This window comes from Methylobacterium mesophilicum SR1.6/6, assembly GCF_000364445.2.
Lineage (GTDB): Bacteria > Pseudomonadota > Alphaproteobacteria > Rhizobiales > Beijerinckiaceae > Methylobacterium > Methylobacterium mesophilicum_A.
In genome coordinates this window covers 2,540,475-2,596,787 of the sequence record NZ_CP043538.1, presented here as the reverse complement: position 1 = coordinate 2,596,787, position 56,313 = coordinate 2,540,475, and the positions used below count along the sequence as shown (strand labels likewise).

General features: G+C 70.4%; 53 protein-coding genes (2 of these 53 running past the window's edge). 31 read left to right on the top strand and 22 right to left on the bottom strand.

Annotated features, from left to right (window positions below):
• The 9 genes from MMSR116_RS12330 to lpxB form a co-directional block, all read left to right on the top strand.
• A protein-coding gene (locus tag MMSR116_RS12330; protein WP_010682844.1) for an HlyD family secretion protein crosses the window boundary here: on the top strand, nt 1-170 show its 3' portion. The gene continues 1,063 nt to the left of window position 1, outside the view; the window shows 170 of its 1,233 coding nt (coding positions 1,064-1,233); its start codon lies off the left edge, out of view; its stop codon occupies nt 168-170.
• 80 nt (nt 171-250) lie between these two features.
• Nucleotides 251-1,762, top strand: a complete 1,512-nt coding sequence (locus MMSR116_RS12325; protein WP_432419906.1) for a DHA2 family efflux MFS transporter permease subunit — start codon at nt 251-253, stop codon at nt 1,760-1,762.
• A 197-nt stretch (nt 1,763-1,959) separates the two neighbouring features.
• Nucleotides 1,960-3,114: an RIP metalloprotease RseP gene (rseP, locus tag MMSR116_RS12320; protein WP_010682846.1), complete on the top strand. Its 1,155-nt coding sequence runs from the start codon at nt 1,960-1,962 to the stop codon at nt 3,112-3,114.
• Nucleotides 3,115-3,548: 434 nt separating this feature from the next.
• Nucleotides 3,549-6,119 carry an outer membrane protein assembly factor BamA gene (bamA, locus tag MMSR116_RS12315; RefSeq protein ID WP_039892396.1) on the top strand — a complete coding sequence of 857 codons (2,571 nt, stop codon included), beginning with the start codon at nt 3,549-3,551 and terminating at the stop codon, nt 6,117-6,119.
• Between the two features lie 52 nt (nt 6,120-6,171).
• Complete coding sequence (lpxD, locus tag MMSR116_RS12310; protein ID WP_010682848.1) at nt 6,172-7,230, top strand: UDP-3-O-(3-hydroxymyristoyl)glucosamine N-acyltransferase; 1,059 nt, start codon at nt 6,172-6,174, stop codon at nt 7,228-7,230.
• 160 nt (nt 7,231-7,390) lie between these two features.
• Entirely contained in the window at nt 7,391-7,867 is a 477-nt protein-coding gene (gene fabZ, locus MMSR116_RS12305) for a 3-hydroxyacyl-ACP dehydratase FabZ (RefSeq protein WP_010682849.1), read from the top strand.
• Complete coding sequence (lpxA, locus tag MMSR116_RS12300) at nt 7,864-8,682, top strand: acyl-ACP--UDP-N-acetylglucosamine O-acyltransferase (protein WP_039892399.1); 819 nt, start codon at nt 7,864-7,866, stop codon at nt 8,680-8,682. Before fabZ ends, lpxA begins: the two co-directional genes overlap by 4 nt.
• A gap of 7 nt (nt 8,683-8,689) precedes the next feature.
• On the top strand, nt 8,690-9,553 hold the full coding sequence (locus MMSR116_RS12295; protein WP_085988017.1) for an LpxI family protein: 864 nt from the start codon (nt 8,690-8,692) through the stop codon (nt 9,551-9,553).
• Nucleotides 9,550-10,713, top strand: a complete 1,164-nt coding sequence (lpxB, locus tag MMSR116_RS12290) for a lipid-A-disaccharide synthase (RefSeq protein WP_010682852.1) — start codon at nt 9,550-9,552, stop codon at nt 10,711-10,713. The genes MMSR116_RS12295 and lpxB overlap by 4 nt, the downstream gene beginning before the upstream one ends.
• Before the next feature lie 25 nt (nt 10,714-10,738).
• Here the strand turns inward: lpxB and MMSR116_RS12285 are convergent, their stop codons facing one another.
• Nucleotides 10,739-11,389, bottom strand: a complete 651-nt coding sequence (locus tag MMSR116_RS12285) for a hypothetical protein (protein WP_010682853.1) — start codon at nt 11,387-11,389, stop codon at nt 10,739-10,741.
• A gap of 22 nt (nt 11,390-11,411) precedes the next feature.
• On the bottom strand, nt 11,412-12,044 hold the full coding sequence (locus tag MMSR116_RS12280) for a 2OG-Fe(II) oxygenase (RefSeq protein WP_010682854.1): 633 nt from the start codon (nt 12,042-12,044) through the stop codon (nt 11,412-11,414).
• A 307-nt stretch (nt 12,045-12,351) separates the two neighbouring features.
• Between MMSR116_RS12280 and MMSR116_RS12275 the strand changes: the two genes are divergently transcribed.
• A complete protein-coding gene (locus tag MMSR116_RS12275; RefSeq protein ID WP_010682855.1) occupies nt 12,352-12,672 on the top strand; it encodes a hypothetical protein in 321 nt (106 codons plus the stop codon).
• Nucleotides 12,673-12,824: 152 nt separating this feature from the next.
• Nucleotides 12,825-14,936, top strand: a complete 2,112-nt coding sequence (locus tag MMSR116_RS12270; RefSeq protein WP_158168870.1) for an ABC transporter ATP-binding protein/permease — start codon at nt 12,825-12,827, stop codon at nt 14,934-14,936.
• Nucleotides 14,937-15,146: 210 nt separating this feature from the next.
• Here the strand turns inward: MMSR116_RS12270 and eda are convergent, their stop codons facing one another.
• The 3 genes from eda to MMSR116_RS12255 all read right to left on the bottom strand — a co-directional run bounded on the left by eda (nt 15,147) and on the right by MMSR116_RS12255 (nt 19,003).
• Complete coding sequence (eda, locus tag MMSR116_RS12265) at nt 15,147-15,782, bottom strand: bifunctional 4-hydroxy-2-oxoglutarate aldolase/2-dehydro-3-deoxy-phosphogluconate aldolase (protein ID WP_010682857.1); 636 nt, start codon at nt 15,780-15,782, stop codon at nt 15,147-15,149.
• A gap of 22 nt (nt 15,783-15,804) precedes the next feature.
• Nucleotides 15,805-17,631, bottom strand: coding sequence for a phosphogluconate dehydratase (gene edd, locus MMSR116_RS12260; RefSeq protein WP_010682858.1), 1,827 nt, complete (start codon nt 17,629-17,631; stop codon nt 15,805-15,807).
• Between the two features lie 250 nt (nt 17,632-17,881).
• The gene (locus MMSR116_RS12255; protein WP_010682859.1) at nt 17,882-19,003 is read right to left on the bottom strand and encodes an asparaginase; all 1,122 of its coding nucleotides are present in this window, start codon (nt 19,001-19,003) and stop codon (nt 17,882-17,884) included.
• Between the two features lie 170 nt (nt 19,004-19,173).
• Between MMSR116_RS12255 and MMSR116_RS12250 the strand changes: the two genes are divergently transcribed.
• Entirely contained in the window at nt 19,174-19,389 is a 216-nt protein-coding gene (locus tag MMSR116_RS12250) for a hypothetical protein (RefSeq protein WP_010682860.1), read from the top strand.
• Between the two features lie 96 nt (nt 19,390-19,485).
• On the opposite strand, the gene MMSR116_RS12245 is transcribed toward MMSR116_RS12250, so the two are convergent.
• From MMSR116_RS12245 to MMSR116_RS12235, 3 genes are all read right to left on the bottom strand, one after another.
• On the bottom strand, nt 19,486-20,811 hold the full coding sequence (locus MMSR116_RS12245) for an MFS transporter (RefSeq protein WP_010682861.1): 1,326 nt from the start codon (nt 20,809-20,811) through the stop codon (nt 19,486-19,488).
• A gap of 148 nt (nt 20,812-20,959) precedes the next feature.
• Entirely contained in the window at nt 20,960-22,363 is a 1,404-nt protein-coding gene (locus MMSR116_RS12240; protein WP_010682862.1) for a sigma-54-dependent transcriptional regulator, read from the bottom strand.
• On the bottom strand, nt 22,348-23,811 hold the full coding sequence (locus MMSR116_RS12235; protein ID WP_010682863.1) for a sensor histidine kinase: 1,464 nt from the start codon (nt 23,809-23,811) through the stop codon (nt 22,348-22,350). Before MMSR116_RS12235 ends, MMSR116_RS12240 begins: the two co-directional genes overlap by 16 nt.
• A gap of 393 nt (nt 23,812-24,204) precedes the next feature.
• On the opposite strand from MMSR116_RS12235, the gene MMSR116_RS12230 reads away from it, so the two are divergent.
• Nucleotides 24,205-24,546 (top strand): Hpt domain-containing protein, encoded by a 342-nt coding sequence (locus MMSR116_RS12230; RefSeq protein ID WP_010682864.1) that lies wholly within the window; start codon nt 24,205-24,207, stop codon nt 24,544-24,546.
• Between the two features lie 143 nt (nt 24,547-24,689).
• Here MMSR116_RS12230 and MMSR116_RS12225 read toward each other — a convergent pair whose 3' ends face one another.
• Complete coding sequence (locus MMSR116_RS12225) at nt 24,690-25,178, bottom strand: hypothetical protein (RefSeq protein WP_158168868.1); 489 nt, start codon at nt 25,176-25,178, stop codon at nt 24,690-24,692.
• A 592-nt stretch (nt 25,179-25,770) separates the two neighbouring features.
• On the opposite strand from MMSR116_RS12225, the gene MMSR116_RS12220 reads away from it, so the two are divergent.
• A complete protein-coding gene (locus MMSR116_RS12220) occupies nt 25,771-25,977 on the top strand; it encodes a hypothetical protein (RefSeq protein ID WP_010682866.1) in 207 nt (68 codons plus the stop codon).
• A gap of 83 nt (nt 25,978-26,060) precedes the next feature.
• Here the strand turns inward: MMSR116_RS12220 and MMSR116_RS12215 are convergent, their stop codons facing one another.
• From MMSR116_RS12215 to MMSR116_RS12185, 7 genes are all read right to left on the bottom strand, one after another.
• The gene (locus MMSR116_RS12215; RefSeq protein ID WP_010682867.1) at nt 26,061-27,254 is read right to left on the bottom strand and encodes a sensor histidine kinase; all 1,194 of its coding nucleotides are present in this window, start codon (nt 27,252-27,254) and stop codon (nt 26,061-26,063) included.
• Nucleotides 27,255-27,513: 259 nt separating this feature from the next.
• Nucleotides 27,514-29,145 (bottom strand): ABC1 kinase family protein, encoded by a 1,632-nt coding sequence (locus MMSR116_RS12210; protein ID WP_010682868.1) that lies wholly within the window; start codon nt 29,143-29,145, stop codon nt 27,514-27,516.
• Nucleotides 29,146-29,277: 132 nt separating this feature from the next.
• Nucleotides 29,278-29,979: a molybdate ABC transporter substrate-binding protein gene (locus tag MMSR116_RS12205; RefSeq protein WP_010682869.1), complete on the bottom strand. Its 702-nt coding sequence runs from the start codon at nt 29,977-29,979 to the stop codon at nt 29,278-29,280.
• Between the two features lie 387 nt (nt 29,980-30,366).
• Nucleotides 30,367-31,200, bottom strand: a complete 834-nt coding sequence (locus MMSR116_RS12200) for an NAD-dependent epimerase/dehydratase family protein (protein WP_010682870.1) — start codon at nt 31,198-31,200, stop codon at nt 30,367-30,369.
• Between the two features lie 31 nt (nt 31,201-31,231).
• The gene (locus MMSR116_RS12195) at nt 31,232-32,527 is read right to left on the bottom strand and encodes an MFS transporter (protein WP_010682871.1); all 1,296 of its coding nucleotides are present in this window, start codon (nt 32,525-32,527) and stop codon (nt 31,232-31,234) included.
• 164 nt (nt 32,528-32,691) lie between these two features.
• Nucleotides 32,692-33,753 carry a lactonase family protein gene (locus MMSR116_RS12190; protein WP_010682872.1) on the bottom strand — a complete coding sequence of 354 codons (1,062 nt, stop codon included), beginning with the start codon at nt 33,751-33,753 and terminating at the stop codon, nt 32,692-32,694.
• A gap of 13 nt (nt 33,754-33,766) precedes the next feature.
• Nucleotides 33,767-35,074, bottom strand: a complete 1,308-nt coding sequence (locus MMSR116_RS12185; protein WP_010682873.1) for an alpha-hydroxy acid oxidase — start codon at nt 35,072-35,074, stop codon at nt 33,767-33,769.
• A 182-nt stretch (nt 35,075-35,256) separates the two neighbouring features.
• On the opposite strand from MMSR116_RS12185, the gene MMSR116_RS12180 reads away from it, so the two are divergent.
• The 3 genes from MMSR116_RS12180 to MMSR116_RS12170 all read left to right on the top strand — a co-directional run bounded on the left by MMSR116_RS12180 (nt 35,257) and on the right by MMSR116_RS12170 (nt 37,851).
• Nucleotides 35,257-36,306 (top strand): LacI family DNA-binding transcriptional regulator, encoded by a 1,050-nt coding sequence (locus tag MMSR116_RS12180; protein WP_010682874.1) that lies wholly within the window; start codon nt 35,257-35,259, stop codon nt 36,304-36,306.
• A 75-nt stretch (nt 36,307-36,381) separates the two neighbouring features.
• On the top strand, nt 36,382-37,053 hold the full coding sequence (locus MMSR116_RS12175) for an aspartate/glutamate racemase family protein (protein ID WP_010682875.1): 672 nt from the start codon (nt 36,382-36,384) through the stop codon (nt 37,051-37,053).
• Nucleotides 37,054-37,056: 3 nt separating this feature from the next.
• A complete protein-coding gene (locus tag MMSR116_RS12170; protein WP_010682876.1) occupies nt 37,057-37,851 on the top strand; it encodes a hydroxypyruvate isomerase family protein in 795 nt (264 codons plus the stop codon).
• Between the two features lie 189 nt (nt 37,852-38,040).
• Here MMSR116_RS12170 and MMSR116_RS12165 read toward each other — a convergent pair whose 3' ends face one another.
• Together MMSR116_RS12165 and MMSR116_RS12160 are read right to left on the bottom strand one after the other, a co-directional pair.
• Nucleotides 38,041-39,072 carry a hydroxyacid dehydrogenase gene (locus MMSR116_RS12165; protein WP_010682877.1) on the bottom strand — a complete coding sequence of 344 codons (1,032 nt, stop codon included), beginning with the start codon at nt 39,070-39,072 and terminating at the stop codon, nt 38,041-38,043.
• 4 nt (nt 39,073-39,076) lie between these two features.
• Nucleotides 39,077-40,282 carry an amino acid aminotransferase gene (locus MMSR116_RS12160; protein ID WP_010682878.1) on the bottom strand — a complete coding sequence of 402 codons (1,206 nt, stop codon included), beginning with the start codon at nt 40,280-40,282 and terminating at the stop codon, nt 39,077-39,079.
• Between the two features lie 211 nt (nt 40,283-40,493).
• Between MMSR116_RS12160 and MMSR116_RS12155 the strand changes: the two genes are divergently transcribed.
• From MMSR116_RS12155 to MMSR116_RS12145, 3 genes are all read left to right on the top strand, one after another.
• Nucleotides 40,494-41,633 carry a branched-chain amino acid ABC transporter substrate-binding protein gene (locus MMSR116_RS12155; protein ID WP_039892407.1) on the top strand — a complete coding sequence of 380 codons (1,140 nt, stop codon included), beginning with the start codon at nt 40,494-40,496 and terminating at the stop codon, nt 41,631-41,633.
• Between the two features lie 211 nt (nt 41,634-41,844).
• Entirely contained in the window at nt 41,845-42,120 is a 276-nt protein-coding gene (gene infA, locus MMSR116_RS12150) for a translation initiation factor IF-1 (protein ID WP_010682880.1), read from the top strand.
• The gene (locus tag MMSR116_RS12145) at nt 42,117-43,085 is read left to right on the top strand and encodes a DMT family transporter (protein WP_010682881.1); all 969 of its coding nucleotides are present in this window, start codon (nt 42,117-42,119) and stop codon (nt 43,083-43,085) included. Before infA ends, MMSR116_RS12145 begins: the two co-directional genes overlap by 4 nt.
• Here MMSR116_RS12145 and MMSR116_RS12140 read toward each other — a convergent pair.
• A complete protein-coding gene (locus MMSR116_RS12140; RefSeq protein WP_010682882.1) occupies nt 43,055-43,357 on the bottom strand; it encodes a hypothetical protein in 303 nt (100 codons plus the stop codon). The two genes, MMSR116_RS12145 and MMSR116_RS12140, sit on opposite strands and share 31 nt — an antisense overlap.
• 155 nt (nt 43,358-43,512) lie before the next feature.
• Here MMSR116_RS12140 and MMSR116_RS12135 point away from each other — a divergent pair, with 155 nt between their 5' ends.
• Together MMSR116_RS12135 and MMSR116_RS12130 are read left to right on the top strand one after the other, a co-directional pair.
• A complete protein-coding gene (locus tag MMSR116_RS12135; RefSeq protein WP_010682883.1) occupies nt 43,513-44,118 on the top strand; it encodes a sulfite oxidase-like oxidoreductase in 606 nt (201 codons plus the stop codon).
• A gap of 4 nt (nt 44,119-44,122) precedes the next feature.
• Entirely contained in the window at nt 44,123-44,842 is a 720-nt protein-coding gene (locus tag MMSR116_RS12130) for an FAD-binding oxidoreductase (RefSeq protein WP_085988010.1), read from the top strand.
• Between the two features lie 222 nt (nt 44,843-45,064).
• On the opposite strand, the gene MMSR116_RS12125 is transcribed toward MMSR116_RS12130, so the two are convergent.
• Nucleotides 45,065-46,162, bottom strand: a complete 1,098-nt coding sequence (locus MMSR116_RS12125) for a calcium:proton antiporter (RefSeq protein ID WP_010682885.1) — start codon at nt 46,160-46,162, stop codon at nt 45,065-45,067.
• Between the two features lie 374 nt (nt 46,163-46,536).
• On the opposite strand from MMSR116_RS12125, the gene MMSR116_RS12120 reads away from it, so the two are divergent.
• Nucleotides 46,537-48,291, top strand: coding sequence for a DEAD/DEAH box helicase (locus MMSR116_RS12120; protein ID WP_010682886.1), 1,755 nt, complete (start codon nt 46,537-46,539; stop codon nt 48,289-48,291).
• 100 nt (nt 48,292-48,391) lie between these two features.
• Here the strand turns inward: MMSR116_RS12120 and MMSR116_RS12115 are convergent, their stop codons facing one another.
• Nucleotides 48,392-49,240 (bottom strand): hypothetical protein, encoded by an 849-nt coding sequence (locus tag MMSR116_RS12115; protein WP_010682887.1) that lies wholly within the window; start codon nt 49,238-49,240, stop codon nt 48,392-48,394.
• A gap of 312 nt (nt 49,241-49,552) precedes the next feature.
• Here MMSR116_RS12115 and MMSR116_RS12110 point away from each other — a divergent pair, with 312 nt between their 5' ends.
• The 8 genes from MMSR116_RS12110 (at nt 49,553) to MMSR116_RS12075 (ending at nt 55,738) form a co-directional block, all read left to right on the top strand.
• Nucleotides 49,553-50,965 (top strand): ATP-binding protein, encoded by a 1,413-nt coding sequence (locus tag MMSR116_RS12110; RefSeq protein WP_010682888.1) that lies wholly within the window; start codon nt 49,553-49,555, stop codon nt 50,963-50,965.
• A complete protein-coding gene (locus MMSR116_RS12105; protein ID WP_010682889.1) occupies nt 50,962-51,636 on the top strand; it encodes a response regulator in 675 nt (224 codons plus the stop codon). The genes MMSR116_RS12110 and MMSR116_RS12105 overlap by 4 nt, the downstream gene beginning before the upstream one ends.
• A gap of 31 nt (nt 51,637-51,667) precedes the next feature.
• Nucleotides 51,668-52,351, top strand: coding sequence for a thiaminase II (gene tenA, locus MMSR116_RS12100; RefSeq protein WP_010682890.1), 684 nt, complete (start codon nt 51,668-51,670; stop codon nt 52,349-52,351).
• Entirely contained in the window at nt 52,348-53,130 is a 783-nt protein-coding gene (locus MMSR116_RS12095; RefSeq protein ID WP_191991895.1) for a DJ-1/PfpI family protein, read from the top strand. The genes tenA and MMSR116_RS12095 overlap by 4 nt, the downstream gene beginning before the upstream one ends.
• A gap of 110 nt (nt 53,131-53,240) precedes the next feature.
• A complete protein-coding gene (locus tag MMSR116_RS12090) occupies nt 53,241-53,702 on the top strand; it encodes a TerB family tellurite resistance protein (RefSeq protein WP_010682892.1) in 462 nt (153 codons plus the stop codon).
• A gap of 14 nt (nt 53,703-53,716) precedes the next feature.
• Nucleotides 53,717-54,121 carry a CidA/LrgA family protein gene (locus MMSR116_RS12085; protein ID WP_010682893.1) on the top strand — a complete coding sequence of 135 codons (405 nt, stop codon included), beginning with the start codon at nt 53,717-53,719 and terminating at the stop codon, nt 54,119-54,121.
• Between the two features lie 5 nt (nt 54,122-54,126).
• Nucleotides 54,127-54,843 (top strand): LrgB family protein, encoded by a 717-nt coding sequence (locus MMSR116_RS12080; protein WP_010682894.1) that lies wholly within the window; start codon nt 54,127-54,129, stop codon nt 54,841-54,843.
• A 481-nt stretch (nt 54,844-55,324) separates the two neighbouring features.
• On the top strand, nt 55,325-55,738 hold the full coding sequence (locus MMSR116_RS12075; RefSeq protein ID WP_348529359.1) for a MucR family transcriptional regulator: 414 nt from the start codon (nt 55,325-55,327) through the stop codon (nt 55,736-55,738).
• 24 nt (nt 55,739-55,762) lie between these two features.
• On the opposite strand, the gene MMSR116_RS12070 is transcribed toward MMSR116_RS12075, so the two are convergent.
• Nucleotides 55,763-56,313, bottom strand: partial view of an MGH1-like glycoside hydrolase domain-containing protein gene (locus MMSR116_RS12070; RefSeq protein ID WP_010682896.1) — the end only. 2,122 nt of this gene lie beyond the right edge of the window; only the last 551 of its 2,673 coding nucleotides appear in the window; its start codon lies beyond the right edge, outside the window; the stop codon is at nt 55,763-55,765.

The following is a 56,313-nucleotide window of genomic DNA, read 5'->3' as shown; positions in this document are numbered from 1 at the left end:
TCGTGCAGCGCCTGCCGGTTCGCGTCCGCGTGCCGGAGGCGGTGGCCCGCGAGGGCCTGCTGCGGCCCGGCCTGTCGGCGGTGGTGCGGGTCGACACCCGTGCCGGCGCGGACCGGTCGGCGCTCGACCGGGCCGAAGCGGCCCGGCCGGTCAGCACCGCGAGCCGCTGAGACCGATCGTGGCCGCCACCGCCGCCATCTCCGCGGGCGCGCCGGCCGGCGCCGCCGAGCCGCCCCTCGACCGCCGCCGCATGGTGGCGTTCCTCTGCATGGTGTTCGGGATGTTCATGGCGATCCTGGACATCCAGATCGTCTCGGCGTCCCTCAACGAGATCCAGGCCGGCCTGTCGGCCTCGGGTGACGAGATCCCCTGGGTCCAGACCAGCTATCTCATCGCCGAGGTCATCTCGATCCCGCTATCGGGCACGCTCTCGCGGGTGCTCTCGACGCGCTGGATGTTCGCGATCTCGGCGGCCGGCTTCACCGTCATGAGCCTGATGTGCGCGACCTCCTCGTCCATCGGCGAGATGATCGTCTGGCGGGCGCTCCAGGGCTTCATCGGCGGCGGCATGATCCCCACGGTCTTCGCCGCGGCCTTCACGATCTTCCCGCCGTCGAAGCGGACGATCGTGTCGCCGATGATCGGCCTCGTGGCGACCCTGGCGCCGACCATCGGGCCGACGGTGGGTGGCTATCTCACCGACCTGCTGTCCTGGCACTGGCTGTTCCTGATCAACGTCGTGCCGGGCATCTTCGTCACCGTCTCGACCTGGATCCTGGTCGATTTCGACAAGCCCAATTACGGCTTGTTGAAGTCTTTCGACTGGGCGGGGCTCGCCTTCATGGCGGGCTTCCTCGGTTGCCTCGAATACGTGCTGGAGGAGGGGCCGAACCACGACTGGCTGCAGGATGAGGCGGTCTTCGCCTGTGCGGTCATCTGCGGTCTGTCGGCGCTGCTGTTCTTCACCCGCGTCTTCACCGCCAAGCAGCCGATCGTGGACCTGCGCGCGTTCTCGGACCGCAACTTCGCCAGCGGCTGCGTCGCGAGTTTCGTGCTGGGCATCGGCCTCTACGGGCTGACCTACATCTACCCGGTCTATCTCGCCCGGGTGCGCGGCTACTCGGCGCTGATGATCGGCGAGACCATGTTCGTCTCGGGTCTGTTCATGTTCATCACGGCGCCGATCGCCGGCCGGCTCTCGGGCAAGGTCGATCCGCGCCTCATGATGGGCGTCGGTTTCGCGGGCTTCGCCTGCGGCACCTGGATCGTCACCGGGCTCACCAAGGACTGGGATTTCTACGAGCTGCTGCTGCCGCAGGTGCTGCGCGGCTGCTCGCTGATGCTGTGCATGATCCCGATCAACAATATCGCTCTGGGGACGCTGCCTCCGGCACGCATGAAAAATGCGTCCGGCCTCTTCAATCTCACGCGCAACCTCGGCGGCGCGGTCGGCCTCGCGCTGATCAACACCATCCTCAACGACCGCTGGGACCTTCACCTCACCCGCCTCCACGAGCGCTTCACCTGGGCGAACACCGCCGCCGTCGAGCGCCTCGACAGTCTGCAGCGCGGCTTCGACTCGTTCGGCAGTGCGGCCCCCGGCATGGCGCTCAAGGCCATGACCAACACCGTGCGGACGCAAGGGCTCGTCATGGCCTTCGAGGACGTGTTCCTCGCCCTGACGGTGCTGTTTCTGGCGATGGCCTGCGCCGCACCCCTGGTCCGGCGTCCGCAGGCCGTGGGAGGCGGGGGCGGCCACTGAGCGGCCGGCTGCCGCGATAGCGAGGATAGCGGGGACAGCACCGCTTCGCCCCCCTCGGACGGGGTCATCGCGTCCTGGGGCGTGCGACCTTCGCGGCCGGCTCGCAGGATTGCGTTGGCGGTCGGCTGCCCCGATCTGCTAAACAGGTCGGATGGTCGGCCCAGAATGCCGGCGCGGATACGGCCAGGAAACGGCGCATGGACTTCCTCAACGCGATGGGCGGGACCGCCGGCGGCTTCTTCGGTGCCGTGATCCCATTCCTGTTCGTGCTCACCGTCGTGGTCTTCGTCCACGAGATGGGTCACTTCCTGGTCGGCCGCTGGTGCGGCGTCGGCGTCCACGCGTTCTCGCTCGGCTTCGGGCCCGAGCTGTTCGGCTTCAACGACCGCCGCGGCACCCGTTGGAAGCTCTGCGCCATCCCGCTCGGCGGCTACGTGAAGTTCCACGGCGACGCCAACGGCGCCAGCATGCCCGATCCCGAGACCGTCGCACGGATGAGCCCGCAGGAACGGGCGATCAGCTTCCCGACGCAGCCGGTGGGCAAGCGCGCCGCGATCGTCGCCGCCGGCCCGGCGGCGAACTTCATCCTGGCGATCCTGCTGTTCGCCGGCGCGATCTGGCTCGGCGGCCGCTACGAGTTGCCCGCCCGCGTGTCCTCGGTGGAGCCGAACAGCGTCGCCGCCCAGGCCGGCTTCCAGCCCGGCGACGTGATCACCGCCATCGACGGCGAGAAGATCGGCGATTTCAACGCCATGTACCGGACCGTGACGGGCAGCGCCGGAACACCGCTGACCTTCACGGTGGAACGCGACGACAAGCCGATCACCATCCAGGCGACGCCCGCGACCTTCGAGGAGAAGACCCCGTTCGGCCGCCACCGGATCGGACGGCTCGGCATCCGCTCGCCCGCCGGATCGGAGGCCCGCCTCGTGCGCTACGGGGCGCTCGACTCGCTGAACCTCGGCGTGAAGGAGACGTACTTCGTCGTCGAGCGCACCTTCTCGTACCTCGGCAAGCTCGTAACCGGACGGGAATCCGCCGACCAGCTCTCCGGCCCGATCGGCATCGCCCGGGTCTCCGGGGAGGTCGCCAAGACCGGCGGCGTCGGCGGTCTGGTCGGGCTCATCGCGCTGCTTTCCGTGTCGATCGGCCTCCTGAACCTCTTCCCCGTGCCGCTCCTCGATGGCGGCCATCTCCTGTTCTACGCCTTCGAGGTGGTGCGCGGCCGGCCGCTCAGCGAGCGCGCCCAGGAGATCGGCTTCCGGATCGGCCTCGCCCTCGTGCTGATGCTGATGCTGTTCGCCGCCTGGAACGACATCCTCAATCTCGGCGCCTCCTGGCGGAATACCTGACCGGGGTTCTCGGCCGGCCCTTCGGCGCGGCTGGGCATTCTGTCCGGCCCGCACGGGAAAGGATGCCTCAATCCCGCCGCGATCCCGCCGGGACCATGCCCGGATCGGGTCTCGGAGGCGGCGCAGAACAGCGTTAAGACGGTCTTCATGCGATCGGCGGCGGGTGTGAAATCGCTCGCCGCCGCAAGCGTTTACGCGATCTTCACCATGATCCGCGGTTTGCCCACAGGCTGAGCGGACCGTTAAGTGGCGCGAAGGCCACGACCCGGCAAAATCCCCTGACGATGGCCTCCCGCGCGTTTGCTTGGCAGGGGAATCCCGCTAAGAGCTACGCTTGGACCGAAGCCACGCTTGGACCAGGTGACGGGACGGCCGATCAACGGTCGCCCGTGACGGGCTTAACCCCCGCGACCAGAACAGAAACGGGCGATTGCATGATGTCGTTGACGGGGAAGCCCCGACGCAAGTCGGTGCGGAAAACCATCGTCCTAGTCACCGCGGGTCTTGGCGTCGTCCTGAGCGGGGCCGCTCAGGCGCAGCAGATCGTCGTCCAGGGCAACCAGCGCGTCGATGCCGACACGATCCGGTCCTACGTGACCGGGACGGCGTCCGGCTCCGCCGAGGAGGCCCGCCGCAACCTGCTCGCGAGCGGGATGTTCTCGGACGTGCGCGTGGCGCAGTCCGGCGGCCGCACGGTCGTCACCGTCCGCGAGAACAACCTGATCAACCGGGTAGTGTTCGAGGGCAACAAGAAGGTCGAAAAGGCGACTCTGGAAGGGATCGTCGAGGCCAAGGCGCGCGGCCCGTACAGCGAGGCGATCATCAACGCCGACCTCGCCCGCATCCGCGACGTCTACAAGCGCTTCGGTCGCGGCACCGCCAAGGTGACCTACCGCACGGTCGACCTGCCGAACGGCCGCGTCGACGTGATCTACCAGATCGACGAGGGCGATAAGACCGGCATCATCTCGATCAACTTCGTCGGCAACAACGCCTACTCGGACCGGACGCTGAAGGGGCTGATGAGCTCCTCGGAGATGAACTTCCTGTCGTTCATCAAGACCTCCGACGTTTACGATCCGGATCGCATCACCAACGACCTCGACCAGGTTCGCCGCTACTACCTCAAGAACGGCTATGCCGACTTCCAGGTGGTGAACGCGGACGCGCGCTACGTCGAGGGCGAGACTTCCGGCTACGTCATCACCATCACGGTGAACGAGGGCGAGCAGTACAAGGTCGGCGCGGTCTCGGTGGATTCGCGTCTCCCCGGTCTCGACACCACACGGCTCGACGGCAACGTCTCCGCCGCCGTGGGCGATGTGTACAACGCCGACGACGTGGAGAAGACGCTCAACAACGTCACCCGCGAGGTGAACCGCGCCGGCTATCCCTTCGCGCAGGTCCGTCCGACCGGCCAGCGCGACCCGGTCAACCACCAGGTCTCTCTCGGCTTCGTGGTCGAGGACGGCCCGCACGTCTACGTCGAGCGCATCAACATCCGCGGCAACACCCGCACCCGCGATTACGTCATCCGGCGCGAGCTCGATATCGCGGAAGGCGACGCCTACAACCGCGTGCTCACTGACCGCGCCGAGCGGCGCCTGAACGGTCTCGGCTTCTTCAAGAAGGTCCGGTTCTCCAACGAGCCTGGCTCCGCCCCCGACCGCGTGGTGATCAACATCGACGTCGAGGATCAGCCCACGGGTTCGTTCTCGGTGGCGGGCGGCTACTCCACCCAGGACGGCATCATCGGCGAGGTCTCGGTCTCCGAGTCGAACTTCCTCGGCCGCGGCCAGTATGTCCGCCTCGCCGGCACGGGCGGCCAGTACTCGCGCGGCGTCGATTTCTCGTTCACCGAGCCGTACTTCCTCGGCTACCGGCTCGCGGCCGGCTTCGACGCTTTCTACAAGTACTCCGATCTGACCCGGTACTCGCGCTACGAGACCACGGTGTATGGCGGCCAGCTCCGCCTCGGCCTGCCGATCACCGAGGAGTTCGGCATCACGCTGCGCTACTCGCTGTACAACACCGAGCTAAAGGTCCCGAACACGCTCAAGCGGCCGTACAACGACTGCTCGGTGCCGATCCCCGGCTACACGGCGGTCTACGCTGGCGGTACGATCGATCCGAACACGGGCCGGAACATCGGCGGTCAAGCCCTCTACCCGAACTGCGCCTACGACGGCGAAGCCTCGATCGCCATCAAGGGCTCGCAGGGCAACACGTTGACCTCGCTGGCTGGTCTGACGCTCGCCTACTCCACCCTCGACGTGATCGGCGCGCCGCGTAACGGTCTCTACGCCGAGCTGAAGCCCGACGTGGCAGGCCTGGGCGGCGACTCCAAGTTCTTCCGCGTGACCGCCGACGCGCGGTACTACAAGGAGCTCTTCGAGGACGTGGTCGGCTTCGTCCGCTTCCAGGGCGGCCACATCGAGTCGATCGACGGCAAGCCCCTGCGCGTGACCGACGAGTTCTTCCTCGGCCCGTCGCTGGTCCGCGGCTTCGCGCCGAACGGCATCGGCCCGCGCGACGTCGGCATCGCCGACGCCCGCTCGAACGCGATCGGCGGCTCGACCTACATCGGCGGTACCCTCGAGGTGCAGTTCCCGCTGCCGCTCGTCCCGCGCGACCTGGGCCTGAAGGGCGCGGTCTTCGCCGATGCCGGCACGCTGTTCGGCTATCACAGCCGGCGCGCCTTCGACGTGAACGGCGACGGCTTCATCAACGGCACCGCGCCGCAGACCGGGCGATGCAACTTCTCGGCCTTCACCATCGGCGTCGAGCCGGAATGCGTGAACGTCCGCGACACCGCCGCGATCCGTTCGTCCATCGGCGCGTCCATCCTGTGGAACTCGCCACTCGGCCCGATCCGGTTCGACTACGCCTACGCCCTCACCAAGGACGAGGGTCAGTCGATCTACGTGCCCCTGCTGGGCAAGGTCGGCCATATCGGCAAGGATCAGACCCAGGCGTTCCGCTTCTCCGGCGGCTCGCGCTTCTGATAAAAACCTCGCGCGTCGGCCGGATCTATCTCCGGCCGGCGCGTTGGTGCGCATGTCAGATCCCGTCTTCTTCACTGCTGCCGTTGGCCTCACCCTGGCCGAGATAGCGGCCGCCGCGGGCGCGGCCCTTCCGGAAGGGGCGGATCCGGAGCACCGGCTCGCCGGTGCCGCGTCGCTCGAGAGCGCCGGCCCGCAGCACCTCGCCTACATGGACAACGCCCGTTACGGCGAAGCCCTCGCCGCCACGCGGGCCGGCGCCTGTCTGGTCTCGCCGCGCTTCGCGGCGCGCTGTCCCGGCGGCACGATCGCTCTCGTCAGCCGCGACCCTTACCGCGCCTACGCGGCGCTGCTCGGCCGCCTGCATCCCGATGCGCTCCGTCCCGGCTCGCAATTCGCAGCCCGCGGCGTCGCGCCGGGGGCCCATGTCCACTCGGAGGCGCGGCTGGAAGAGGGGGTCACGGTCGATCCTGGGGCGGTGATCGGGCCGGGCGCCGAGATCGGAGCCGGTACGGTGATCGGCCCGAACGCGGTGATCGGCCCCGGCGTGCGCATCGGCCGGGATTGCGCGATCGGGGCCGGCACGACCCTCAGCCACGCGCTCCTCGGAAACCGGGTGATCCTCCACCCCGGCGCCCGGGTCGGCCAGGACGGATTCGGCTTCGCCATGGGCGCCACCCATCTGAAGGTGCCGCAGGTCGGCCGGGTGATCGTCCAGGACGACGTCGAGATCGGCGCCAACACCACGATCGACCGGGGCGCCTCGCGCGACACCGTCATCGGCGAGGGCACCAAGATCGACAACCTCGTGCAGATCGCCCACAACGTGGTGATCGGCCGGCACTGCGTGATCGTGTCGGGGGTCGGGATCTCGGGCTCGACCACGCTGGAGGATTACGTCGTCCTCGGCGGGCAGGTCGGCGTCGTCGGCCATCTGCGGATCGGCCGCGGCTCGCAGATCGCGGGTTCCTCCAACGTCAATCGGGACGTGCCCCCGGGCAGCCGCTGGGGCGGCACGCCCGCCAAGCCTGTGCGCGCGTGGTTCCGCGAATTGACGACGCTGGCCCGCCTCGCGGAGCGGTCCGGGAAGGCCGGGGCGGACGACGAGGCCTGAGACGCAGGCCGCCGATGTGTGCCGCACGCCTCCCGCTGTGTCGCCGACCGGTCCGGAAGGTCTTGCGCTTCCGGCGATTTCTTCCGAAGAGGGCGGTCCGTTCGCCGTCGGCGGCCGGAGGTCAGGCCGCCCGGAGCGGCACGTCGAGGTGCGGATTCAGATGAGTGAGGCGGCGCGCGAGACCGGCGGTGAGCTGGGCACAGCCGATATCCAGACATTGCTGGAGTTGCTGCCGCACCGCTACCCGTTCCTCATGGTGGACCGCATCGTCGAGATCGACGGTGACGAATCCTGCGTCGGCATCAAGAACGTCACCGCCAACGAGCCGCAATTCATGGGGCACTTTCCGGAGCTGCCGGTCTTCCCCGGCGTGCTCCTGATCGAGGGCATGGCGCAGACGGCGGGCGCGATCTGCTGTCGTCACATCCGGACGGACGAGCTGCGCACCAAGCAGGTGTTCTTCATGACCATCGACAAGTGCAAGTTCCGCAAGCCTGTCACGCCCGGCGACCAGGTGCGCTTCCACATGAAGAAGACGAACCAGCGCCGGACCATGTGGTGGTTCCGCGGCGAGGCCCGGGTCGACGGCACGCTGGTGGCCGAGGCTGAGATCGGCGCCATGCTGGTGACGGAGTGAGCGCGCCCTTCATCCATCCGAGCGCGGTGGTCGAGCCGGGCGCCGCGATCGGCGACGGGAGCCGGATCGGTCCCTTCTGCCACGTCGGGCCCGAGGTCGTGCTCGGTCCGGATTGCGAGCTCAACAGCCACGTGGTGGTGGCGGGCCGAACCACGATCGGGCCCCGCACCCGGATCTTCCCGTTCGCGTCGATCGGGCACCCGCCGCAGGACCTCAAATACCGGGGCGAGGCCTCCACGCTCACGATCGGGTCCGACTGCCTGATCCGTGAGGGCGTCACCATGAATCCCGGCACCAGCGGCGGCGGCCTGGAGACCACGGTCGGCGACCACTGCACCTTCCTGGCGAACTCCCATGTCGGCCACGACTGCCGGGTCGGCGATCACGTGATCTTCTCCAACAACGTGATGCTGGCGGGCCACTGCTCGGTGGGCGACTACGCGATCCTCGGCGGCGGCGCCGCCGTGATCCAGTTCGCCCGGGTCGGGGCGCACGCCTTCGTGGGCGGCCTCTCGGGCCTGGAGAACGACTGCATTCCCTACGGGATGGTGCTCGGCAACCGGGCGACCCTGTCGGGGCTCAACATCATCGGGCTGCAGCGGCGCGGCTTTGCCCGGGAGGACATCCACGCCTTGCGGCGGGCCTACCGCCTGCTCTTCGCCCCGGAGGGCACGCTGATGGAGCGCGTCGAGGACGTGGCCGCGACCTACGAGTCCCACGCGGCCGTGCGGGAGATCCTCGATTTCATCCGCAGCGGTGGCAAGCGCTCGATCTGCACGCCGCGCGAGGTGCCGACCCCGATCAGCGCCGCCTGAGGGGCGCATCGTGCCGGCCGATCCCACGCCCGGAGAGGCCCTCGTCCTCATCGCCGGGGCCGGGCGCCTGCCGGAACTCGTCGCCGAATCCCTGCGCCGGGCCCAACGGCCGTTCCGCGTGATCGCCCTGCGCGGCTTCACCGGGCAGGCCCTGCGGGCCAGCGCCGACGCCACCGTCGATCTCCTGGACCTCGCCGCGACCCTGAAGCTGCTGCGGCGCTGGGGGCCGGCCGTGGTTGTGCCGGCGGGCGGCGTCTCCCGCCCGAGCCCGGCCGCCATCCTCAATGCCGGCGCGGCGCTGCGCAACCGCGAGGCCCTGCGGGCGATCGCGGGCGGTGGGGACGACCGCCTCCTGCGCGCCGCCCTGGCCCTCGTCGAGGAGGAGGGGCACCGGGTCCTCGGCGTCCACGAGGCGGCGCCGGACCTGCTCTGCCCGGACGGTCCGATCGGGCGGCGTTCACCCGATGCGGCGGCGGCGGCGTCGATCCGCACCGGCCGCGGCGTCCTGGACGCACTCTCACCCTACGATCTCGGTCAGGCCGTCACGGTGGCGGGAGAACGGGTGCTGGCGGTGGAGGGCCCCGAAGGTACCGACCGGATGCTCGCCCGCGCACGCGCCCTCGGACGCCGCCCGTTCGGTCGGGGGCGTCCGCTCCCCGCCACGGTGCTGGTGAAGGCACCCAAGATCGGTCAGGACCTGCGCGTCGACCTGCCGGCGATCGGGCCGCGCACGGTGCGCAACGCCGCGAAAGCCGGCTGCGTGGGCCTCGCGCTGGAGGCGGGCGGCACCCTGGTGATCGACCGGGCCGCCACCGCCGCGGAGGCCGACCGCCTCGGGCTGTTCGTCGTCGGCTACGGCAGCGCCCCGTGAGCGCCGCCCGGTCCCGCACCATCTGGCTCGTCGCCGGCGAGGATTCCGGCGATCAGCTCGGCGCCAAGCTGATGCGGGCGCTGCGCGCGGCGGCGCCGGACACGACCTTCGGCGGCGTCGGCGGCGAGGCGATGGCCGAGGCCGGGCTCGTCTCCCTGTTCCCCCTCGATGACGTGGCGGTCATGGGCTACCTGCCGGTGCTCGCCCGGGCCCGGACGCTCCTGCGGCGCATCCGCGAGACCGTGGCAGCGGCGGTGCGCGCCCGGCCGGACGTGCTGGTGATCATCGACAGTCCCGGCTTCACCCACGCGGTGGCGCGGCGGGTGCGCAAGGCGGCGCCCGGCATCCCCATCGTCGATTACGTCTCGCCGAGCGTCTGGGCGTGGCGCCCCTGGCGGGCGAAGGGCATGCGCCCCTTCATCGACCATGTCATGGCGCTCCTGCCCTTCGAACCGGACGCGCATCTGCGTCTGGGCGGACCGCCCTGCACCTATGTCGGACACCCGCTGATCGAGCGCCTCGCGGAGCTGCGCCCGGGAGGTCCGGAGCAGCGCACCCGCGACGCCGGCCCGCACAGCCTCGTGGTGCTGCCCGGGTCGCGCCGGTCCGAGATCGAGCGACTGATGCCGGTCTTCGGGCAGGTGCTGGAGCGTGTGTGTGGCGCCCATCCGGTCGAGGCGGTTCTGCCGGCCGTGACGCGCCACCGCGGTCTCGTCGAGCGCCTCGCGGCGGCGTGGCCGGTGCCGGCGCGGATCGTCACCGGCGAGGCGCCGAAATATGCCGCGTTCCGGGGCGCCCGCGCGGCGCTCGCCGCCTCCGGCACGGTGACGCTCGAACTGGCGCTCGCGGGCGTGCCGATGGTCGTCGCCTACAAGGTCTCGCGGACGGAGGAGTTCATCGCCCGCCGGCTCATCCAGGTCCCCAGCATCGTGCTGCCGAACCTGATCCTCGGTGAGAACGCCGTGCCGGAATTCGTCCAGGCGGAGTGCGCGCCGACGACCCTCGCCCAGGCGCTGTTGCCCCTGTTGACGGAGGGCGCTCCCCGCGACGCGCAGCTCGCCGCCCTCGCCCGGATCGACGGGCGGATGAGGCTCCCGGACGACGACACGCCGAGCCGCGCCGCCGCGCGGATCGTCCTCCGGGCGTCGGAGGGACGGTGAGGCCGCAGAACTCGGATGGACGACGTCAGCCTGTGCGTCGGCCGCAGCGCACGTAGGTGGTGCTGCCGCGGCTGCTCGACCATGTCAGGTGGTCCCCGTCCACCGTCAGGCGAACCTGCGAGGACCAGCGCCGGCCACGATCGGTGCAGTCGGCCGCCGTGACCCAGGCGTTTCCGGTGCGGCGCGTGTCGTGGAAGGTGCAGAGGGTTCGGCCGGCCCTCGCGTGATCCGGGGTGATCGTCGCGGGGATGTAGCCGCGCCGCCGCGAGGGAGCTCCGCAGGCTCCGGGCGTCGGACCCCAGACGCCGACATACTCTGCACTCGTCGGGGAACTGACCGCGGCACCGGCGGCCGCCGGCGCGGACCGTGCGAGTGGAGCGGGTGCCGCCGCCGGGTCGGCCGGTGCGGGTGCGGGAACGGACGACTCCGGGGCGCTGCGCGCGGGTGCATCCAGCAGGACCACGCGGCGGGCTGCCGCCTGCTGCTCCGAGGGCATATCGACGGAGGGCGCCGCGCCGACTGATGGACTGCGGAACGGCAGATCCTCCGTCAGGTAGGCCGCGCTGTAGGCGAACAGGCCGAGCCAGCCGGCGATCAGCAGAACCGGCACGGCGTAGCGACGCCTGGAGCCGGGACGCGTCCCGCCGGCTGGATCCGCCAGCACCAATGCCCCCATGGTCACCCCCCCGGTCGTCCGGTCAGCGGCCGAAGATCCCCTTCAGGAACTGAGCCGTCCGGTTGCGCTTGCGCTTGCGCTCCAGCTCCGACGCGTCCTTGAGCCACGCGACCTGGACGACGCGCCGCTCGCCCTCGAACGGCTCGTGACCGTGCCAGGAATTGTCCGCCCGCAGAAATGCGAACATCGTGCCCATGGTGGGCGGCACCTCCACCGCGAAGGGCTCGTAGTTCCGCCCGTCGTACAGCACCCGGAGCCGGCCGGCGGCCGGGGCGTCCCAGGCGTCGTTCATGTAGACGAGGAGCGTCAACACCTTCGAGGGGCCGTCCGTGTGGATCGAGCCGTACTTGAGCTGGCTGCGCCGCATGATCGTGGTGAGGCGCGGACACGAGACGAGGTCGATTCCGAACTTCTCGCCGAGGATTTCCGAGAACGCGTCGCTCTCCAGCTCGTCGATCAGCGCCTTGAAGCGACCCTTCAAGGCCACCTCATCCACCGTGAGGTAGCCGGGCTTGGCGATGTCGGGGAAGTCGCGGCGGATGTCGTCGATCGCCTCCGGGTTCAGCACGTTGGTGCCGAGCGCGTAGGCGTAGGGTTCGCGGGAAACGGGAGCGGCGCGCACCGCCGAGACGTCGAGGATCGAGAGGGCGGACATCGTGGGGGTCCCTTGGCTCCGGCTGGCGTCTCCGGCAGGCGATCTCCGGCCCGCCGCACGCCACGACGCGTGCCGGAAGGCCGGTCGAGCGGGGCATGCCGAGGCCGCCTGCGCCGAACCTCCGCGCTCACGCCGGCGCGGCCCCGCACGGCGGTCCCGGGAATCTCATAATCCGCCGATTGCGGCGGTCCCACGGCGAAAGCGGCCCGGTGGCGCATTCCGGTGACAGTCTCGGGCCGCCGGCTTGTGCAGGATGGCGCCGAGCTCGTGGGCATTCTTCCCGGGCGCGTGTTGGAACCCGTTGTTGATGAGGCCGCTGGTCCTCGCCCTGCTGTGCGCCCACCTTGCCGCCGTCGCGACCGGGGTGGATGCGTTCGCCCAGTCGCGGCCGCCGCGCGGGTCGTCGCCCACGGCCCGGATGACCTGCGCCGAGGCGATGGCGCTGGTGAAGGGCGAGGGGGACGTGGTGATCGCCACCGGCGGCTCTCCGGAGCGTTTCGTCAGTGGGCCCGGCCGCTGCGGCGGCTCGGAGATCGCCGAGCTGCGCTTCGTGCCGACCCGCGACAATCCGCAATGCCCGATCGGCTATCATTGCCGCGAGCCCGGCTTCGAAGAGTGGAACTGGTAGGCGTGCAGCCGGTGTAAATCGCCGCACGCACGGAACGTGACCAAAGTTTCACGCGACAGCGCGGGCCACGTGCCCTTATCTCGCCATCACCCGGGGCCAAGGCCGCCGGGTTGCGCCCCCTGCCGGGCGCGGACGGGATGGGGGATCGACGCGTGGCAGCACTCAGGACCGGACTGGGGATCCAGGCCGTGCTCACGGCCCTGGCCGCGCTGATCCTGCTGGCATTCCCCGGTATCCCGAGCCCGCCGCTCTACGTCTCGCTCGCCGGCTTCGCGCTTGCCGGGATCCTGATCGCCTCGAACGGCATCTCGGCCTACCTGAAGGTCTTCGTGTCGGTCTACGGCGTCGGCTACCTGCTGCTCGCCGGATCGAAGACCATCGCGGCCATGGGCCTGCTGCCGCCGGTGATCGCGGCCCTCCTGCCGCCGGCCTTCGCCGCCACCGGCGCGGTGGTCTTCGCCGCCATCGTGCTGGGCATCTCGTATCTCGAGCCGATCCGCGCCATCACCAACATCGCCGACCCGTATTTCGCCAACCGTGACAAGCCGACCAAGGAGATCGGCCTGTTCCGCTGGTTCGGCACCACCGAGGGCCGGATCGGCCGCAACCTCGTGGCGCTCTCGATCTTCGTGAACTTCGCCGACGTGGCGCTGACGCTGCGGTTCAACTTCTTCTACCGCGATATCTACAACTCCCTGCAGGAGTACGACGCCAACGCCTTCTGGTACCAGCTCCTCTGGGTGTTCGTGCCGCTGGCCACGCTGAACATCGCCATCGGCATGTTCGACCTGTTCGTGGATTCCTCGCTGCTGATCCGCTGGCGAACGTGGCTGACCCACAGCCTTTACGAGCGCTGGCTCGGCAACGGCACGCATTACCGGATCCCGTTCACCGACGAGGAGGCCGACAACCCGGATCAGCGCATCCAGGCCGACGTCAACAGCTTCATCGTGCAGACCACGACGCTGTCGATCCGGCTGCTGAGCCAAGCCGCGCAGCTCGTCTCGTTCATCGTGATCCTCTGGACCCTGTCGCGCGACTTCGTCGTGCCGTTCACCGATGCGGTGATCCCGGGCTTCCTGGTCTGGCTGGTGATCGCCTACGCGGTGGTCGGCACGTGGCTCACCCACCTGATCGGCCGTCCGCTCATCGGGCTCGACTTCCGGCAGGAGCGGGTGGAGGCGGATTTCCGCTTCGCGCTCGCCCGCAACCGCATCTATTCCGAGCAGATCGCGCTGTTGCGCGGCGAGCGCGCCGAGGCCTCGCGGCTGGCGACGCTGTTCCACAGCGTCATCGACAACTACATCGGGATCATCTTCCGCCGCATCAAACTGATCGCCTTCACGTTCAGCTACCGGCAGGCGAGCGTGATCTTCCCGATGGTGCTGGCGGCGCCCTCGTTCTTCGCCAAGAAGATCACCCTGGGCGCCCTCCAGCAGACCTCTCAGGCCTTCAGCCAGGTGCAGAGCTCGCTCTCGTTCTTCGTGGACTCCTACACGACACTCGCCGCCTACAAGGCCAACACCAATCGTCTCGGCTCCTTCCGCCGGGCGATGACCAAGGCCGAGGCGCTGGAGAACGCCGGCTACGGTCTGGTCCAGGGCAACGAGAGCACGGGCGACGTCACCGGGCGCGGACTCGTCCTCGCCCTCCCGGACGGGCGCCCCATTGTCACCGCCGAGACCCTGACGCTGCCGCGCGGCGGCGCGACGCTGGTCACGGGTCCCTCCGGTTCGGGCAAGTCGACCCTGTTCCGGGCGATCGCGGGAATCTGGCCCTTCGGCAAGGGCCGGGTCGACGTGCCCGCCGGCCAATCGGCACTGCTGCTGCCGCAGCGGCCCTACATCCCGCAGGGCACGTTGCGGGGCGCCGTCGTCTACCCGAACACCACCGACCAATTCTCGGATGCGGCCATCCGGGACGCCTTGACCGCGGCGCAGCTCACCCATCTTGTGGATCGCCTCGACGAGACCGACACCTGGGAGCGGCGGCTCTCGGGCGGCGAGCAGCAGCGGCTCGCCATCGCCCGGGCGCTGCTGTCCAAGCCGGAATGGCTGTTCCTCGACGAGGCGACGGCCTCCCTCGACGAGCCCTCCGAGGCGGCGCTCTACCGCATGCTGCGGGAGCGCCTACCCGGCACGACGATCGTGTCGATCGGCCACCGCTCGACCCTCGACGCCTTCCACGACCGCCGCATCACGCTGGAGCCGGAGGGAGGGGTTTTCATTCCGAGGGACCAGAGGCAGCCGCTGCCGGCGGAGTAGAGCGCACCCTGTCCGCTGCTCTCCCTCCCCCCTTTGCGGGGGAGGGTGGCCCGCGAAGCGGGTCGGGAGAGGGGAGCGACGGTGCAGAATTGCGCTCTGTCCGTTGTGCCGGTCGCGCCCTTTCCTGAACCCGGGTTCCCCTCTCCCGACCCCTGCTGACGCAGGGGCCACCCTCCCCCGCAGAGGGGGTAGGGAGCCCGCACGGGCTGTTCAGCCTTGGGCCGCCTTCCGCAGTCCCGCGGCGGCCCGAGCCGCCTGCTCGATTGTCGCTGGATCCGGCGTGCCGGGCTTCACCACCCAGCTCCCGCCGACGCAGAGCACCGAGGGGATCCCCAGCCAGTCAGGGGCGCTCAATTCGGTGATCCCGCCCGTCGGGCAGAACCGCACCTGCCCGAACACCGCCGCGTGCGCCCTCAGCGCCTTGATCCCACCCGCGGCCTCGGCCGGGAAGAACTTGAACCGGTCGAGGCCGTGGTCGAGGCCGCGCATGATGTCGGCCGCCGTGGCGACACCCGGCAGGTAGGGCACCCTGTTGGCCTTGGCGGCGTCGGTCAGCGGCTCCGTGAGACCCGGCGAGACGATGAACTCGGCCCCGGCCGCCAGCGCGCTGTCGAGGTCGCGCGGGTTGAGCACCGTCCCGGCGCCGACCACCGCGCCCTCGACCCGGGTCATCTCCCGGATGACGTCGAGGGCGGCCGGGGTGCGCAGGGTGACCTCCAGGGCGGTCAGGCCGCCCTTCACAAGGGCCTCCGCGATGGGCCGCGCCTGGGCCACGTCGTCGATCACCAGGACCGGAATGACGGGCACGGAGCGCATCAGCGCGTCGATGCTGGTCAGATCGTTCATGGTCGGCAACTCCCTGCTGGTTTCAGAGGCCGGCGGCGGCGAGCATCGCCGAGGCGCCCCGCTCTGCCGTGTCGGCCCCGTGACGCATGAACGCGAACAGCTCCCGCCCGGTGCCCTGTGCGGGCTGCGGCGCCTCGGACACGGGGCGGGCCTCAAATTCCGCGTCGTCGACCAGAACCTGCAGCAGCCCGTCGGCCGCGCTGAGGCGGACGATGTCGCCGTCGCGGATCCGCCCGATCGGGCCGCCGCCGAGCGCTTCGGGGCTCAGATGGATGGCGGCCGGCACCTTGCCCGACGCGCCCGACATGCGCCCGTCCGTGACCAGGGCGACCTTGTGGCCGCGGTCCTGCAGCACGCCGAGCGGCGGGGTGAGCTTGTGCAGCTCCGGCATGCCATTGGCCTTCGGGCCCTGGAAGCGGACCACCACCACGACGTCGCGCTCCAGCTCGCCGGCCTTGAAGGCTTTGAGCACCTCGTCCTGATCCGAAAAAACCCGGGCCGGGGCCTCGATGGTGCGGCGGTGCTCCTCGACGGCGCTCGTCTTGAAGGTCGCCCGGCCGAGATTCCCCTTCACGAGCCGCATGCCGCCATCCGGCTGGAACGGGTTTGTCGGCCGGCGCAGCATGGTGTCGTCCAGGCTCTCGGCCACCGCGTCCTCGAAGACCAGCTCCTCGCCGTCGAGCCTCGGGTCGCGGGCGTGGTCGCGCAGGGACTGGCCCGCTACGGTGAGGATGTCGTCGTGCAGCAGGCCGGCATCGAGCAGCGCGGCCATCACGAAGCTCATCCCGCCGGCGGCGTGGAAATGGTTCACGTCGCCCGCGCCGTTCGGATAGACCCGGGCGATCAGCGGCACGGCGCTGGAGAGCCGGTCGATGTCCTCCCAGTCGATCACGATGCCGGCCGCCCGGGCGATGGCCGGCAGGTGGATCGCGTGGTTGGTGGATCCGCCCGTGGCCAGCAGGCCGACGGCTGCGTTGATGATCGCCTTCTCGTCGACGCAGAGACCGAGCGGGCGGTAATCGTTGCCGGCGCCGCCGATCTCGGTGAGCCGGTGGATCGCCGCCCGCGTCACGGCCTGCCGCAGCTTCGTGCCGGGATTGATGAAGGACGCGCCCGGCATGTGCAGGCCCATCATGTCCATCATCATCTGGTTGGAGTTGGCGGTGCCGTAGAACGTGCAGGTTCCGGCCGCGTGGTAGGAGGCCGACTCGGATTCGAGAAGTTCCGCCCGGCCGACCTTCCCTTCGGCGTAGAGCTGGCGGATCCGCTGCTTCTCCTTGTTGGCGAGACCCGACGGCATCGGCCCGGCCGGGATCAGGATCGTCGGCAGGTGGCCGAAGCGCAGCGCCCCGATCAGCAGGCCCGGCACGATCTTGTCGCAGATGCCGAGCAGCGCCGCGCCGTCGAACATGCCGTGGCTCAGGGCGACCGCCGTGGAGAGCGCGATCGTGTCCCGGGAGAACAGCGACAGCTCCATGCCGGTCTGGCCTTGCGTGACGCCGTCGCACATGGCCGGCGTCCCGCCCGCGACCTGCGCGGTGGCGCCGCGCTCCCGTGCGAACAGCTTGATCTGGTCCGGATAGCGCCCGTAGGGCTGATGGGCCGAGAGCATGTCGTTGTAGGCGGTGACGATGCCGACGTTCATCACCGTCCGCTCGTCGCGGATCGCCGCCTTGTCTTCGCCGGAGGCCGCGAAGCCGTGGGCGAGGTTTCCGCAGGCGAGCCTGCCGCGCCGGACCCCCGCCTCGCGTTCGCGGGCGATCAGGTCCAGATAGGCGCGCCGGGTCTCGCGGGAGCGCGCGACGACGCGCTCGGTGACCGCCGCGACCTCGGGATGAAGCTCGGTCATGCTCGTTCCTCCAGGCTTGGTGCGGACAGGCGCGGGGCTGGTGCCAGGAGTCGGCTCAGGCCCGCGACCGCATCGCTGGGCGGGTATCTAGGCGGTGCGCTGCGCGATGTAACCCGGGCGAAGCGGTGCTAGACGCGCCCTCCTACGCCCTCAGGTGGCTTGCAGCGTCACACACCTCTGGCAGAGGCGCCTTCTCCTCCCGCAAGAGGGAGGGGAACACGCGGATCCCGAACCTCCGCATCGACGCCCCTCAATACTCCCAGAATATGCGCTGCAGCTCCTTGGTGTCGCTCGTCTTGGTGAGCGCCACGGCAGCGAGGATCTTGGCCTTGGCGGGGTTCAGGTCATGGGCGACCACCCAGTCGTACTTGTCATCGGGCTGCTCGGCGTTGCGCAGGACGAAGCCGTCCGGCACCCGGGAGGAGCGGATCACGATCGTGCCCTTGGATCGGATGTCCTTCAGCTTGTCGACGAGGTAGCCCGGCACCGAGCCGTTGCCGGTGCCGGCGTTGACGATCGCCTTCGCGCCGGCCTGTACCTCCGCGTCGTAGACGCCGGGGATCATGTTGCCCGAGCCGTACACGATGCCCACCAGCGGAAGGCTGTCGATCTGATCGATGTCGAACTCGGAATTCGCGTTGTGCCGCTTCGAGAGGGAGCGGAAGAAATAGGTCTTGCCCTCGACCACCATGCCCAGCGGGCCCCACTGGCTGTAGAAGGCGCTGGGCACGACGTTCGTCCGTTTGTTCACGTCGCGACCGGACTGGATGTAATCGTTCATCGTCACGGTGACGCCCTGGCCGATCGCCTCCTTGCTGGCCGCCACCGTCACGGCGTCGAGGAGGTTGAGGGCGCCGTCCGCCGAGATTGCCGTGGAGGGCCGCATCGAGCCGACCACCACGATCGGCTTGTCGCTCTTCACCACGAGATCGAGGAAGTAGGAGGTCTCCTCCAGCGTGTCGGTGCCGTGGGTGATGACCACGCCGTCGACGTCGTCCTGCTTCAGGAGTTGCGAGACACGCTTGGCCAGCTGGACGAGCTGCGCATCCGTGAAGCTCTCGGACGCGATCTGAAAGACCTGCTCGCCGCGGACATTGGCGACAGTGCTCATCTGAGGGACGGCGGCGATCAGCTTGTCCACCGGAACCTTGGCGGCCGTGTAAGTCGCGCTGTTGGCGGCATCCGCGCCGGCACCGGCGATCGTGCCGCCGGTGGCGAGAATCACGACGTTCGGCTTCCTCGCGGCTACGGTGGTGTCGGCCTCCGGCATCTCGCGGGCACTGAGGTGGGTTGCCCCGAGTCCGCCGGCCAGGGCCGCGGCCAAGACCGCACCGCGTGTGGCAAGAGCCGCGCCGCTTCGGCTTGAGAACATCGGTGATCCTCGACGGTTGAGGGATAAGCGAGTCGGACTCGACGAAGCGATGGTAGCCACGTGCCCGCACGAGGCAAGGATCGTGCGGGACGCCGACGCGCATCGCGGGACGGATCGTTACGCAAGCTCGGGCGTTATTGGGGGTTGCTGTCCGTTCGGAGGTAAGCCCCATGCTGCATCTCGCTGGCCTGCTCGAGGAACTCGAGCGGAGCGAGCCCGCGCGGGCCGCGATGGCGATCCTCGAAGGTTCGCTCGCCCGCCGGTCTGCCGAAGAGCAGGGCGCCTTCTGGCACGCTGTCGACCTTTACTACGTGTCGCGCAAGGCGCCGCCGGAGGCTGTCGCCGTGACCACGCCGGCGGAGGCTTCCCTCGCCATCACGCCGTGACGTGCAGACAGCGGCACCGGCCCTGATGGAGTTGGTCGCCGCCGCCCCCATCGTCTTCGCAGCGCCCGCCTAGTAGGCAGTCTGTGCGAACGCCGCCTAGGCGCTCGCTGGCACTGCCGGCGGCAGGCCGGTGCCGCTCTCGGGCTCGCTGCCGACGGCCGCCGCGCTGCGGGTCTCGGGCATCAACGCGAGGTAGAGGACGAAGCCCAACGCCGCGATGGCCGCCAGCGCCAGGAACGCGGTGGAATATCCCGCCGACACGATGATAACCCCGGCGAGCGTCGCGCTGAGCGACGCGCCGATCCCCTGCGCGGTGGCCACCGCGCCCTGGGCGGCGTTGAAGCGGCCGCCGCCGCGGGTCAGGTCGGCCACGACGATCGGGAACAGCGCGCCGTAGACGCCCGCGCCGATCCCGTCGAGGAGCTGAACGCCCACCAGCCAGAACGGGTTGTCCGACAGCGTGTAGAGCACGCCGCGCAGGGCGAGCACCCCAAAGGCCGCTAGGAAGATCGGCTTGCGGCCGATCGCGTCGGCCTTGGCTCCCACGAAGATCGCCACCGGAACCATCACGCACTGGGCCGCCACGATGCAGACGGCGATCAGCGACGTCGCATGGTCCTTGCCCGACAGATGCGTGAGGAGCTGGCCCACCGAGGTCAGCATCGCCGCATTGGAGAGGTGGAAAATCGCGCAGAGGACCGCGAAGAGCAGGAGCGCCCGGTTCTGCAGCAGGGTGGCGAGGCCCGACGGCCTGTCCTGCACTTCGACCTCGCCCTCGGTCATGCCGCGGGCGAGGTCGTTGTCGATGGCGTCGGCCGGCACCATCAGCATCGCGCCGATCGAGAGCGCGGCCAGGATGCCCATCAGCCAGAACACCACCACCGGCCCGAAGAAGTAGGCGAGGCCACCGGCGACCGCGGCCGAGACCGCGTTGCCGGCGTGGTTAAAGCCCTCGTTGCGGCCGATCCGCTTGGCAAACATCTTCGGGCCGACGAGGCCCAGCGTGATGGCGGCGAGAGCCGGCGGGAAGATGGTGCCGCCGACATGGGCGATCGATTGGGTGGCGGTCACAAGGTAGAAGTTCGAGATGAACGGCAGGACGAGGCAACTCGCCGTCACCGCGATGGCGCCGCCGATCACGACGGCGCGCTTGTGGTTGGTGGCGTCGATCAAGGCGCCGGCCGGCGTCTGGGCGACGAGGCCGAGGATCCCCGCAATAGTCATGACGAGGCCGGTCGTGGCCTCGTTCCAGCCCTGATCGGGACCGCGCACGGCGATCAGGTAGATCGCGAGATAGGGGCCGAGACCGTCGCGCACGTCGGCGAGGAAGAAATTCAAAGCGTCGAGGCCCCGCAGGGCTTTCGTGGACGGCGCCCGGGTGCCGTCGGCGCGCGACCTGGCGCCTGTCTCGATCCTGTCCATCCTGCCGCGATCCCCCGATCGACGCCCGGCACGGCTCCGATCTGGGCCGCACGGTCACACGCGGTGCTTGACGCTCGCCCGCCCGATCGGTTCCCGTCGAGCCTCGACCAGCCCCCGGTTCGCCGCGAAACTCTTCGCGAGGAAGGCTTTACCCCCGGTCGCTATCCCCGGAAACGTCGGGAATCCCGACATCGGATGTCGCGTCTCCCGACATCTCGCCACCCGGCGCGCCGAGCCCGTAGCGCTCGATTTTCGCGTACAGGAGCTGCCGCTGGATGCCGAGCCGGCGAGCGGCGCGGGCACGGTTGCCCTCGGTCTCTCGGAGGGCCGCGGCGATCATGGTCCGCTCAAGCCGCGCGACCGCTCCGGGCAGGTCGCCGTTCAGCCAATCCTGTGGGATACCGTCCTCGCTGCGTCGTTCTGGCCGAGCCGCCGGCAGGTCGATGTCGCCGCCCGTGATGGCGCCGCCGCGCACCAGCATGGCCGCCCGCTCCACGACGTTGCGCAGTTCGCGGATGTTGCCGGGCCAGTCATAGCCGAGCAGTCGGGATGCGGCGCTCCCGCTGAGATGCTTGCCCGACGGGGCCAGGAAGTGCTCGGCGAGCGGCACGATGTCGGCCAGGCGCTCGCGAAGGGGCGGCAGGGCGATGGGCACGACGGCGAGTCGGTAATAGAGGTCGGCGCGGAATCGGCCCTCGGTCACCAGCGCCGGCAGGTCGCGATGGGTGGCGGCGACGAGGCGGACATCGACCAGTGCGGGCCGGCCGCCGAGGGGAGTCACGACGCAATCCTGGATCACGCGCAGGATCTTGGCCTGCATGGCGACCGGCATGTCGCCGATCTCGTCCAGGAACAGCGTGCCGCCCTCGGCCTGGTGGAAAGCCCCGGCCCGGTCCCCGGCAGCCCCCGGGAACGCTCCGCGGAGATGCCCGAAGAGTTCGCTCTCCAGCTGCTCACCAAGGATTGCCGCACAATTCACGGGAATGAACGGCCGCGTCCGCCGCCGGCCGGAGGCGTGGAGCGCGCGTGCCACCTCCTCCTTGCCAGTGCCGGTCTCACCTTGGATCAGCACCGTGGAAGCCGTGTCGGCGACGAGGCCGATGGTCTTCTGCACCCGCCGCATGCCCGCGCTCGATCCGACGAGGCCTTGATGGCCGACCTGCTCGATCGGGGCGGCTGGTTCCAGACAAGCCGTCTTCAGCATCGCTTCGAGCACAGCGGCAAGGTCGGCACGGCCGATCGGCTTGGTCAGGTGGTCATGCGCACCGAGCCGCATCGCCTCGATGGTGTTGGCCGGGCTCGCGAAGGCGGTCAGAACGGTCACGGGCGGCCGATTCGGCCGCGTGCAGATCCGCTCCAGCGTGGCCATGCCGTCGAGGTCGCCCGGCATCCGGAGATCGAGGAGTACGGCTGCCACGGGCGCCTCGTCCAGCCGCGCCAAAGCCTCCGAGCCGGACGCCGCCGGCAGGGGCGTGTGTCCAAGGTCGGCTACGGTCTCGGAGAGCCCCTCGCGCAGGGCCCGGTCGTCATCGACGATCAGGATGGTCGCCATGGCAGGTCGAGCAGGAACGTAGTCTCGGAAGCAGCCTCGTCCAGCCCGACCGCCCCCCGGTGCGCGAGAGCGATCTCCCGCACGATGGCAAGGCCCAACCCGGTCCCGTCCGCCCGGGTCGTGACGAAGGGTTCGAACAGGCTGGAGTAAATCGCCGGTTCGATGCCGCGCCCGGTGTCGCTGACGCGGATATGGAGGCGGACGCCGCCATCGACCACGACCCGATCGGCACCGAGGCAGACCCGGCCGTCCGGCGGCGTGTGCTGGAGCGCGTTCAGCAGGAGGTTATCCAGGGCGCGGGCGATCTGCGCGCGGTCGATATGCGGGAGGTCGGTTCCGGGCAGCCCTACGGCAGCGACCTCGATCCGCACCGAACGAGCCCGGGCGAGATCCTCCTGCAGTCGCGCGCATTCCGCGAGCAGCGGCGCTACGGCGGTCGGCATCCGGTTCAGAGGGCGTGCCTGGGTCAAATTGAGCAAGTCGCGCAGCAACGTGTCGACCCGCGCGATCTGGCCGAGGACGACCTCCAGGGCGGCGGCGGCTCGATTTGGATCGGCGCTGACGAGGGCGTTCTCGGCCTTAAGCCGCATGGCGGCGATCGGATTGCGGATCTCGTGCGCGATGCTTGCCGCGAGGCGCCCGACCGCGGCGAGGCGCTCGGCCGCCACGGCCCGCGTCCGAGCTTCTCTCAGCCGGACGCCTGCAGCGTTGAGGGCTTCGACCAGACGGTCGAGCTCTCGCTCGCCGGTGCGCTCCAGATGGGGCAGATCCTCGTCGCCGGTTCGCTGGGCCGCGAGAGCGGCCTCAAGCCGTGCGATGCGCCCGGAGAAGCCGTAGAGAAACCAGCCGAGGAAGGCCGCAGAGCCGAGCACCGTCGCGGCCAGGACTCCGAGGCCCGCCACGAAGCGCGTGTAGGTCGGGCCTTCGTTGACGTGGGCACGGCCCATCGTCCAGGCGGTGAGGCCTGGCTCAGGGCCGTGCAGCGGGCAGCTCTGGAGCAGCAGCACCTGCGTGCGGCTCGGCCGGCGCAGGGAGACCGCGCGGTCGGCGCGCAGGGCCTGTGCGTTGAGGGCCGCGATCGTTTCCTGCTCGGCAGCCGGAAGGTCGGTCTTCCGGCCGGTGCCCTCGTAGGTGGGATAGGCGTACGCGATCGAACCGTCCGCGGAACTCCAGATCCCGCCCTCGATACCGGCAGAAGCGCCGAGCGCCGCCTCGACCACGGCGAGGATGTCACCCTCCATCGTCCCGCCGTCGCGCAGGCGGACCAGGGTAGCGTAGCGGTCGGCCAGCGCGCGGCAGGCCCGATCGACCCCGATCTCCGCCTGGGCGACCTGGACGCCCGTCGACTGGTTGTAGACGCCCCACATCAGGTAGGCTGTTGCGAAGGCGGAGACCAGCAGCAGCACCCATAGGGCAAGCAGCCGGGTCCGCAGGCTGTAGGCCGTCACGGCCGCGTCCGGTCGATCACGGTTGAAATCCTTCGCCCCTGTCCTTCCCGTCTTACGACGGAGCCCTGTGCCACGTCGCGTGTCGCCCTGAGCAATGATCGCCAACCCAGCCCGGCGCGCCGGAAGTTGCGAAAACCGCGCAACCAGCAATTCGGTTGTAGACTAGAGAACGAATTTAACTTTGAGTTGAAAACGTGGTGCTGGTGTCGTGAATATCGCCACAGTGCGCGGGACCGTCACGCGTTTTCCTCGGCACGCTCGCCTGATGCCTTAAGCTTTGCTAAACGATCTTTATCAAGGAGTGTCGTCCAGGCCGCGCGATCCAGATCCCGACGCGCCGCGACGGCGCGCTGCTCTCGGATCGCACGGCGGATTCGCAGCTGGAGACGGACGGTGTCACAGTCCCTCGTGAATCAGGAGGCGCTCGACGAGTTGACGGCCGTGATCGGCACGGAGAAGCTTGTCCGCATTCTCGATCGCTTCGTCCTCAGTCTCGCCACGGCTTTCGACGGTGCCGACCGCGCGGCAGCCGATTACGGACGCGAGGCGCACACCCTCGTGTCGATGTCGGGCATGCTCGGCTGCGCGGCATTCTCGATGGCCTGCCGCGGCCTTGAGCAGGCCGTCAAGGCGGGCGACGACGTGACGGCTCCGCTGGTCGACCTCAGGACGCTTCGCGACAGGACGCTCGCAGCCATGCAGGATCTGAGGGCTGAAGTGGGCGCGCTGGTCTGAATCCGCGGGATCGACGGACATCGGGCCTTCCGCGTGCCGAGGCGGTCCGAGCTCGCTTCGCGGCGCCCGTGACGCCGATGGTACCTGGGCCCCTTCACGGCAGCCTTTCGGGGTGATCGAGGGTCGGCCGTCGCGGCCTCGGATCAGCGGAACAGCACCGCGAGATCCTGTCGCCAGGTCTGCCAGGAGGTCGCAAGGTCGCCCGCTCGCAGCGGCATCTCAGACGTCTCCGTCGAAGCCTGCGTGAAGCCGCCGTCGAAATCCAGGTCGTCACCGGCGTACCGGGACACCAAGCCGTAGATCGCCCGGCCGCGGCAGAGGGCGATCAGGGATGCGCCGCGGGTCGTCCAGGGGACCGGTCCTGCCGTTTCGGCGAAGGCGAGCGGCATGATCCAGATTTCAAGGGCTTCGCGGGCGTCGATGGGCGACGCGCAGAACGTGCCGTGCGCGCAGTAATAGCCGCTGATGGCGACGCGCTCCGGCCCGGCGAGCGTCAGGCTGATCGAGCCGCGCTCGAGGCCGCTGGAGCCCGGCACGACGCCGTACGGCACCGCTCCGTCCGCGCGGCGGACGACGCTCCAGCCCAGGGGCGCGGCCGCCACGATCCGCTGCTCCAGCGCGGCGGCCGACATCGGATCCACGCTTTCCGCCGGACAAGTCTGCGCGGTCCCGCCGGCCTGGTTGCACGCCGCGGGCAGAACGAGACCGAGCAGAGCGAGGATCCGCACTGCCCATGCCTTAGGTCTGCGCGCCTTGAACAGGGATCGCACCGGATGAACCCGTCTCCGTCACCTCCGCACCACGCTGGCGCGGGCCCGAACTCATGCACCGTCGGCTTCCGTGGCGTCGGAAAGCTCCCGACTCCGCTTTGAGCGGAGCCGCGATCCGTCGCCCGGGTTCGTATAGCAGGGCCTCCAGCGGGGCGCGCGTGCGGGACGCCGCGGCGACATCGAGGGATGCCATCCCCCACCTCTGCCCCGGTGAATCCGAGGACCCGCGCCATGATCGCGGCTGCCCGGATACCGCCGGGGAAGGGCTGCCCTCCCAGGTTCCGATGTCGAGCGTGAGCGGCACTCTAAACGAAAGCCGCCGCGCCTTATCCAGTATCGATCGCGGCATGCGCCGGCCGAGCGATTTCGCAACGTATGTGAGTATTTCGAGCGCAGATTTATAGTTTAATGCAAGTCTGCTTTCGCTATGTACGATCGTGAACAGGAACTTCGGATGTGTGAGCGCAACACGGATGAAGGTCGGGGCCTTTCGTTCGTGATCGCTGATCGATCGTCCCAAAGCCGCGAGCTCAAGATGCGGATGCTGACGCGTCTCGCCGAAGCTCTCGATAGGCCGATCAGCGATTTCTTCACCACAGGTGCCGAGTCCGATGGGCCTGCGGAGACGACGGATGGAGAGGAGCCCGGCCGCGATCGCTGAGTGGCCGCCGGCCGGGCCGGCGATCGCGCGATGGGAGGTCGCCAGCCGTCCCGCCGCAGCGCCGATGGCCGCGGCGGTGGCGATCAGCCCGCCGTCACGGCACCGAGGGGCGCCTCGAAGGTCAGCACCGCGCCGGACGGCGGATAGGTCAGGTGCGCGGTCCCGCCGAAGCCGTGGGCAAGGCTGCGCGCGATCAGCCGGGTGCCGAATCCGGTATGGGTCGGCGGCCTCACCGGCGGCCCCCCGCTCTCTTCCCAGCGGAACCGGAGCGCCGGACCGTCCGCCGCATCCACCACGTCCCAGGTGATGCCGACGTGGCCGGCGGCGACCGAGAGCGCCCCGTACTTGGCGGCGTTCGTGCCCAGCTCGTGCAGCATGAGCGCCAGCGTCATGCCGTGCCGTGGGCCGAGGGTGAGTTCCGGGCCGGCGACCTGAAACCTGTCCGCCACACCGTCCCCGTGAAGGGAAACCGCCCCGGCCACGAGGGCCGTGAGGGAGGCGTGGGCGAAGGAGCCCTGGAGAAGCACGTCGTGGGCCTGGGCCAGGGCGAGGAGCCGCGCCGCCAGGGCCTCGCCGGCCGCTTCCAGCGAGGGGGCGTTGCGCATGGTCTGCGCCGCGACCGCCTGGACCAGGGCCAGGGTGTTCTTCATCCGATGGGCGAGTTCCTGCATGAGCAGGGTCTGCCGGGCCTCGGTCAGCTTCAGCTCGGTGATGTCGCGCGAGACCGCGAGGATCCGCTCCGCGCATCCGGGCGTCGCGCTGATCGGAGTCACCGCCACATCCCACCAGCGGACGGCGCCACCGGTCTCCAGCTGTGCCTGGAAGCGGCTCGTCCCGCCCATGCGGGCCCTGACCAGGGCGTCGGCGACCGCCGCCCGGTCCTCCGGGCGCGTCCAGATATCGATCCACGGGCGGCCGATCACCTCCGCGTCGTCCGCGGCGCCGAACAGGGCCGGCCCATCGGCGCTGGCGGTGATCAGGCGCCCGTCGCGATCGAGGAGCTCCAGGTAGTCGTTGGCGGCGCCGCGGACGAGATGGACGCCGTCCTGCCGCCGTGGCGGCGCGAAGGCCTCGGCTCGCTCGGCCGCGAGGCGACCCGCCTCGATCCGGCTCGCAGCCTCGACGATGCGGCCGAGCCGCCGGCTGCGCTGCCGCTCCCGGTCGGCCTGCGCGGTGGCCTGCGCCAGCAACGTGCGCAGGCGCATGTTCTCCGATTCCAGCGTGCTGAGGCGAAGCTCCGCTTCGTCCTCTCGCGGCAACACGAGGCCCGCATCCATCGCCCGCCCCCTCGTCCACGCGGCGGAGCGCCCGTGCGAGGCGCTGCGCCCGAGATCCATCGATCGCGCGGCGCGGCGACGCGAAGTCGGCAGCAGGGCGGCCCCGGCGGTTCAGACCGCTTCTGGTGCCATCCCCGCCCAGGACCGAGCGAATCGTTGGATGTCTCACGCTATCACGGCGCGGAGATCCGTCAATTGATCTCTGTATTCGGCCGCAGGTGAAAACTTCGGACTTGGGCGGCGCGTGTGACGAACGCGGTTACTTGTTTCGCATCAGCAGCACGAGCCAGCCGATCCCGAGCACGAAGATAATCAAACCGATCGAGACGAAGACGGGGGTGCCGAGATCGATGAGCCGGGGCGCGAGCTGGGTCGCGAATGCCGCCACAACCAGCGCCACCGCCACCCGCGCGGCGGCGCGCTCGATGCCGCGGGTGACCTTGTCGAGCCCCTTCACCTCGATCTCGACGGTGACGCGACCCTGCTTCAGCCGCACCAGCATCAGGTGGATCAGCGTCGGCAGCTCCGAGGCGGCGCCGTAGAGGCCGACTCCCAGCGCCTCGGCCTTCTGCTTGAGGGCGGAAAGCGAGAACTGCGTCTGCATGCTGGCCCGCACCGTGGGGCCGGCGGCGGCGAACAGATCGAAATTCGGGTCGAGGTGACGCATCACGCCGTCGGCGGTCACCAGGCCCTTGAACAGGATGGCGAGGTCCGTGGGCATGGCGAGATCGTTCTCGCGGGCCATGTTCATGAAGTCGGTGAGCACCAGCCCGAGGTTCAGCGGGATCGACGAGTGGCTCTCCACGAAGGATTGGGCCGAGACCTGGAGCCGGGTCAGGTCCGGGTTGCTGGTGCCGGTCCAGTCGAGGAGCACGGCCATCAGGCCGTCCGCGTCCTGCTTCAGCATGGCGCCGATCAGCACGAGGAGCTGTGAGCGCCGCCGCTGCGACAGGCGGCCGATGATGCCGAAATCGATGAAGCCGATGCGATTGCCGGGCAGCGCCAGCATGTTGCCGGGGTGCGGATCGGCGTGGAACACGCCCTCGATCAGCGCCATCTGCAGGAAGGCGTCGGTGCCCTTCTGGGCCAGGAGCTTCTTGTCGACGCCGGCCGCGCGGAGCGCCGCCTCGTCGTTGGGCGGGATGCCGTGGATGAAGTCCTGCACCAGCACCCGCTCGGAGCAGTATTCCCAGTGGATCTTCGGGAAGACGATGTCGTCACGGTCCTCGAAGATCTGGGCGAGCAGCTCGCAATTCCGGGCCTCGTTGAGCAAATCGAGCTCGCCGTTCAGGCCCTCCGCGAGGTGGCGCATCTGCTCCCGCGGCTGGTAGCGGGCCATGTCGGGCCACTCGTTCTCGACGATGCGGGCGCCGTGCGCCATGAGGCGCAGGTCCGCCTCGATGATCTTGCGCAGGTTCGGCCGCAGCACCTTGACGATGACGTCCTCGCCCGTGTGCAGGCGCGCCCGGTACACCTGGGCGATGGAGGCCGAGGCGATGGGGCTGATGTCGAACTCGGCGAAGACCTCCTGCGGCGAGGCGCCGAGATCCTGCTCCAGCTGCGGCCCGATCTGCTCCCACGACACCGGCACGACCTGGCTGTGGAGCTTCTGTAGCTCCTCGGTCCAGGCTGGGGAAAGCAGGTCCGGCCGGCTCGCCAGCACCTGCCCGAACTTGATGAAGGTCGGCCCCAGCGCCTCGATCGCCCGGCGCAGCCGCTCGGGCTCGGACAGGCGGGTGACGTCGACCCGGGGCTGGCGGCGCGGCAGCAGGGGCAGGTAGCGCAGGCCCAGGCGGTCCACCACGCGGGTGACGCCGAAGCCGATCAGGATGGTCGCGATCTCGGACAGCCGCTGACGGTCGCGGGCGGCAACGAAGGCTGTCTTCAGCATGTTCAGGCGCGATCCGTTCGGACGGGATGAAGCGCCCGGACAGCACGAGCATAAGGACTTTTTTGCGGTCGCGGCACCGAGACGGGTGTGGCTGGGCCGGCTTCAACGTCGCAAGCGGCACCAGCCGATTCGTCAGAAAGCCGGCTCCAGCCCGCTCGCCCGATACGCCTCCGCGGCCTGAACGGTCGTCAGACCGGCCAGGAAACGGGCTGCGCCGGCCCGATCGGTCGCGCCGCGCAGGATCGCGGCCGAGAAGGTCGTCACCTCCTGCACCGGCTCGGGGAACGGCCCGACCACCTCGATGCCCGGCACCACCATCAGCTCGCTGATCTGCTGCACGGCGAGGTCGGCCTCGCCGGAGACGAGCTTCTCGGCGGTGAAGCCCTGCGGGATGATGGTCGCGCGGGCGTTGACCGCCTCGGCCAGGTCGAGCCGCGGCAGCAGGCCGGCGAAATAGATCCCGCTTGCGCCGGTGCGCGAGTAGGCCACCGAGCGCGCCTCCGTGAGGGTACGCTTCAGCGCCTCGACGGTGGCGATGTCCGGATGCGGCGCCCCGGCCTTCACGGCGATGCCGTACCGGGAGCGCACGGCGTCGACCCGGGTCTCCGGCTCGACGCGACCCTGCGCGATCAGCCGGTCCATGGCATCCGACAGGACCAGAACCGCGTCGGCGGTCTCGCCCTCCTCGAGCGCCTTCATGATGACGGTGGTCGGCGCCCAGTGAATCGTTGTCCGGCCACCCGAAGCCTCGAAGGCCGGGATGACATGCGCGTCGAAGGCGCCGCGCACCACGAGGGCGCATTTCAGCCGGGTCGTGGTCTGCTCGTCTGCCATGGTGCTTTCCATCAGTTCGTCGGGGTGCTTGGGGCGCTGACGGGAGACGCGGTTCTCCCTACCTCGCGGAGGGGCCAGGGCTCTCCGGATCAAAACATTCGTCGCTCAGGCGTGTGGACGCTTCGGATGACGCGTCCGCCCCTGTCATTCCGGGGCGCCGCAGGCGAGCCCGGACTCCAGAGACACCGACTGTGCAAGATCCTGGCACGCGGCGTGTCTGGATCCCGGGCTCCGCGCTGCGCGGCCCCGGCATGACGAAGGTGGAGTGCTTGCGGGCTCCTGCATCGGAGAATGAGATCGAGGATAGCGGGCCTCGCAGAGACCTAAACTCCAACCTGTCGAACCATAAGCCCGCAGAGGGGGAGGGAGGGCGCTCGCGACTTGGGTTCAGGATTTGCCGGACTCCGCCCGCGAATAATCGATCCCTGTGAATCCGCCGCCCTGATAGCGCTCCACAACCGGGTTGCCGCTGGTCTTGCCCTCCAGGGCCGGCGCGTAGGAATCCGCCCTGTCCTGTGGCGCCCAGCCGATCACGTCGCGCCCGTCATTCCTCCACCACGACATGCGGCTGTTGTTGGACGCCCCCCAGATCACCACCGTGCCCTTCGGCCCGAGACTCGGCGCCAGCGTGGCGCGCGTGATCAGCCGGGTCAGGTCGGCGTAGGACAGCCAGGTCGCCAGCATCCGCGCGTCGGTGGGCTCCGGGAAGCAGGAGCCGATGCGCAGGAACACGCTCTCGACCCCGTGCTTGTCGCGGTAGAGGCCGCCCATCAGCTCGCCATAGGCCTTGGACAGGCCGTAATAGCCGTCCGGCGCCAGGGCGCAGTCGTCGTCCAGCACCTCGGACCGCTCGTGGAACCCGATGGCGTGGTTCGAGGAGGCGAAGATCATCCGCGCGCCCTCGCGGCGAGCCGCCTCGTAGGCGTGGTAGAGCCCGCGGATGTTGGGGCCGATCACGGTCTCGAACGGATGCTCCACCGAGATCCCGCCGAGGTGGAGGATCGTGCCGCAGCCCTCCGCCAGCCGCAGGATCGCCGGCCCGTCCTCCAGATCGGCGATCTGGAACCGCGCCCCCTCGGGCAGGGGATCGGGGAAGGCGACCCGGTCCGTGAGCCGGAGCGTCCAGCCCTGCGCGCCGAGCGCGCGGGCCAGCACGCGCCCGAGGGCGCCCGACGCCCCGGTCAGGAGGACAGGTTTGGGTGGGACTGTCTCGGCGCTCATGAGTCGCTGCTCCTGAATCGGGTGGCCTGGATCAGACGGGCTTGACCGCGGCGAGGGGGCCGGCTTCCACCGGGTTGGGCGGCCGCCGCACGAAGATCGCCATGGCGACGACGCCGGCCGCCGCGATCAGGGCGGCGATCACGAAGGCGCTGGCGTAGCCGCCGAGATACTGCACCGCCAGCCCCGTGGCGGTCGGCCCGATGATGCCCGAGATGTTGCTCAGCAGGTGGATGAAGCCGCTGACGCCGCCGACCCGCGCCTCGGGCACCAGCTCGTGGATCGTCGCCCAGCAGGATTGCACCGAGCTCGTCAGCATCAGCACGGCCAGCGCGATGAGCGAGACCGCCATGGCCGTGCTCGTCGCGGCGTTGACGGCGATCAGGGCGACGCCCGCGATGGCGAGCGGCACGATGGTGGTGATCTTCCGCGCGGCGAGCTTGTCGCCCATGCGGGTGTAGACGAAATCGGCGATGACGCCCCCGCCGACATAGCCGACGAAGCCGCAGGCCCAGGGGATCGAGGCGACCAGCGCCATCTCCTTCACCGGCATGTGCAGGGCGTCGGTGAGGTAGCTCGGGAGCCACGAGAGGAAGATGTAGAGGGTGTAGTTCACCGCGAACATGCCGAGGCCCAGCGACAGGGTGCTCGGCAGGAACAGGTATTCCTTCAGCGACCGGGCGTGATCGGAGGGCGCGAGGTGCGTGACGGCCCGGCTGCGCTCCACGAGGGCGATCTCCTCGGGATCGACCCGCGGGTTGTCCTGGGGCCGGTCGGTCATCAGCAGGCGCCACGCCACGACCCAGAGCAGGCCGGCGGCGCCGATGGCCACGAACGCCACCCGCCAGCCATACTGGATCGCCAGCAGGCCGACGACCGGAGCCGCGATGGCGCTGCCGACTGTCTGGCCCGAGAAGGTGAAGCCGATGGTCCGGGCGGTTTCCTCGCGGGGGAACCACGTGGTGATGGTGCGGTTCGTGGTCGAGTTCATGGGCCCCTCGGCGAAGCCGAACAGGGCGCGGACGATGAACATCTGCGCGAACCCGGTCACCGCGCCCGTGAGCATGCACAGGATCGACCACGAGGCGGCGGCCCAGCTGTAGACGCTGCGCGGCCCGTAGCGGTCGGCGAGCTGCCCGCCCACGAAGGCGAAGATCGCGTAGCCGAAGAAGAAGGTCGAGAAGATCACCCCCAGTTCCGAGGGCGAGAGGTTGAGGTCCTGCTTGACGAACGGCGCCGCGACGCCGAGCGCGGCGCGGTCCATGTAGTTGATGATCCCGGCTATGAACAGCAGGAACGCGATCAGGAACCTGTAGCGCTTGGCGAACATGGCGTTTCCTCTGGCGACGGTGCGAAGCGTTTCGCGTTCTTATTTGCCCTGTACGGATCGAAAGCAGCTTCGCGTCTCGTCCTCATCACCGACAGTGGCGGGAGGATTTGCGGGAGAGATCTCTGCTCTTGAGGCCGGGAAGCCCTGCAGGTCGCTTGCTGCTCCTACAGGAACGCGATGGTGCAGGGGCTGAGGCTCGGACGTGAGCCCGTCCGGGTGAGGTCCCCGCTCGTGGGATCGATGGCGAATTCCACGAGGCTGTCGCCCTGCTCGTTGGCGACGAGGAGGTGTTCCCCGTCCGGCGCCAGAACCATGAAGCGCGGGTCGCGGCCGCCCGCCTGCGTCCAGCCGGCCGGATCGAGCCGTCCGGCGATGTCCACCCGGAACCGCGCGATCCCGTCCTGGCCGCGGTTCGACGCGTAGACGAACCGTCCGTCGCGCGTGATCACGATGGCCGCCGCGGTGCTGGCGCCGAAGTAGTCCGGCGGCAGGGTCGGGGCGAGATGCAGGGGCGTCAGCGTTCCGGACGCCGGGTCCCAGCGGCAGGTGGCGAGGCTCGAGTCCAGCTCGTTGACCAGGAAGGCGAGGGGGCGGCTCGGATGGAACGCGATGTGGCGCGGCCCGGCGCCGGGGCGCATCGCGGTCTCCGAGACGATGGCGAGCTGCTCCCCCTCCCGTCGCAGCACGAAGACGCGGTCCAGCCCCTTGTCGGGCACGAGCGCGTGGCGGCCGTCCGGCGACAGGACCACGTGGTGCGGGTGGGCGCAGGCCTGCTCGGTTCGGTGCGGGCCGGTCTCCCCCGGGAGCGGCAGGACGTGGCTGGCCGGTTCCAGCCCGCCATAGGCGCGGACCGGCATCAGGGCGACCGAGCCGCTGGCGTAGTTGGCGACGATCAGGAACCGTCCGTCCGGATCGAGCGCCTGATGCACGCTGTTGGTGCCGCCGGTATCCGCGCCGCCGAGGGCGCGCAGGGCACCGCTCGCGTCGGCCGCGAAGGCGCTCGCTTCCGCGCCGTCGCCCTGGACGGTGTAGAGCACGGCGCGCCCCGGGTCGGTGACCAGGAAGGACGGGTTGGTCAGCCCCTCGACCCGCCCGAGATGCGACCACGACTCGAGGCCGCCGCCGACCCGGTAGATGTCGATCCCCCGGCCGCGGGCCCTGCGCCGCTCGGTGGTGAAGCAGCCGACGAAGGCGAGGCCGAGGGGCGCGTGCGCGGTGTCGGGCATCGGAATCTCCGGATCAGCCCCGCCGCGGGACGCGGCGCAGGAAGTCGGGGTTGAGCTCCGACAGGCGGTTCACGCCGATCAGCGCCATGTCGCGGTTGAGTTCCTCCTTGAGGATCCGCATCGCGTGCTCGACGCCCGCCACGCCGCCCAGCGCGGCGGCGAACATGAAGGGGCGACCGAGCAGGACGAAGTCGGCGCCGAGCGCCAGGGCCTTCATCACGTCGGTGCCCCGGCGGATGCCGCTGTCGACGATGACCTTCAGGCCGCCCTTCCGGGCGGCGATCTCCGGGAGCACGTCGAGGGGCGCGACGGCATAGTCGAGCTGGCGCCCGCCATGGGTCGAGAGGATCACGCCGTCCGCGCCGCATTCGCGGGCGATCTCGACATCCTCCGGCGCGAGCAGCCCCTTCACCAGGAGATTGCCGGACCACCGCTTCCGGATCGCCTCCAGGTTCTTCCAGGAGAGCTGGTCGCGGGCGATGGTGTTGCGCACCGCGCCCTGGGACATCATCGGCGGCCCGCGCTCGGCCTCGGTGTTCTCGAAATGCGGCGCGCCGTGCTTCAGGAAGGTCCGGGCCACGGTGCCGATGAGCCAGCGCGGATGCGTCGCGCTCTGCCACGCCACCTTGGGCGTCACCTTGATCGGCATTGAGAAGCCGCTGCGGATGTTGTGCTCCCGGTTGCCCAGCGTCGGCGTGTCCGCGGTGACCACGAAGGTGCGGTAGCCCGTAGCCGCGACCCGGTCGAGCAGGCGGTCGATCCGGTTCTGGTCGCCCGGCAGGTAGCCCTGGAACCACGCCTGCGGGTTCTGGGCGTGCACGTCCTCCAGCTTGATCAGCGAGGAGGCGCTGAGACACATCGGGACGTTCATGCGCCGCGCCGCCTCGGCCAGCACGAGGTCGCCCCGGTAGGCGATGAAGGCGGCCCCGCCGAGCGGCCCGATGCCGAAGGGCGCCGCGTAGGTCTGGCCGAACAGCGTGGTGGCGGTGTCCCGCGCCGAGGTGTCCCGCATCAGCCGCGGCACCAGGGCATAGTCGGCATAGGCGCCGCGGCTGTGCGCCAGGGCCGAACCGGTCTCCACCCCGCCCGACACGTACTGGAAGATCATCGGCGGCAGGAGCCTGCGCGCGTGGCGCTCGAAATCGTCCAGCGCCAGCAGGTCGCGGAACCGGTAGGGCGTGACCGCGTCGCTGCGCTTCAGGCTGGTGACGATCGCCTGCGGCGCGGCGATGCCCGCCGCCGTCGCGTCGGCCCCGCCGACGGTCGGCGCCGCGCGCTCGGGTGCGCCCAGCCCGGAGGCCGTCTGGTCGAGCGTCGCCATCGGGGCCTCCCTGTCGGTCGTTGGATGAGACATTTTTGAAAGCGCTTTCAGATAGCCAGCCTGGCGGAGGGGTGTCAATATACTGCTTGTCTGCGCGTCGGATCCGGTCGAACGCACGGAGGATTCGGCATGCGGCGTATCGCGCCCCATGTTTCCGCGGGTCAATTGGAGGGGCCGTTTCCGTGCTGGACTTCCCGGGTGAAAGTCTCGAAGCGCCCGCGCGCAGCCCGGTGGCGCGGGACGTCGCCCGCCGCGCCGGGGTCTCGACGGCCACGGTCTCCCGCGTGCTCAACGGGTCGGCGGGCGTCCGGGCCGACAAGCGTGAGGCCGTGATGCGCGCCGCCCGGGATCTCGGCTTCGTCGCCAACGGAGCCGCCCGGGCGCTCTCAACCCGCCGGTTCATGGCGGTGGGCGCGGTGGTGCCCAACATCGAGAACGAGGCCTTCGTCCGCGTCCTGTCGAGCTTCCAGGATCGGCTGCGGCAGGCGGGCTACACCCTTGTCGCGGCCAATGCCGGCTACGACCTCGAGGACGAGCTCCGGGAGGCGACCTTCCTGCTGGAGCGGGGCATCGACGGACTGATGCTGGTCGGCGACATCCACCATCCGGATCTCCACGCCCGGATTGCCGGCGCCGGGATCCCCATGGTGCAGACCTTCAGCCTGTCCCGGGAGCGCCCCTGTGTCGGGTTCGACAACGCCGCTTCGGCGGCCCGGGCGGCCAATTACCTGATGGATCTCGGGCACCGCCGGATCGGCGTGATCTCCGGCCTGCGCAAGGACAACGACCGCGGCGGCGCCCGGGTGACGGGCATCGCCCTGGCGCTGGCCGCCCGCGGGCTGCGCCTCGTCCCCGAGCACGACATCGAGATTTCCTACGGCATCGGCGGCGGTCGCGACGGCTTCCGTCAGATGCTGGCGGGCGGTCCGCCACCGACGGCGATCATCTGCGGCACCGACCAGATCGCCTTCGGCGCCATGATCGAGGCGCGCGCCCGCGGCCTGTCCGTCCCCGGCGACCTGTCGGTGATCGGCCACAACGATTCCGACTTCGCCCCCTTCCTCGACCCGCCTCTGACGACGATCCGCATCCACTCCGCCGAGATCGGCCACGCCGCGGGCGATCATCTGGTCGCGCGTATCCAGGGGAGGCCGGTGGTGCGCCTCACCGAAATCGACGCCGAACTGATCCTGCGCGCGAGCACGGCGCCGCCCCGGCGCGAGGCCGCATGACCTGCGCTATCTTGCCACCGTTTTGAAATCGCTTACAAAGCGGATGTTCCGCCTTCGCCGAACTCGGACGTCAGCATGGCTCCTCGCATCGTTCTCCTGCACGCGACTCCGGTCGCCATGGCACCGATTCAGGCCGCGTTCGCGGAGCGGTGGCCCGAGGCCGAAACGGTCAATCTCCTCGACGACGGCTTGTCGGCGGACCGGGCGAAGGAGCCCGGCGAGATCTCGGAGGGCATGATCGAGCGCTTCGTGCGGTTCGGCCGCTACGGCCACGACATGGGCGCCGACGGCATCCTGATCACGTGCTCGGCCTTCGGCCCGGCCATCGACCGGCTGATCGAGACGGTGCCGGTCCCGGTGCTGAAGCCCAACGAGGCCATGTTCCGCGCGGCGATTGCGCAGGGCGAGCGCATCGGCATGCTCGCGACCTTCGGACCCTCCATCGGCACGATGACCGACGAGTTCGAGGAGTTCGTGGGGCAGTCCGACCGGCGGGCGAGCCTGCGCACGATCCTGGTGGACGACGCCATGGCGCGCCTGCGGGCCGGCGATGCCGAGACCCACAACAGGCTGATTGCCGAGCGGGCGCCGGAGCTGGCCGATTGCCACGCGATCATGCTGGCGCATTTTTCCACGTCCCGGGCGGCCGAGGCGGTGCGGAAGGCCGTGACCGTCCCGGTCCTCACGGCGCCCCACGCGGCCGTCGACCGGATGCGCGCGATGATCGAGACCGGCAGGAGCGCCTGAACCATGAAGCTCGGTGCCTACAAGGACCGCCTCAGCGGCCATTGCGGATTCCTGTTCACGGAACTGCCGCTCACCGAGCGCTTCGCCGCTGCGGCGCGGGCAGGTTTCCGGGCGGTCGAGCACCCCAACCTGTTCGCGACGCCGGCCGCGGAGGTGGCGGGCTGGCTCGAACGGGCGGGTGTCCCGCTGGTCCAGACCGGTTTTCCGGCGGGCGACGCCGCGAAAGGCGAGAAGGGCTTCGCGGCGCTGCCCGACAAGGTGGATTACTATCGCTCCACCATCGCGCCGACCCTCGACTACGTGGCGCAGCTCGGCTGCCGCATGGTCCACCCGATGGCCGGCGTCCGGCCGGCGGGGGTCGAGCAGGCGCGCCTCTGGGACACCTATCTCGACAACCTCGCCTTCGCGGCTGACGCCGCGAAGGCGCGCGGCATGACGGTGATCGTCGAGCCGATCGGCCCGGGCTCGATCGCGAACTACGTGATCGACGACCCGATGGTGGCGGTGGAGGCGATCCGTGCGATCGGCCGCGACAACGTCAAGCTTCTGTTCGACGCCTACCATTGCGTCTGCCTGGGTCACGACCCGGCGGCGCTGATCCGCGCCCACGCCCCGCTCATCGCCCATGTCCAGATCGCCGACGATCCCGGCCGGCACGAGCCCGGGACCGGGACGATCGCCTTCGATCCGATCTTCGAAGCACTGGAGGCGGTCGGCTATGCCGGCTTCGTCGGCTGCGAGTATCACCCTGCAGCCGGCACCGAGGCCGGGCTCGGGTGGATGCGGGCTGCAACGTGATGGACTGTCAGGATCGAAACATCCAAACCACACCCTCATCCTGAGGTGCCGGAGCGCAGCGGAGCCTCGAAGGAGCCCTCCAGCCGGCCGCGCCAGCCCTGGAGCCCTCCTGCGAGGCTCGCCGATGCGGTCACCCCAGGATAAGGGGGTGGGATGGATCAGCGCCGGATGACAGGCGCCGCTCGAAACTCAACCCAAGAGCCGCGCCCGCCGCTCCAGCACGGCCGGCCAGACCTCCGGGTTCACCAGCCGCGGCGGCCGCTCGCCGTTGAGCAGGCCGATGACCTGCTCGGCGCCCCAGGAAGCCACGTTGCGGCGCGCCTCGTGGGTGACCCCGGCGGTGTGATAGGTCGCCACCACGGTGTCGAGCTTGAGGAGGGCGGCATCGAGGTTCGGCGGTTCCGGCGACCAGACGTCGAGGCCGGCCCCCGCGAGGTGCCCGGAGGTCAGCGCCGCGGCGAGCGCCGCCTCGTCGTGCACGCCGCCGCGGGCGGTGGTGACGAACAGCGCTCCCGGCTTCATCGCCGCGAAGGACGCGGCGTCGAAGCTGCCGCGAGTCGTGTCGTCGAGGGGGCAGTGCACGGAGACGATGTCGGATTCATCGAGCAGCCGCGCCCGGTCGACCGGCTCCGCACCGCGCGCCCGGATCTCCTCGTCCGACAGCAGGGGATCGTAGGCGAGGACCCGCATATCGAAGCCGCGGGCGAGCTTGGCCACCGCCCGGCCCGTATGGCCGATCCCGACGAGGCCCAGAGTCGAGCCGCCGATCTCGTGGCCCATCAGCGATTCCCGCGAGAAGCCGCGCGCGGTACGCAGCAGGCGGTCCGACACGCAGATCTTGCGCGCGACGGCCAGCATCAGGCCGATCGCGAGTTCCGCCACCGACTGGGCATTGCCGCCCACCTGATTGACCACCGCCACGCCGGCCCGCGTGCAGGCCGCGGCGTCGACCGTGTCGAAGCCCGCGCCGCCCGACGAGACGGCCAGCAGGTTCGGGCATTCCGCCAGCAGGGCGTCTGTGACGTGCCAGCGGCGCGGCAGCTCGTCCCGTGCCGGCGAGACGTGGAAGACGTGCGCCTGCTCCAGAAGCGCCCGGAGCGTGTCCTCCGGACCCTGCAGGTCGCCGACCTGCAGGTCGATGTCGGGCTCGGCCCTCAGCCGTTCGTCGAAGACCGGGTTGATCCAGACGTTGAACCGGCAGACGCGCTTGAGGGCCGCCACCGGGTCAGCCCTTCACCACGGCGTCGATCGCGTCGATGACGTGATCGATGTTGTGGGTGTTGACGGCCGCGACGCAGATCCGGCCGGTCTCCAGGGCGTAGACTTCATGCTCCTCGCGCAGCCGGGTGGCCTCCGCGGGGCTCAGGCCCGTGTAGGAGAACATGCCCTTCTGCGCCTTGATGGCGTCGAAGCCCCGCTCGGGGTGACGCTGCTGCAGGCTGTCGGCCATCCGCTCGCGCATGGTGCGGATCCGGTCGCGCATCTCGGCGAGTTCCCGCTCCCAGTCGGCGCGCAGCTCCGGGTCGGTGAGCACGATCTCGACGATCGCCGCGCCGTGGGTGTGCGGGTTCGAGTAGCTCGCCCGGACGAGTCGCTTGGCGAAGGCCTCGACCTTGGCCTTGGCGGCCGTGTTCTCGGCCACGATGGTCAGGGCGCCGACGCGCTCGCCGTAGAGCGAGAACGACTTCGAGAACGAGGAGGCGACCAGGAACTCCTGGCCGGATTCGGCGAAGAGGCGCACCGGCTCGGCATCGGCGTCGAGGCCGTTGCCGAAGCCCTGGTAGGCGATATCGAGGAACGGGATCAGGCCGCGCTCGGCCATCAGGGGCACGAGGTCGCGCCACTCGTCGAGGCTGAGATCGGCCCCGGTCGGGTTGTGGCAGCAGGCGTGCAGGACGACGATCGAGCCCTTCGGCAGATCCTGGAGGGCGGCCCGCATGGCGGGATAGTCGGCGCCACCGGTCTCCGCCGAGAAGTAGGGATAATCGACCACGGTGAAGCCCGCCTGCGTGAACAGGGCCTTGTGGTTCTCCCAGCTTGGGTTGCTCACCGCGACGGTGGCGCCCGGATAGAGCTTGGCCAAGACGTCCGCGCCGGTCTTCAGGGCGCCGGTGCCGCCGATGCTCTGGAGCGTCGCGACCCGGTTCTGCGACAGGATCGGCGCGCCCTTGCCGAACAGCAGTTCCTGCACGGCGTCGCGGAACGGCTTGGTGCCCTCGATCGGCCGGTAGGTCTTCGGCAGGCCCTTCTCGATCCAGCGCTTCTCGGCAATCTGCACGGCGCGCAGGCGCGGCACCTTGCCGTCCGCGTCCGTGTAGACGCCGACCACGAGGTTGAGCTTCTTCGGGCTCGGGTCGGCGTTGAAGGCCTCGAACAGGCGCATGATCGGGTCGAGCGGCGCGTCCTGGATGCCGGCGAACAGCGAGGTCATGATCGTCAATCGTCCCAGAGGGTCTTCGGCGGTGACGCGCGCGGGCGCCCCGTCAGGCCCGGCAACGGACCGGGCCGCCGCCCTTATTTCGCACAACGCGGCCAATCGCCAGCGCTTCCACGCGCATCAGCGTCCCGATCCGCTCAACGATGACGACCGAGCGTCGGTGCGGCCCTTCCGGAGGGCCCCGTCTCGGCCCTAGAGTGGCGCCATGATGCGTCGCCTCGTTCTGATCCTCGCGGGCTTCCTCGCCGTCGGCCCGGCCGACGCGCAGGCGCCGGTGCGGATCGGGTTGTCGGCCCCTCTGACGGGGCCGGACGCCGCCTTCGGCCAGGGCTTGCGGCAGGGCGCCGAGCAGGCGGTGGCCGATCTCAACCGCACCGCCGGCGGGCGCGCGCGCTGGGTCCTCGTTCCGGCCGATGACGGCGGCGAGGGGCGGCAGGCGGTGGCGGTCGCCCGGAAGTTCGCCGCCGACGGCATCCGGCTGGTGGTCGGTCCCTTCGAGTCGGGCGCGGTGGCCGCAGCGGCACCGGTCTACGAGGATGCCGGCGCCGTGCTGGTGACGCCGGGGGCGGCCTACGCGCCGCTCACCGGCCGGGGCCTGTGGAACCTGTTCCGGCTGGCCCCGAGCGACGCGCAGCAGGGGCAGGTGGCGGGGGCTTATCTTGCCAGGGCCTTCGCCGGACGGCGGATCGGCATCCTGAACGACCGCTCGACCTTCGGCCGCGGCCTCGCCGATGCGGTGGCGGCCCGGCTGAAGGAGGCCGGCATGCCGGAGGTGCTGTTCGACGGGTTCGCCCGGGGCACGCGCGACCTGTCCGATCTGGTCGCCCGGCTGCGGGCCGCGCGGGTCGAGGCGGTGTATTTCGGCGGCCTCGCCCCGGAGGCCGCGACGCTGCTTCGCGCCATGCGGGAGGCCGGCCTCCAAGCGACGCTGGTGGCGAGCGACGGCATCCTCGATCCCGGCTTCGCCGCGGCGGCCGGCAGCGCGGGGGAGGGGACCGTGATGACGCTGCCGCCCGACCCGCCGCGCCTGCCGGAGGTCCGGGGCGCCCGTGCCGCGCCGCGCAGCCCCGAGACGGAGAGCGTGGCGGCGGAGGCCTACGCGGCCGTGCAGCTCCTCGCGCAGGCGGTCGAGCGCGCCCGGGTGGCGGATCCGAAGACCGGCCGCATCGCCGAGGGACGCCCGGTGGCCGACGCCCTGCGCGCCGGCCAGACGCGCACGCTCCTCGGCCCGGTGGGTTTCGATGCCCGCGGCGACCGGACCGGCGGCCCGATCGCCTTGCGGATCTGGCGCCGGACGCCGGACGGCCGGCTCGATTACGCCGGCAACGACCTCGCCATGCCGTGAGGCCCGGCAATTCATGTCGATGACGGATCGGCTTTCGCGGCCGTGACTTGCCGCAGCTTCCCGCGGCGACTACATGCGGGGCGTGCTGCTGAGCTGGCGCGGCCGATCTGTCGGATCGGACCCGCGCCCTGCGGCGTTTCCCGAGCTCGATGACAGCCGAACACGCATTGCCGGAACGCCTGCTGCCGGACGGTCCGACTGGAGAAGGTGCATGGCGAAAGAAGAATTGATGCAGTTCGACGGTCTCGTGATTGAGATCCTGCCGGATGCGCGCTACCGCGTGCAGCTCGACCAGGGCCACGAGATCGTGGCCTACACGGCCGGCAAGATGAAGAAGAACCGCATCAAGACGCTCGCGGGCGACCGGGTGACGGTCGAGATGTCGCCCTACGACCTGGAGAAGGGCCGCCTCGTGTTCCGCCACAAGGACGAGCGCTCCTCGGGTCCCCGTCCGCCGATGCGCGGCGGCCAATTCCGCCGCCGTTGAGACCCGCGCGCGCGGCCCGGACCGCCTCGGCCGCGCCCGCCTACCTGCTGCTCACCGCCACGGCGCTCCTCTGGGCCGGCAACGCGGTCACCAGCCGCTGGGCGCCCGGCCATGTCTCTCCCCAGGTCATCACGACGCTGCGCTGGGCGGTCGCCTGCACGGTGCTGATGCCCTTTGCCGGCCGCCATCTCGCGGCGGCCTGGCCGCAGCTGCGGCCGCACTGGCTGCGCATCCTGCTGATGGGCGGCCTCGGCTACACGGCCTTCAACTGCCTGTTCTACGCGGCGGGCGTCCATACCGGCGCGATCAACCTCGCCCTGTTCCAGGGCGCGATCCCGGTCCTCGTCATCGTCCTGAACCGGTTGGCCTATCGGGTTCCGGTCACGCCGGGGCAGGTTCTGGGTGTGGTGCTGACGCTGATCGGCGCGGCCTTGGCCGCCACGCACGGCGACTGGTCGGTCCTCACGAACCTCGCCTTCAACCGCGGCGACGTCCTCGTCTTCGGCGCCTGCCTGCTCTACGCCGGCTACACCATCTTCCTGCCGACCCGGCCGAAGGTGCCGGCCCTGGCCTTCTTCGCCGCCATGGCTCTCGCGGCCTTCGTGACCTCATTGCCGCCGCTGGCGGTCGAGTGGGCGACGGGTCACGCGGTCTGGCCGAACCGCGAGGGCTGGGCGATGGTGGCCTTCGTGGGTCTGGGGCCGTCGCTGCTGGCGCAGCTCTTCTTCATGCGCGGCGTCGAGCTGATCGGCCCGAACCGCGCCGGCCTGTTCGTGAACCTCGTGCCGATCTTCGGTGCGCTGCTGGCCGTCCTGCTGGTCGGCGAGCCGTTCGGCGCGACGCAAGGCGCCGCCTTGGCCCTGGTGCTCGGCGGGATCGCCTGCGCCGAGCGCCTGAAACCGGCGCTCGTCGCCGAGGCGACCCCGGAAGCCGCTTACTCGCAGACGCGGACGCGGCGGATGTAGACGTCGCCGTAGGGATCGACGGTCCGGCGGCGCTCGAAGTGGCAGACCGGGCCGTAATCCTCTTCGACGTAGACGGGCGGCGGGGCGCGGTAGACCGGGCGGCCTGGATAGTAGCCGTTGTTGGACGACGCGATGGCGCCGCCGACCGCGAGGCCACCGAGCACGCCGAGCGCGGCCGCGCCGCCGGCACCGATCCCGTCGCGGGCCTGGGCGGCCGGCGCGAGGGTGGCGAGGCTCCCGACGACAAGGCTCGTCGCGAGAAGGTACTTCATGACTTCCCCCTGAAAGCAGGCGATTCGTGCCGATTGTCGGCACAGTCCTGCTAGCACACCCGAGATTTGGGGCGTTTGTTCGGCCGCACATGCCGGCTTGACGTGGAGTGTTCCGCCGCACCACACCGGACCGAGAGACGGGATCGGAGGCCGGCATGGTGACACGGGGCTTCGTCGGGCGCAGGCAGCCGCCCGAGAAGGGGGCACGCCTGCCGCCGGGACAATACCTCACCGACGACTTCCCGATCCTGCAGATCGGCCCCAACCCGGTGGTCGACCTCGCCACGTGGCGGTTCACGCTGCGCGAGGGATCCCGGCCGATCAAGGCGTGGAGCTGGGAGGCGTTCGAGGCGCTGCCGCGGACCACGTGGCACGGGGACATCCACTGCGTCACCAAGTGGTCGAAGTTCGACACCACTTGGGAGGGCGTCAGCTTCGACGACCTGCTGGCGGATGCCGGCATCACGGCGCCGACCGGCTACCTGCTGGCGGAGTCCTACGACGACTACACCACCAACGTGCCGGTGGCGGATCTCGTGGGCGGCCGTGCCCTGGTGGCGACGCGCTACAACGGCGAGCCGATCCACCCGGATCACGGCGGCCCGGCGCGGCTCTTCGTGCCGCATCTGTATTTCTGGAAGAGCGCGAAATGGGTGAAGGGCCTGCGCTTCACCCAGACGGACACGGCCGGCTTCTGGGAGCTGCGCGGCTACCACATGTACGGGGATCCCTGGCGTGAGCAGCGCTACACCGGTGACTGACGCGATGGTCGAGCCCATCGTCTTCCGCTGGCACTTGGCCGAGATCACCGCGATCGCGCCGGTCACGCCGCACGTGACGAGCGTCCGGCTGCGGTGCAGCCTCGCGGAATCCTACCGGGCCGGGCAGCACGTCGATGTCCGCCTCACCGCCGAGGACGGCTATCAGGCCCAGCGCAGCTATTCCATCGCCTCGGCGCAGGACGGCAGCGGGACCTTCGAACTGATGATCGAGGCGCTGCCCGACGGCGAAGTCTCCGGCTGGTTCACGCACGTCGCCGCGGTCGGTGACCGGGTCGAGCTGCGCGGGCCGATCGGCGGCTCGTTCTCGTGGGACGGGCCGGACGGTGGGCCGCTGCTCCTGGGCGGCGGCGGGTCCGGCGTCGTCCCGCTGCTGGCGATGCTCCGGCGGCGGGCGCAGGGCTGGCGCGAGATCCCGGCGGCGCTGATCTACTCGGCCCGCACCCGCGCCGAGATGATCGCGCTCGCCGAGCTGGAGGCGCTGGCCGAGGCGGATGCGAATGTCTCCCTGCACCTCGCCGCAACGCGTGATCCGGGCGGGAAGCGGATCGATGCCGCCCTCGTCGCCGGCGCGCTCGCGCGGCTCGGGAAACCCGGGAAGGTCTTCCTCTGCGGCTCGAACCGGTTCGTGGCCGCCGCCTCCGACCTGATTCTGGCGCAGGGCGTCGCGCCGGGCCTGATCCGCACGGAGCGCTTCGGCGCCTGAGCGAGGCCTCATCGCTTCCGCGGTCGACGCGCTCGCTGGACCGTCCGCCCCGTCATTCCAGTGCGCCGCAGGCGAGCCCGGAATCCAGAGACACCCTGATGGGAAGGTCTGGCAGGTCGGCGCGTCTGGAGCCCGGGTTCCGCTGGGCGGCCCCGGGATGACGGGATTCTGGCACTTACGGAGACGAAGATCTGCCGGTGCCGAATCGGTGAATGCAAACAATCAAGGGCTGAAGATCAGCACGAGGTAGACGAAGAACAGCACGAGGTGCACCGCCCCCTCCAGCACCGTGGTGCGCGAGCCCGAGAAGGTCTGCGCGCTGAGGATCAGCGTCACGGCAAGCAGGGTCATCTCGGTGGGCTTGAGGCCGAGCACAACGGTCTGCCCGGTGAGCAGGCCGATGGTGAGGATCGCCGGCACGGTCAGGCCGACCGTCGAGGTCGCCGCGCCCAGGCACAGATTGATCGCCCGCTGGAGTTCGTTGCGGGCCACCGCCTTCAGCGCCGAGATCCCCTCCGGGGTGAACACGATGGCGGCGATCAGCACGCCGCCGAGCGCCGTGGGCGCGCCCAGAGCCGCGATCCCGTGGTCGAGGATGACCGCGAGGCTCTTGGCCAGGATCACGATCGGCACGACGTTGGCGAGCAGCAGGCCGACATGCTTGGCGATGCCGCCGCCGGAGACGGATCCGGAGCCTGCCGGCGGCTCGGCCGCCTCGACGGCCTCCGCGTCGATGAAGAACTCGCTGTGGCGGCCGGTCTGGATCAGCAGGAACACGCCGTAGAGTGCCAGCGTGAACACCGAGAACGTCACCGCCTGGAGGGTGGTCAGCGTCCCGTCGCTGGTGGAACTGGTGAAGTTCGGGATGATCAGCGCGATCGTGGTGAGGGGGATGATCACCGAGAGGAAGGCCGAGGCGCCCTGCAGGTTGTAGCGTTGCTGGTGATGCCGCAGGCCGCCCACCAGGAGCCCGAGTCCGACCACGCCGTTCAGCACGATCATCAAAACCGCGAACATCGTGTCGCGGCCGAGCGTCGGCGCGTCCTTGGCCGAGAGCATCACGGCGGAGATCAGCGCCACCTCGATGATCACGATGGCGAGCGTCAGCACCAGGGTGCCGAGCGGCTCGCCGAGGCGATGGGCGAGCTCCTCCGCCTCGTGCACGACGCCGAAGGCCGCCCAGACGATTACCGCCAGCAGCCACGCGAACAGGCCCCCGGCGACCAGCGGCTGCGACAGGTCGGCGAGCCAGCCTTTGCCGAACCATGCGAAGGCCAGAACCGTCGCCCAGGCGACCGCCACCCGTAGGGCTGCCATCATGGTGGTTGTGTTCTCCGGGCGCGCCGTCGACGCCTCATTGTGCGCTGGTAGACATCGTCTTAGTCCGGATTCATGACGTGACCAGTGCGGACATGAATCATGAGGCGATGCTCGGCCGGTGCGGACGTCCCGCGCGCGGAGCGGCTTCGGCGGCCCACGACCGGTGACGCGGTGATCCCGACCCGCCACCGGCCGCAAGCTAGCCTCCAGGCTCCGGATCGAACGCGCGCAACCGCCCCATGCTGCGGCGGGAGTGGTCAGTCGGCCCGCAAGGCATTACCATCGACAGACCCGATTAAAGTCCGGCGTCTGATTCCTCCGCCGCGCGATGGCGCGCTGCCGGGCGCGGCGCGGCCGTTGAGAGTTCCCGAAACTTGCCTTTCCCGACCCTGCCCGCCCCCCTCGCGCGGGCCCTAGCCGACCGCGGCTACGCCGATCCCACCCCGGTCCAGGCCGCGGTGCTGGAGGCGGCCGCCGGCTCCCGCGACCTGCTCGTCTCCGCGCAGACCGGCTCCGGCAAGACCGTGGCCTACGGCCTTGCCATGGCGAGCCTCCTGATCGGCGAGGCCGAGATGCTGCCGCCCCCGGCGGCGCCGGTCGCGCTGGTGATCGCCCCGACCCGGGAACTCGCTCTGCAGGTGCAGCGCGAGCTGTCCTGGCTCTACAGCCCCGCCGGCGGCCGTGTCGCGGCCTGCGTCGGTGGCATGGATCCGCGCCGGGAGAGCCGGATGCTGGCCGAGGGCACCCATATCGTCGTCGGGACGCCGGGCCGCCTGCGCGACCATCTCGAGCGCCGCAACCTCGATCCCAGGGCTCTCCGGGCCGTGGTCCTCGACGAGGCCGACGAGATGCTCGACCTCGGCTTCCGCGAGGACATCGAGTTCATCCTCTCGGCGACTCCGCCGGACCGGGCCACCTACCTGTTCTCCGCGACCCTGCCCAAGGGCATCGAGGCGCTGGCCGAGCGCTACCAGCGCGATGCTCTGCGGCTCGCCATCAAGGGCGAGACCAAGGGACACGCCGACATCGCCTACCGGGCGGTGCGGATCATGCCGCGTGAGACCGAGCACGTGGTGCTCAACCTCCTGCGCGAGGCCGACGCCAAGACCGCCATCGTCTTCTGCAACACCCGCAACGCGGTCCGCCACCTCCAGGCGAGCCTGACCGAACGCGGCTTCTCGGTGGTGGCGCTGTCCGGCGAGCTGGGTCAGGGCGAGCGCAACGCCGCGCTCCAGGCCCTGCGCGACGGCCGCGCCCGGGTCTGCGTCGCCACCGACGTGGCCGCCCGCGGCATCGATCTGCCGTCCCTGAGCCTCGTGATCCACGCCGACCTGCCCCACGACGCCGAGGTGCTGCAGCACCGCTCCGGCCGCACCGGCCGGGCCGGGCGCAAGGGCACGTCGGTGCTGCTGATCCCCAACTCCCGGCGCCGTCGCGCCGAGCAGATGTTCGCCATCGCCAAGGTCAGCCCCGAATGGTCGGGACCGCCCTCGGCCGACGAGATCCGCCGGCTGGACGGCGAGCGCATGCTCTCCGATCCGCTCTTCTCGGAGCCGCCGGCCGAGGAGGACGTTGCGCTGGCGGAGACGCTGCTCGCCGGCAAGAGCCCGGAGGAACTGGCCGCCTTGCTGGCCCGCGTCTATCGAACCCGTCTGCCGGCCCCCGAGGAGGTCAGCGATCCGGGCGAGGGCCGCGCCCCACGCGGGGAACGCCCGCCCTACGATCCGATGGATCCGGAGCGGATCGCCGCCATGGGTCCGGCCGTGTGGTTCAGGCTCAACCTCGGCCGCCGCGACAATGCCGACCCGCGGCGGCTGCTGCCGATGCTGACGCGCCGCGGCGGTGTCGACCGCCAGGAGATCGGCGCGATCCGCATCTTCGACCGCGAGACCAAGTTCGAGGTCCGGGGCAACGCGGCGGCGCGCTTCGCCGAAGCTTTCGCCCGCAACGGCTCGCCGGAGATCCAGGTCGAGGCGCTCGCGGGAGACGCGGCCCCGGCCGAGCGGAAGGGCCGGCCGAGCGGCCCGAAGGGCTTCGCGAGCTCGCGCGCCGGCAAGCATCAGCGCAAGGTCGAGCGGTCGGGTCCGAAGGCCGACCACAAGCCCGGTCGCCATTCGGGCCGGGGTTGACGGACGGGACCCTGCGGATCGCGATCTTTGCGATCCGCGTTCCTCCTTCGCGGATGAGCAGGCCGGCCCCGTCGGGCGACGACTACCCGGCGCGCCGTGCTCAGAACACGTTCTTCACGGCCTCGCCGAGGGCGTCGACGCTCTCCTTCAACTTGCGTCCGGCCGGTGCCAGGGATGGCAGCTTGATCCCGAGCACCTCGGTCTCCTCCGCGGGCTCGGCCTGAGCCACCGCAGTCGGCGCGGCCTTGGCCTTCTCGGCGGGCTTGGCGACGGCCGGGGGCTTGTGGGACGCCGCCACCTTGCGCGCCGGCTTCTCGGTCTTCTCGGAGATTGCCGCGGGTGTCGCGGGCGGCGCCACCGGCTTGGGCGCGGCCGCCGGCTCGTGCACGTCGCGCGCCCGCACGGTCTCGGAGGCGCGGGGAGATTGCAGCGCCGCCATGCGGGCAGGAGGTAGCGGAACGACCTGCCGGCCCGCGGCCAGGGGCGCGACCGGCGTCGGGACTGGGATACGGCGGGCCGGCGGAACCGGGGCTGCCGCGGCCTGTGCCGGCGCGCGCGCCGGGATCGGGGCAGCGTCCGCGGATGCGACGGATGTACCGGCGGCGGATGGCGCGTACGTGTCGGGCAGGCCGGCCATCCGCATGTCCGAGCCCGCAGGTTCGGCCGGCTTCTCCACCTGCGTCGACGGCGGCTTGCCCGATCCGGCCAGGGCGGGGAGACCGTCCTTCAGATCGGGCCAGTCGGTGGCCCGCCCGGACGCGACGAATTTCACGGGGGCCGGGGCGGCGAGGCCTGCCATCAGGCTCGAGGCGGCCACACCGAAGCCGCCGAGCGCGCCGGCGCCGGCCAATCCGAACAGGACGATGCGGAGCTTCGCCGACCGCCCAAGCCGGCCGTCCGGCCGCCGAGTCGCTCGGGTTTCGGAGGCATCCAGGGCGAGATCGATCATGATCCGGGGTCTCTGACACGATTCACGACGCGCGCGACCGGGCTCCCCGTCCCCGGCCGCTTCCCTTCGCGTTTCCGAAGGCCGTTCGACAAGGTCGCGATAGAGGAGGTGCAATACGGCGCAAAGATGTCGGTTCGAATTGCGGGCGCGGCCAGTCCTGGGCCGGCTATCCACAGGATAACGCGGCTCCGCTTAAGAATCCGTCATCGTCTCGACCGGTGTACCGGCTGTCCGACTGGGTCGGCTGGCATGGACATCGGCGCGGCGCCCGTTAAGCGTCTCGGGGTGGATACCCGCCCGACCCTTCTCCCGATGTCCCAGACCCTCGCGCCGCCCGGAAGCCGCGCGGGCCGGTGGCCGTGGGCGTCGTGGTCGACGCGGGCCCGCTTGGTCGCCGTGGTGCTGTTCATCGACGCGCTCGCGGCCCTGATCTCCTGCGGCGTGATCGTGCTGAACGCGCGCTCGGCGGTTCGGGTCGAGACCCGCGCCTCCCTGGCCACCGTCGAGTCGCTGGTCGCCGACACGATCCGGTTGTCCGACACGGCCTCGCCCGACACGCTCCTCCAGACCCTGGACCTGCGGTTCAAGGTGCTGCGCCACGTCCGCGTCGCCGTGCTCGACGCGGACGGCGACCGGGTCGGCGACCCGGCGCCCCCGCACCGGTCCGAACGGGAGGCGCCGCGCTGGTTCGCTGACCTGATCATGCCGCCGATCGAGCGCCACACCCTGCCGATCGCGGTGAACGGCCAGCGTCTCGGCACCGCGCAGATCACCACGCAGCCCCTCGACGAGATCGACGAGATCTGGGGCTACGCGCGGGCGCTGTCGCTCACGACCGGGGCGATCAACGTCGCCATGCTGATCGCGCTCTACGTCGCTCTGGGCCGCATCCTGGCGCCGCTGCGACGGCTGGGCGGCGGCCTGACGCAGCTCGAGCACCACGATTACACGGTCCGCCTCGAACCGCCCGGCGCCCAGGAGCTGGCGGTGATCGCCGCGCGCTTCAACAAGGTGGCCGAGGCCCTGGGCGAGGTCCGTGCCGCCAACGGCCGTCTCAACCGGCAATTGCTCACCGCGCAGGACGACGAGCGCCGCCGGACGGCTCTGGAACTGCACGACGAGTTCGGCCCCTGCCTCTTCGCCCTGGAGGCCAACGCGGCCTCCATCGCCCGGATCGCCTCCGGGCCTGGCGAGCCCAGCCGCGACAAGCTGACCGCCCGCGCCGCCGAGATCAGCGCCATCGTCGGCCAGGTTCAGACTGTCAACCGCGAGCTTCTGAACCGCCTCCGGCCCCACGGCCTCGGGGAAGCGCCGCTGGCCACCTGCCTCGACCTGCTGCTGCGCGGCTTCGGCCAGCGTCACCCGGGGCTCACCTTCATCGGTGAGTTCGACGGTCTGGCCCGGGGATACGGGGACCTCGTCGACCTCACGGTCTTCCGCTGCGTCCAGGAAAGCGTCACCAACGCCGTGCGGCACGGCGCCGCGACCCGGGTGGAGGCCGAGGCGACCGAGTCCGACGGCCGGCTCGACGTCACCATCCGCGACAACGGCACCGGAATCCCGGCCGAACACGGCACCGGGCTCGGTCTGTCGGGGATGCGTGAGCGTGTCGAGGCCCTGGACGGCACCTTCGCCCTTGACAATGCCGGCCCCGGCGCAATCGTCCGGATCACGATCCCCGTTCCGCCGGAGCGGGGCGACGAGAACAACGCGCCGAGCGCATGAACGCCATCGCCTCACAGATCGACATCGCCGCCACGCGCCTGCCGGTCCTCGTCATCGACGATCACCCGATCGTCCTCCAGGGCTGTCGACGCGTGCTGGAGGATGCCGGCGTCGAGACCATCGCGGAGGCCACCACGGTGGTCGGCGGCTACCGGATCTTCCACCGGCTCCGGCCGCCGGTGGTGATCTGCGACCTGACCTTCCAGGGCAGCGGCATGGCGGGGCTCGGCCTGATCCGCCGGATCCGCGCGGTCGCCCCCGACACGCGCATCCTGGTCTTCAGCATGCACAACGATCCCGTCATTGTCGCCCGCGCCCTCGAGGCCGGGGCGCTCGGCTACGTCCTGAAGGACCACGCCTCGGCGGAACTGTTCGAGGCCTTCGGGAAGGTGCGGATCGGCGAGGTCTACCTCGACCGGCGGCTGGCCACCGAGGTGGCGATGCTGCGCGCCGACGCCCGCCGCACGCCGGAATCGCAGCTCACCCCGCGGGAGCAGCAGATCCTGGCGCGGCTCGCCCAGGGCCGCTCCTACGGCGCCATCGCGTCCGACCTGTCGGTGAGCTACAAGACCGTCACCAACGCCTGCTCGCAGATGCGGCAGAAGCTCGGGGTGCGCACCCTCGCCGAGCTGATCCACGTCGCCGTGACCCACGCGCAGCGGCAGGGCTAGGCGTGGCGGCTTCGCGATGAAGGGCGATGGCATGACGGGCGATGGCGGCCCCGGATCCTTCTCCCGGGAGGCGTGGACGCGGAACGCCACCGCCTGCGAGACCATCCGGTCGATGCCGTTCAACGCGGAACTGGCCGCCGGCACGCTGCCCCAGGACCGGTTCCGGCACTACATCGTCCAGGACGCCCATTACCTGATCGGCTTCGGACGTGCCCTCAGCCTCGCCGCCGCGAAGGCGCCGGAGCCGGACACGATCGTCCAGTTCGCGCGCGCGGCCGAGGAGGCGATCGTCGTCGAGCGGGCCCTCCACGGCGGCTTCTTCCGAGACTACGGCATCGGCCCGGACACCTTCGCGGCCACGCCGCTGACGCCGGCCTGCGACCACTACGTCAGCTTTCTGATGGCCACCGCCTACGCCGAGCCCTTCGAGGTCGTCTGCGCGGCCCTGCTGCCCTGCTTCTGGATCTACAAGGCGGTGGGCGACGACATCTTCGCCCGCGCGGGCCAGGGCAACCCGTACCGGGCCTGGATCGACACCTACGCGGGCGCGGATTTTGCCGCGGCGGTGGCGGCCATGATCGCCGTCACCGACCGGGCGGCCCTGAACGTCTCCGCCGCGACGCGGGAGCGGATGCAGCGGGCTTTCGCGCAGGCGACCCGGCTCGAGTGGATGTTCTGGGACAGCGCCTATCGCGACGCGGCCTGGCCCTTGTGACCGATCCGGATCCGAGCCGGCGCGCTCTGCTGAACGCGGCCCTCGCCGCGGCGGCCGTCTGGCCGGCCGGCGCGGAGGCGGCCGGGAGTCCGGACCCGATCCCGTCGGACCGGCCTGTCCGAATCGCCATGCTGCTTTTCCCCGGCATGACCGCCCTGGATCTCGCCGGGCCGCAGGCTTTGCTGGCTGGCCTCGCCCCGGGCAGCCTGCACCTCGTCGCCGAGGTGGCGGGCCCGGTGGCGAGCGATACCGGCCTCACCCTGGTGGCGACCGACACCTTCGCGCGCTGCCCGGCGGATCTCGATGTGCTGTTCGTGCCCGGCGGCGACGGGACCCCGGCCCAGATGCGAAACGCGACGCTCCTCGACTTCCTGCGCGCGCGCGCCGCGCGCGCGGCCTGGGTGACGAGCGTCTGCACCGGATCCCTGATCCTCGGCGCCGCCGGCCTGCTGCGGGGCTACCGCGCCACGTCGCACTGGTGCGTGCGCGACACAGTCCTGCCGCTCCTGGGCGCCGAGCCGGTGGCCGAGCGCGTCGTCTTCGATCGCAATCGGGCGACGGCGGCCGGGATCTCGGCCGGGCTCGACCTGGGGCTCGCGCTCTGCGCCCGCCTGCGCGGTCCCGACTACGCGCGGACCGCCCAGCTCGTCGCCGAGTACGCCCCGGAGCCGCCGTTCCAGGCCGGGACGCCCGGACAGGCCGGTCCGGCCATCGTCCGGGCCGCGGACGCGATCCTCGCGCCCCTGGTCGCCGGGGCCCGCGCGGCGGCGCGGGACTGAGGCGGGCCGCCGATGCAGCGCTGCCACGCTCCGGCGCGACGTCGTCCCGCGTCCTTGACGGCGGCTGCCGCGCGGCCGAACTGAGCAGTGCAACATCCGCCGGAGCCGCCATGTCCCTGATCGCACGCCTGCGCGCCTACGCGGCCGAGGCTCTCGGCGTCGGCCATATCGAGGTGGTGGACGACACGCACCTCGCCGCCACGGCGCTCCTCGTCCACGTGGCGCGGGTCGACGGCATCCTCGCCCCGTCCGAGAGCGAGCGCCTGTCACGCCTCGTCCAGGGCCACTACGCCGACGGGCCGGAGGCCGCCCGCGTGCTGATCGAGCGGGCCACCACGGTGGACACGGAGATCCGCGACGTGGCGAGCCTCGTCGAGATGCTTCCGCACGAGGCCGACGCGGCCGAGCGTCGGGAACTCCTCACCATGGCGTGGTCGGTCGCCGCCGCCGACGGCCATGTCGACGAGTTCGAGGAGGCGCTGGTCGAGCGCCTCGGCCGGCTGCTCGGCTTCGATGACGCGGCCATCGCGGCCGCCCGCCGGGGCGGCCAGCAGAGCGTCGGGCTCGCCTAGGCGAGGGGCGCGCGATGATCGCGAGCCTCGCGCTGATCCTGCTCGCGCAGCTCATCGGCGAGATCCTGGCCCGCGGGGCCGGCGTTCCGATCCCCGGGCCGGTGATCGGCATGGGGCTGATGTTCGTCTTCCTGCTCCTGCGCGACAGCGCCCGGTTCGGTCTGCCGCGCTACCTCCCGCGGCCGCTGACCGACGGCACCCTCGAATCGACGGCGCGGGGGCTTCTCATGAACCTGTCGCTGATGTTCGTCCCGGCGGGCGTCGGCGTCGTGGGCCGTCTGGACCTCCTGCGGGCGCAGGGCATCAAGCTCGCCGTCGTGCTGCTGGTCTCGACGGCGCTGTCCCTGCTGGTGACCGTGCTGGTGTTCCGCGCCGTCGCGGCGCTGGTCGAGCGGGGCGGGAGCGACGGGGAGTCCTGACGGCGATGGGCGGCGATTTCTCCCTCTGGGTCTACCTCGCCAAGACGCCGCTGCTCTGGCTGACCGTGACGCTGACCGCCTACGTGCTGGCCGACCGCATCGCCGCGGCGACCGGGCGGCACCCGATCGCGAATCCGGTGCTGATCACGGTGGCGCTGGTCGGCAGCGTCCTGGCGGCGACCGGAACGCCCTATCCGGCCTATTTCGAGGGCGCGCAGTTCGTCCACTTCCTGCTCGGGCCCGCCACCGTGGTGCTGGCCATGCCGCTCTACGAGCGGCGGGCGACGGTGATGCGCGCGCTGGTGCCGATGCTCACCGCCCTGGCGGCGGGTTCGGCGACGACGCTGGCCGTGGTGATCGCCCTGGCGCGGCTGCTCGACATCCCGCAGCCGGTCCTCGTCTCGCTGGCGCCGAAATCCGTGACCTCCGGCGTCGCCATGGGCATCGCCGAGGCGCTCGGCGGCGATCCGACCCTCACCGCCATCCTGGTGATCCTGACCGGCATCATCGGCGCCATCCTGGTGACGCCGATGATGGAGGCGCTGAAGATCCGCGACATGCGCGCCCGCGGCTTCGCGGCCGGACTTGCGGCCCACGGTATCGGCACGGCGCGCGCTTTCCAGGTGAGCGAGGTCGCCGGCACCTTCGCGGGCATCGCCATGGGCTTGAACGCCTTCCTGACGGCGATCCTCGCGCCACTGGCGCTGCATCTGCTGTTCTGACCCGAGGGGCGGCCGACCGGCGCCGGCGTTCCGTCGGCACCATCGCGCCGAGCCGCCGACGGCAGGATTCCAAGTCCGCATGATCCGGCATCACGAGGCGGCCGAAAGCGGCTGAAATCCTCGCCGCTTGCCGCTTCCGGAACGCCGTCACCTCGCGGGGCGACGTCAATCCACAGCGCCGCACGCGTCGACGCCGCGCTGTCCCGGGTGATCTCGATTCGCGTCTGGCGAGCTTGCCGAAAGCGTCAGCGCGACCCGCGAAGCGAACCCCGCTGACCTTGCTGACGCATCCGGCCGGACCTGTCCCGGGCCACCGTTAACGATATTGACCACACCTTGCTGCTACTATCATAAGTAGAGAATCAGGGTCAAAGCTGCGTATCTTGGTTGCAGCGACGTAAGCCGGGCTTGAGCGCGCAGGCGTGAAAGAGGCGGTATCCAACACTGACCAACACTGCATCGATACACGACGAAGGAGGAGATGCCCATGCCAAATGCCTCGCCGAGTATTGAACTTGCCGCGAAGATACTGAGCGCCTACGTCACGCGAAACACCGTTCCCGCGGGTGCCTTGCCGGATCTTCTGTCCGAGGTTCATCGCTCGATCGCAGCGCTCGATCGCGGAAGGGCTTCGCAGATCAGCCGTCCGACCGAGGCGCAGATCCGGGCCTCCATCCGGCCCGACGCGCTCATCAGCTTCGAGGACGGGAAGCCCTACAAGGCGTTGCGGCGTCACCTGACGATCCGCGGCCTCACGCCCGAGGCCTACAAGGCCAAGTGGGGCCTGCCGGTGGATTATCCCCTCGTCTCGGCCACCTACAGCGCCCACCGGTCGAGCATCTCGCGTCAGATCGGACAGAGCCAGCGGCTGCGGATGAAGCAGGCCGTGGGCTAGAACCGGTCCCGCGGGTCGCCGGCGTCAGAGGCGCGGCGGGGCCGGTGTCTGCGCGACGGATTCCGAGATGTCCTGGATGAGCAGGGCCACGAGGCCCGACCATCCGGTCTGGTGGGAGGCGCCGACGCCGCGGCCGGTGTCGCCGTCATAATATTCGTAGAACAGGACGAGGTCGCGAAAATGCGGATCTTCCTGTTCGATCCGGCTGTGGCCGTAGACCGGCCGGCGGCCGTCCGCCCCGCGCACGGAGAGGCCGATCAACCGGCGGGCGAGCGCCTGGGCGATCTCGCGCAGCGACGAGGTCTGCCCCGAGCCCGTGGGCGCCTCGACCCGAAAATCCGGTCCGTAATAATCGTGGAAGCGGTTCAGGCCGGCGATGAGCAGGTAGTTGACCGGCATCCACACCGGGCCGCGCCAGTTCGAGTTGCCGCCGAAGAGCCGCGAGCGCGACTCCGCGGGCTCGTAGGCGAGGCCGAGATCCCGGCCGTCCCAGGCGAAGCAGAAGGGTTGATCCGCGTACGCGCGGGACACGGCACGCAGGCCGTGGTCCGACAGGAATTCGGCCGGGTCGAGGG

Coding starts and splice junctions, on each gene's coding strand:
- MMSR116_RS12325 (WP_432419906.1), top strand. CDS start 251: ATGGTGGCGTTCCTCTGCATGGTGTTCGGGATGTTCATGGCGATCCTG.
- rseP (WP_010682846.1), top strand. CDS start 1,960: ATGGACTTCCTCAACGCGATGGGCGGGACCGCCGGCGGCTTCTTCGGT.
- bamA (WP_039892396.1), top strand. CDS start 3,549: ATGATGTCGTTGACGGGGAAGCCCCGACGCAAGTCGGTGCGGAAAACC.
- lpxD (WP_010682848.1), top strand. CDS start 6,172: ATGTCAGATCCCGTCTTCTTCACTGCTGCCGTTGGCCTCACCCTGGCC.
- fabZ (WP_010682849.1), top strand. CDS start 7,391: ATGAGTGAGGCGGCGCGCGAGACCGGCGGTGAGCTGGGCACAGCCGAT.
- MMSR116_RS12285 (WP_010682853.1), bottom strand. CDS start 11,389: ATGGGGGCATTGGTGCTGGCGGATCCAGCCGGCGGGACGCGTCCCGGC.
- MMSR116_RS12280 (WP_010682854.1), bottom strand. CDS start 12,044: ATGTCCGCCCTCTCGATCCTCGACGTCTCGGCGGTGCGCGCCGCTCCC.
- MMSR116_RS12275 (WP_010682855.1), top strand. CDS start 12,352: ATGAGGCCGCTGGTCCTCGCCCTGCTGTGCGCCCACCTTGCCGCCGTC.
- eda (WP_010682857.1), bottom strand. CDS start 15,782: ATGAACGATCTGACCAGCATCGACGCGCTGATGCGCTCCGTGCCCGTC.
- edd (WP_010682858.1), bottom strand. CDS start 17,631: ATGACCGAGCTTCATCCCGAGGTCGCGGCGGTCACCGAGCGCGTCGTC.
- MMSR116_RS12255 (WP_010682859.1), bottom strand. CDS start 19,003: ATGTTCTCAAGCCGAAGCGGCGCGGCTCTTGCCACACGCGGTGCGGTC.
- MMSR116_RS12250 (WP_010682860.1), top strand. CDS start 19,174: ATGCTGCATCTCGCTGGCCTGCTCGAGGAACTCGAGCGGAGCGAGCCC.
- MMSR116_RS12245 (WP_010682861.1), bottom strand. CDS start 20,811: ATGGACAGGATCGAGACAGGCGCCAGGTCGCGCGCCGACGGCACCCGG.
- MMSR116_RS12240 (WP_010682862.1), bottom strand. CDS start 22,363: ATGGCGACCATCCTGATCGTCGATGACGACCGGGCCCTGCGCGAGGGG.
- MMSR116_RS12225 (WP_158168868.1), bottom strand. CDS start 25,178: ATGTCGGCCGCCGCGCTGGAGCAGCGGATCGTGGCGGCCGCGCCCCTG.
- MMSR116_RS12220 (WP_010682866.1), top strand. CDS start 25,771: ATGTGTGAGCGCAACACGGATGAAGGTCGGGGCCTTTCGTTCGTGATC.
- MMSR116_RS12215 (WP_010682867.1), bottom strand. CDS start 27,254: ATGGATGCGGGCCTCGTGTTGCCGCGAGAGGACGAAGCGGAGCTTCGC.
- MMSR116_RS12210 (WP_010682868.1), bottom strand. CDS start 29,145: ATGCTGAAGACAGCCTTCGTTGCCGCCCGCGACCGTCAGCGGCTGTCC.
- MMSR116_RS12205 (WP_010682869.1), bottom strand. CDS start 29,979: ATGGCAGACGAGCAGACCACGACCCGGCTGAAATGCGCCCTCGTGGTG.
- MMSR116_RS12200 (WP_010682870.1), bottom strand. CDS start 31,200: ATGAGCGCCGAGACAGTCCCACCCAAACCTGTCCTCCTGACCGGGGCG.
- MMSR116_RS12195 (WP_010682871.1), bottom strand. CDS start 32,527: ATGTTCGCCAAGCGCTACAGGTTCCTGATCGCGTTCCTGCTGTTCATA.
- MMSR116_RS12190 (WP_010682872.1), bottom strand. CDS start 33,753: ATGCCCGACACCGCGCACGCGCCCCTCGGCCTCGCCTTCGTCGGCTGC.
- MMSR116_RS12185 (WP_010682873.1), bottom strand. CDS start 35,074: ATGGCGACGCTCGACCAGACGGCCTCCGGGCTGGGCGCACCCGAGCGC.
- MMSR116_RS12175 (WP_010682875.1), top strand. CDS start 36,382: ATGGCTCCTCGCATCGTTCTCCTGCACGCGACTCCGGTCGCCATGGCA.
- MMSR116_RS12170 (WP_010682876.1), top strand. CDS start 37,057: ATGAAGCTCGGTGCCTACAAGGACCGCCTCAGCGGCCATTGCGGATTC.
- MMSR116_RS12160 (WP_010682878.1), bottom strand. CDS start 40,282: ATGACCTCGCTGTTCGCCGGCATCCAGGACGCGCCGCTCGACCCGATC.
- MMSR116_RS12155 (WP_039892407.1), top strand. CDS start 40,494: ATGATGCGTCGCCTCGTTCTGATCCTCGCGGGCTTCCTCGCCGTCGGC.
- infA (WP_010682880.1), top strand. CDS start 41,845: ATGGCGAAAGAAGAATTGATGCAGTTCGACGGTCTCGTGATTGAGATC.
- MMSR116_RS12140 (WP_010682882.1), bottom strand. CDS start 43,357: ATGAAGTACCTTCTCGCGACGAGCCTTGTCGTCGGGAGCCTCGCCACC.
- MMSR116_RS12135 (WP_010682883.1), top strand. CDS start 43,513: ATGGTGACACGGGGCTTCGTCGGGCGCAGGCAGCCGCCCGAGAAGGGG.
- MMSR116_RS12130 (WP_085988010.1), top strand. CDS start 44,123: ATGGTCGAGCCCATCGTCTTCCGCTGGCACTTGGCCGAGATCACCGCG.
- MMSR116_RS12125 (WP_010682885.1), bottom strand. CDS start 46,162: ATGATGGCAGCCCTACGGGTGGCGGTCGCCTGGGCGACGGTTCTGGCC.
- MMSR116_RS12115 (WP_010682887.1), bottom strand. CDS start 49,240: ATGATCGATCTCGCCCTGGATGCCTCCGAAACCCGAGCGACTCGGCGG.
- MMSR116_RS12110 (WP_010682888.1), top strand. CDS start 49,553: ATGTCCCAGACCCTCGCGCCGCCCGGAAGCCGCGCGGGCCGGTGGCCG.
- MMSR116_RS12105 (WP_010682889.1), top strand. CDS start 50,962: ATGAACGCCATCGCCTCACAGATCGACATCGCCGCCACGCGCCTGCCG.
- tenA (WP_010682890.1), top strand. CDS start 51,668: ATGACGGGCGATGGCGGCCCCGGATCCTTCTCCCGGGAGGCGTGGACG.
- MMSR116_RS12090 (WP_010682892.1), top strand. CDS start 53,241: ATGTCCCTGATCGCACGCCTGCGCGCCTACGCGGCCGAGGCTCTCGGC.
- MMSR116_RS12085 (WP_010682893.1), top strand. CDS start 53,717: ATGATCGCGAGCCTCGCGCTGATCCTGCTCGCGCAGCTCATCGGCGAG.
- MMSR116_RS12080 (WP_010682894.1), top strand. CDS start 54,127: ATGGGCGGCGATTTCTCCCTCTGGGTCTACCTCGCCAAGACGCCGCTG.
- MMSR116_RS12075 (WP_348529359.1), top strand. CDS start 55,325: ATGCCCATGCCAAATGCCTCGCCGAGTATTGAACTTGCCGCGAAGATA.